The organism is Pseudomonas sp. GLN_2, from assembly GCF_043106005.1.
GTDB classification, from domain to species: Bacteria; Pseudomonadota; Gammaproteobacteria; order Pseudomonadales; family Pseudomonadaceae; genus Aquipseudomonas; species Aquipseudomonas alloputida.
In genome coordinates this window covers 1-56,099 of the sequence record NZ_JBICMC010000030.1, presented here as the reverse complement: position 1 = coordinate 56,099, position 56,099 = coordinate 1, and the positions used below count along the sequence as shown (strand labels likewise).

Here is a 56,099-nt window from a genome sequence, read left to right as displayed (position 1 = left end):
CCCCAGGCGCTGGGGAAGACGCCCGGGGCCAAGCGAAAGCCCTTGAGGACTTCCCGTGACAGCCTTGCCAGCGCCGGAGCAAAGCACTGGCTGACTGCCCCTACACTGTCTGATAAGCCACTCAGGCAAAGGTTCCCCGCGGTTGCTGGCGATGCTGCAATGCTGCAATGACACACGGCTGCAACCGCCCCTCAGCTATCTGCAGGTCTCGGTGCAAGCCGTCCACGAGGTCGATCAGCAGGCGTTGCTCCTGCAATTGGCGCTCGCTGACCGTGCGCCGCAAGGTAATACCTGAGAGAGGGTCGTGAACGGTCAGTTGACGATTACCACTGGGATCGGCGATGCCGAGGTGGGTCTGATAGGGCGTCAGGGCTTCGTTGAGCAGGCTGCAGATTCTTTCCATCCGGATCACTCGCTGCGTGGTGGGACCTAAAGTAACTGACCAGCAGGCGCCGCAGAAAGTTCGTCAAGCGCGCCCGCTTCAGTGAGCATGCGGGGCTGGCATGACAGTTTGAATACGCGACCCTGGGCGCACCTGCAGTGTTTGCAAGGCGTGCTGCAGGCGTGGCATCGACAGCGGCCAGGGCAACTCGTCGAGCACCCACATGCCACATTTTCTGGCCTCCTGGGCAAGGTTTTGACGCGTTGGGGCAGGCCGGCCGACGAACAGCAATGCGCGCACTCGCCGCTGCTGGGCGAGCAAAGCAAGGCCGGCCCGGGCTGGCATGGCGTGGTCAAGGATCAGCAAGTCAGGGCGACGCTCAGCGCAGAGGCAGGCGTCGAGGTCAGCGACGCTTTCGCTGATGCGCACGTTGAAGACGCCTTGGCCATTGAGGGCCTGGTGCAAGAGGATCTGGTGAGATGGGCGAGCCTGGTGAATCAACACATAGGGCTGGTGCATGAGCCGCTCCTGATGGGAGGACCGGCTAATTTATGCTTGGCGCTCGGCAGGCCGAATAGGATGTTTCTGATAGACCGGAGGGAAAAGGCTGAGACGTTGGGGCTGCGCTGCAGCCCCAAACGCCATGCAATTACAGCGGCTTGCCGCGGTTGCCATGCTGGCTGACAAAGCCCTGTACAGCCTTCAGGTCATTGGCCAGTACCGTGCAACGCTCTTCACGGCTGAACAGGTCGCTGAGGTGCGCGGGTAGCTCCAGCGCCTTGCCCACACCGGCCTTCTCCACCGCGTCCGGGAACTTGACCGGGTGCGCGGTACCCAGCACCACCATTGGCGTGTCCAGGCTGCGGCGGCACTCGCGGGCAGCCTTGACGCCGATTGCGGTATGCGGGTCGAGCACTTCACCGGTGGCGGCGAACACTTCTGCGATGGTCTCGCAGGTTTGCTCGTCGCTGACAGCCAGCGAGTCGAACAGTTTGCGGGCTTCGGTCCAGCGGTCTTGCTCGACGCTGAAGCCGCCACCTTGCTTGAAGTTGGCCATCAGCTCGGCAATCGCACCACCGTTGCGGCCATGCAGGTCGAACAGCAGGCGCTCGAAGTTGGACGAGACCATGATGTCCATCGACGGCGACAGGGTCGCGTGCAGGGTTTCCTTGACGTACTGGTTGCCGCTCATGAAGCGGTGCAGGATGTCGTTACGGTTGGTGGCGACGATCAATTGGCTGACCGGCAGGCCCATGTTGCGCGCCAGGTAGCCGGCGAAGATGTCGCCGAAGTTGCCGGTCGGTACCGAGAACGCCACCGAGCGCGCCGGGCCACCCAGCTGCAGGGCTGCATGGAAGTAGTAGACGATCTGGGCCATGATCCGCGCCCAGTTGATCGAGTTGACGGCGACCAGGCGGGTGCCCTTGAGGAACGACTGGTCGGCGAAACTGGCCTTGACCATTTCCTGGCAGTCGTCGAAGTTGCCTTCGATGGCGATGTTGTGGATGTTGTCGCCAAAGATGGTAGTCATCTGGCGGCGCTGCACTTCCGATACACGCTGGTGCGGGTGCAGGATGAAGATGTCGACGTTGTCGCAACGGCGGCAGCCTTCGATTGCAGCAGAACCGGTATCACCGCTGGTGGCACCGATGATGACCACGCGCTCGTTGCGCTTGGCCAGCACATGGTCAAGCAGGCGGCCGAGCAACTGCAGGGCAAAGTCCTTGAACGCCAGGGTCGGGCCGTGGAACAGCTCCAGCACCCACTCGTTGCTGTTCAACTGACGCAACGGGGCGACCGCAGCGTGGGCGAACTCGCCGTAGGTTTCTTCGAGGATCTTCTTGAAGTCGGCGTCGGCGATGCTGCCTTCGACGAACGGGCGCATCACGCGGAAGGCCAGCTCGTGGTAGGGCAAGCCGGCCCACGAGGCGATTTCTTCCTGGGTGAAGCGTGGCAGGTTTTCCGGCACGTAGAGGCCGCCGTCGCTGGCCAGGCCAGCCAGCAGAACGTCTTCGAAATTCAGGGCCGGTGCCTGGCCGCGGGTACTGATATAGCGCATGGGTGCAAACCTTCGATGCTGGGGCCGGGGCCGCGCGGGCGGCCCATCGGCAATATTTGTTAGTTGAGCTGCTCGACGCGAATGCGCACAACCTTGCCGACCACGTCCTGCAGGGCTTCCAGGGCGACGATGGCGTCATTGATACGCTGCTCGACCACGCCATGGGTCACCAGGATCATTGGCACCAGGCCATCCTGTTCCTCGGCTTCCTTCTGCATGATCGACTCGATGTTGATACCGCGCTCCGAGAGGATGCTGGCGACCTGGGCCAGTACGCCCGGGTGATCCTTGGCCTGGATGCGCAGGTAGTAAGCGCTTTCGCAGGCTTCGATCGGCAGGATCGGGTGGGCCGACAGCGAGTCTGGCTGGAAGGCCAGGTGCGGCACACGGTTTTCCGGGTCGGAGGTCATGGCACGGACCACGTCGACCAGGTCGCCGACCACTGACGAAGCGGTAGGCTCCATACCCGCGCCGGCACCGTAGTACAGGGTGGAGCCGGCAGCATCACCGTTGACCATGACAGCGTTCATCACGCCGTTGACGTTGGCGATCAGACGGTCGGCCGGGATCAGCGTCGGGTGCACGCGCAGCTCGATACCTTCGGCGGTGCGACGCGCCACGCCCAGGTGCTTGATGCGGTAGCCCAACGCCTCGGCGTAGTTCACGTCTGCCGTTGTCAGCTGGGTGATACCTTCGGTATAGGCCTTGTCGAACTGCAGCGGGATACCGAACGCGATAGACGCCAGGATCGTCAGCTTGTGCGCAGCGTCAATGCCTTCTACGTCAAAGGTCGGGTCGGCTTCGGCGTAGCCCAGCGCCTGAGCTTCGGCCAGCACGTCCGGGAAGGCACGGCCCTTCTCACGCATTTCGGTGAGGATGAAGTTGCCAGTGCCGTTGATGATGCCAGCCAGCCAGTTGATGCGGTTGGCCGACAGGCCTTCGCGGATGGCCTTGATCACCGGGATGCCACCGGCTACGGCCGCCTCGAAAGCGACAATCACGCCCTTCTCGCGAGCTTTGGCGAAGATTTCGTTGCCGTGCACGGCAATCAGCGCCTTGTTGGCAGTGACCACGTGCTTGCCGTTTTCGATGGCCTTCAGCACCAGGTCGCGGGCGATGGTATAGCCACCGATCAGCTCGATGACAATGTCGATCTCCGGGTTGCTTGCAACTTCGAACACGTCAGCGGTAATGGGGGTACCGGTAATCTGGCAGTTCGGGTTCTGCGAGCGCATGGCGATCTGTGCCACTTCAATACCGCGCCCGGCACGGCGGGCAATCTCCTCGGCGTTGCGCTGAAGTACATTGAAGGTTCCGCCACCGACGGTCCCCAACCCACAGATGCCTACTTTGACCGGTTTCACTGTGAACTCCCCATTGAACGGCCGACACGTTTGCCGACCGTGAAACTTGCCGTCACCCCATGACGACGGCGTACTGAACTGGATTACTTGGCAAGTGCCAGCTTGGCGACCTGCGGTGCCGGCTGGTAGCCCGGAATGACCTGGCCGCTTTCAAGAACAATGGCCGGCGTGCCGTTGACACCGATCGACTGACCCAGCTGGAACTGCTTGCTGACCGGGTTGGTGCACTTGGCGGCCTTGATTTCTTCACCTTCGACCATTTTGTCCATCGCCCCACGGCGGTCGCTGGAGCACCACACCGCCTGCAACTGCTGGTCACCCGCCGAACCGAGGCCCTGACGCGGGAAGGCGACATAGCGCACTTCGATACCGCGACGGTTCAACTCAGGCACTTCGGCGTGCAGTTTGTGGCAGTACGGGCAGGTAGTGTCGGTGAACACGGTGATGTGCGACTTGGTCTCGCCTTTGGCAGGATAAACCACCATCTCGGCGGCTGGAATGCCGTTGATGAGCTTGGCGATACCTTGGCGTTCGGTTTTTTCGGTGAGGTTGACCGGCTTGCCGTCCTGGATCTGGAACAGGTAGCCCTGCATCACGAACTGGCCGTCAGCGCTGGCGTATAGCACGCGGCCGCCCTGCAGCTTGACTTCATACAGGCCGTTGAGCGGGCTGCTGGCCACGCTTTCCACGGGCACTTCCAACTCGAGGTTCTGCAACGATTTACGGATGGCCTGCTCGGCACCGGCGTTGCTATCGGTTGCCGCGGCAACGGCAAAGGTACTGGCCAGCGCCAACGCGGCGGCGGCGAAAAACTGGGTCACGCGCATGGGAACTCCTGAAGGCGGACAGGGGCCGGAGGGCGCCACCTGCGGAAAAAACGCGGTGACCGTGCGGCCCTTGGTGCAAACCGCTCAAGCCTACCACATCACGCTGCCCGTGAAGGGGGTCGCAAGGACCGGTCGGCGGAACATGAAAAACATTCATCCACGCGGGTGGTGCTGGGCGTGCAACTGCTGCAGGCGGGCCTTGGCGACGTGGGTATAGATCTGCGTGGTCGACAGGTCACTGTGGCCCAGCAGCATCTGCACCACCCGCAAGTCGGCACCGTGGTTGAGCAGGTGGGTGGCGAAGGCATGCCGCAGGGTGTGCGGCGACAGCGGCTTGTCGATGCCGGCAACCCGTGCGTGGTGTTTGATCCGGTGCCAGAAGGTCTGGCGCGTCATCTGCTCGCCGCGCTGACTGGGGAACAGCACGTCGCTGGGTCGGCCATTGAGCAGTTCGGCGCGACCATCGCGCTGGTAGCGCTCCAACCACACCACCGCCTCTTCACCCATGGGCACCAGGCGCTCCTTGCTGCCCTTGCCCATCACCCGCAGCACACCCTGGCGCAGGTTGACCTGGTCGAGGGTCAGGCTGACCAGTTCGGTAACCCGAAGGCCGCACGCGTAGAGCACTTCGAGCATGGCACGGTCGCGTTGGCCAATGGCTTCGCCCAGGTCCGGAGCCTGCAACAGGGCTTCGACGTCGGCTTCGGACAGCGACTTGGGTAGCGGCTTGCCCAATTGCGGCATGTCGACCTGCAGGGTCGGGTCGATGGCCACCAGCTTTTCCCGCAGCAGGTAACGGAAAAAGCCGCGCAGGCCGGAGAGGAAACGCGCCGTGGAACGTGGCTTGTAGCCCTGATCCAGGCGCCAGGCCAGGTGATCGAGGATCAGGTCGCGGCCGGCGTCTGGCAGCGATACCGAATGCTCCTGCAGCCAGCCATTGAACAGGGCCAGGTCGCTGCGGTAGGACACGCGGGTGTTGTCGGACAGGCCTTTTTCCAGCCATAGGGCGTCAAGGAACTGGTCGATCAGGGGGTGGTCGAGGGCGGGCATGAAATCTCGGTGGCAAACGACGAAATGGCGCTTAGTCTTTCATAACAACGTCGGCATAGGGAGCCCGCATGAGCGAACAGCAGATCCTTCTGAGTGTGGGCGGCATCGGCGCAGCAGCGCTCGCCTGCCAGTGGCTGGCCTGGCGCCTGAAGCTGCCGGCGATTCTGTTTCTGTTGTTGGCCGGGATCCTTGCCGGCCCAGCGCTGGGATGGCTCGACCCCGAGGCGCTGTTCGGTCCATTGCTGATGCCGCTGGTGTCGCTGGCGGTGGCGCTGATTCTGTTCGAAGGCAGCCTGACCCTGCACCTGTCGCAGTGGCGCGAGATCGGCAGCGTGGTGCATCGCCTGGTCACGGTGGGTGCACTGGTCACCTGGCTGGTGATTGCACTGGCAACCCACTGGCTGCTCGGGTTCGACTGGCCGCTGGCGATTCTTTTCGGCACCCTGACGCTGGTGACCGGCCCCACGGTGATCGTGCCGATGCTGCGCGTGGTGCGGCCAAAGTCTGCGATCGCGAACATCCTGCGCTGGGAAGGGATCATGATCGACCCCATCGGCGCACTGCTCGCCGTGGTGGTATACAGCTTCATCATCGCCAGCGCCGAGGGTAACGGCCTGAGCCAGAGCCTTATCACTTTTGCCGGTGTGATCTTCTGCGGTACCGCCCTGGGCGCGGCAGGGGGCTGGGTACTGGGGCAAATCATGCGCGAACAGTGGCTACCAGAATATCTGCACAATCTCGCGTCTTTGGCGGCGGTACTGGGCATTTTCATCGCCGCCAACCAGATCGTGCACGAGTCCGGGCTGCTGGCGGTGACCGTGATGGGCATGTGGCTGGCCAACATGCGCGGGGTTGATGTGCGGCAAATCCTGCACTTCAAGGAAAACCTCAGTGTGCTGCTGATCTCCGGCCTGTTCATCCTGCTGGCTGCACGCCTTGACCTGCATGCCCTGCTGGGCCTTGGCCCCGCTGTGCTGGCATTGTTGCTGGTGATCCAGCTGCTTGCACGCCCGCTCAACGTTTGGCTGGCCACACTGGGCTCGACACTCAACTGGCGGGAGCGCGCGCTGCTGGCCTGGATTGCGCCACGCGGCATCGTTGCTGCGGCGGTTTCCGCTATTTTTGCGATCCGCCTGCACCAGGCCGGCCACCAGGATGCCTTGCTGCTGGTACCGTTGACCTTCGCGGTAATCATTGGCACGGTGGTACTGCAAAGCGCCACGGCCAGGCCGCTGGCACGCTTGCTCAAGGTCGCCGAACCGGCACCCAGCGGGTTTCTCATCGTCGGCGCCAACGAACCGGCCCGGGCCATCGCCAAAGCCCTTCAACAATTGGGCTGCCGGGTTTTGCTGACGGACTCCAGCTGGGAAAACATCCGCGCCGCACGCATGGACGGGCTCACGACCTACTTTGGCAACCCGGCCTCGCAGCATGCCGACGCCCATCTGGACCTGGTCGGCCTCGGGCACTTGCTGGGCCTCTCTCCCGCCGGCGAAATCAATGCTCTGGCCTGCGCCAGGTTCCGTCATGATTTCGGCCACAGCCGGCTGTTCGTGCTAGCCAGTGGCCTGGAGAAACAACGTAGCGACAAGCATCGGGCGGCCGAAGAACACCGTGGGCATCTATTGGGGGCTAAGCCGATGACCTACCTGCAACTGGCCAACCGTCTGCATCAAGGCGCCGAGCTGTATAGCACCAACCTGACCGAAGGCTTTGGCTGGGATGCCTACCAGGCACTGCATGGCGAACGGGCAAACTTGCTGTTCGCACGCGATGGCCATGGCTGGGTCCATGTAGCCAGCCCTGATAACCCATTGCAGCCACAACCGGGCTGGACCTTGGTGGCATTGATCGAGCCAGCAGCGCAACCGTAATGCTCAGGTGCCTGGCAGCACGGGCACCGGGCGCTTGTCCTCGTCAATGGCGACGAAGCTGAACACCCCATGGATTGCCCGATCACGGCCATCCAGGTACATGTTCTCGACAAACACATCCACCTGCACCTGCAAGCTGGTATTGCCGACCTTGATCACCGTACCCACCAGCTCGACGATCGAGCCCGCCGGAATCGGGTGCTTGAAATCGATACGGTCGGTAGACACGGTCACCAGCGGCAGGCGGCAGAAACGCGTGGCAGCGATGAACGACACTTCGTCCATCCAGGCCAGGGCGGTGCCGCCGAACAGGGTGTTGTGGTGGTTGGTGGTATTGGGGAACACCGCCTTGGTCACGCGGGTAACCGACAGTTCGGTGCGGCGCTGGATTTCCTGGTCTCGGGTCGTCATGGCAATCACATTCCTGGGGTTTCAAAACGCAAAAAAGCAGCCCGAAGGCTGCTTTTTTCTCGCTAGGCGGCCTCGGCCACCGGGCAAACTGCACTCAGGACAGTTTTTCCTTGATGCGAGCGGCTTTGCCGGACAGGTCGCGCAGGTAGTACAGCTTGGCTTTACGCACGTCACCACGACGTTTCACGGCCAGGCTGTCGATTTGCGGGCTGTAGGTCTGGAAGGTACGCTCTACGCCAACGCCGCTGGAGATCTTGCGCACGGTGAAGGCGCTGTTCAGACCGCGGTTACGCTTGGCGATAACAACGCCTTCGAACGCCTGCAGACGGGAACGCTCACCTTCCTTCACTTTAACCTGAACGACAACGGTGTCGCCTGGTGCGAAGGTCGGGATTTCCTTGCTCATCTGCTCGGCTTCGAGCTGCTGGATGATCTTGTTGGTCATGCTGTGCTCCTAAGATGGATACGCGATCCACCATCGATACGTTTAACTATCGTCCCGCTCGCGGAGATATTCCTCGAGCAGCTTCTTCTCTTCTCCAGAAAGCGAGCGACTTTCCAGAAGATCGGCGCGTCGTTCGAAGGTCCTACCAAGGGACTGCTTCATCCTCCAACGCCGGATATGTGCATGGTTGCCACTTAGCAACACGTCGGGAACACGCTGATCCGCATACACCTCAGGCCGGGTGTAGTGCGGGCAATCGAGCAGACCGTCGGTGAAGGAATCTTCTTCCGCCGAGTCCACATGCCCTAAAGCTCCGGGCAGCAGTCGCGTAACCGCATCGATCAGTACCATGGCCGGCAGCTCGCCACCGGAAAGCACATAGTCGCCAATCGACCACTCCTCATCGACATGAGCCTCGATAAAGCGCTCGTCGATGCCTTCATAACGACCGGCGATCAGGATCAACGATTCCTGTTCGGCCAGGCCTTTGACCGCCTGCTGAGTCAGCTTGCGGCCTTGTGGCGAAAGGTAGATCACCTTCGCCGCTGCTCCGGTCGCCTGCCTGGCGCTAACCAGGGCGTCTTCCAGAGGCTTGATTTTCATCACCATGCCCGGACCACCGCCAAACGGCCGATCATCTACCGTATGGTGACGATCTGTGGTGTAGTCCCGCGGGTTCCAGCAAGTCACCTGAAGCAACCCTTGTTTCACCGCGCGGCTGGTAATGCCGTACTCCGTGATGGCCGAGAACATCTCGGGGAACAACGTGATGACGTCTACGCGAAGGTTACCCATCGTTTAGAAGTCCGCGTCCCATTCGACCCGCATCACGCCTGCTTCGAGGTCGATTGCCAGCACACATTGCTCCGTATAGGGCAACAGACGCTCGCGATCATCCAGGCTGCCTGCGCAGGGCTTGACCACCATTACATCGTTCGCACCGGTCTCCAACAGGTGATCGACCTTGCCGAACAGTTGTTCGTCCTGGTTGATGACCTTCAGACCTACCAACTGGTACCAGTAGTACTCGTCGGCAGCCAGGTTGGGCAAAAGGCTCCGCGGGATGCAGATTTCGTAACCGCTCAGAAGACGGGCTTCATCGCGATCGTCGAGACCTTTCAGCTTCACGACCAGGCCCTTTTGGGAGCCACGACCGCTGACCAGCTCGACCTGCTTTACCTTGCCTTCGTGCCGAAGCGTCCAGCGTGGATAATCCAACAGGTTTTCAATCGGATCGGTAAAGGAATACACCTTCACCTCGCCGCGAACGCCGTGAACCGAAAAAATCTTGCCAACGACGATGAGGTCGTCAGCCTTTTCTGGCGTCGCGTTCATACTATTCAGGCAGCGGCCTTGGCAGCTTCCTTCAGCAGCTGAGCAACACGCTCAGACGGCTGTGCACCCTGGCTCAGCCAGTAGGTGACGCGCTCTTGGTTGACCGACAGCTTAACTTCGGCGCCAGCAGCGATTGGGTTGAAGAAACCTACGCGCTCAACGAAACGGCCGTCACGGGCGTTACGCGAGTTGGTCACGGTCAGGTGGTAGAATGGGCGCTTTTTCGAGCCGCCACGGGCCAGACGAATGGTTACCATGTGAACATCGTTCCTATAGTCGGTGCTGCAGTTGATACAGCAGCTGGTACTGCAAATCTGAATGCCAAATAGGCACACGGGTGCCCAAAAGGCCGCATATTCTCGGGGAATACACGGACATTTGCAAATGACTTTTTCGGCAAGGCCTCGCCCTGCCGTCCAGATTTGCCGGTTGCGCCGCGAAATTCGCGGCTGTTGCCCGCTACAGCGGGGGTTCTGGGCGCCTGCCCGACAAAAGGCAGGCACCCGAATCAGGGGTTACAGCTTTGGCATGCCGCCACCTGGCAGCATCCCACCGAGGCCGCGCATCATCTTGGCCATGCCGCCTTTGGCAGAAAACTTCTTCATCATCTTCTGCATCTGCTTGTGCTGCTTGATCAGCCGGCCGATGTCCTGCACCTGGGTACCGGAACCCAACGCAATGCGGCGCTTGCGCGAACCGCTGATCAGGTCAGGGTCGCGGCGCTCGGCCGGGGTCATGGAGTTGATGATCGCTTCCATCTGCTTGAACTGCTTTTCGGCCGCGCCCTGGGCGTTGCCCATCTGTGACAGGTTGACCCCGCCGATGCTTGGCAGCTTGTCCATCAGGCCGCCGAGGCCGCCCATGTTCTTCATTTGCTGCAGCTGGTCACGGAAGTCTTCGAGGTCGAAGCCCTTGCCCTTCTTCAGTTTCTTGGCCAGCTTGTCGGCCTTGGCCTTGTCGATGGTCTGCTCAGCCTGCTCGATCAGGCTGAGCACGTCACCCATGCCGAGGATGCGCGAAGCGACGCGGTCGGGGTGGAACGGCTCGAGGGCCTCGGTCTTCTCACCCATACCGATGAACTTGATCGGTTTGCCGGTGATTGCTCGTACCGACAGCGCAGCACCGCCACGGGCGTCACCGTCGACCTTGGTCAGCACCACACCGGTCAGCGGCAGCGCCTCGCCAAAGGCCTTGGCGGTGTTGGCAGCGTCCTGGCCGGTCATGGCGTCGACCACGAACAGCGTTTCGATCGGTTTGACGGCAGCGTGCAGCGCCTTGATCTCGTCCATCATGTCGGCGTCGATGTGCAGACGGCCCGCGGTGTCGACGATGACCACGTCGATGAACTTCAGCTTGGCTTCACGGATGGCGGCTTCGGCGATGGCCACCGGCTTCTGGCTGATATCGGACGGGAAGAAGGTGACGCCGATATCGTTGGCCAGTGTTTCCAACTGCTTGATCGCCGCCGGACGATAGACGTCGGCAGACACCACCATCACGCTCTTTTTCTTGCGCTCTTTAAGAAAGCGCGCCAGCTTGCCGGCAGTGGTGGTCTTACCGGCGCCCTGCAGGCCCGCCATCAGCACGACAGCAGGCGGGGCGGCGTTCAGGGCGAGGTCTTCGTTGGCCGCGCCCATCAGGCTTTCCAGCTCGGCCTGGACGATCTTCACGAAAGCCTGGCCCGGGGTCAGGCTGCGCGACACCTCGGTCCCGACCGCACGATCCTTGACGCTGTTGACGAAATCCTTGACTACCGGCAGGGCAACGTCGGCCTCGAGCAGCGCCATGCGCACTTCGCGCAGCGTGTCCTTGATGTTGTCTTCGGTCAGCTTGGCCTTGCCGGTGACATGGCGCAGCGTCTGTGACAGGCGGTCGGTCAGGTTTTCGAACATGGTGATCCTTTCAGGCCCAGTAAAGCCGAGGTTTGTCAGGTGCCAGGGGGGAAATACACACCCGCCGGGCACAGCAAGGCGGCGATTATAGCGAAGTGCAGCGGCGACGCACACCTTGGTAGATATTCGGTGGCTGTGCTGGCCTCTTCGCGGGCGCGCCCGCTCCCGCAGGATCTTCACGGCTTGCAGGCCCGGGCCGTACCTGTGGAAGCGGGCGTGCCCGCGAATGCCCTGACACAACCCTTCAGTCTTCCTAGAGCGGCAGAATCTATGCCAAACTCCGTCTCTTTAAAGGCTCGCCAACCAGGACTTATGGTCTCCTCTCCCAGCCTCATTCCCAACCTGATCGCCGCCGGCCTATATATAGCAGCGGCCATCTACCAGGGCTCTCACCTGGCCCAGGGCCGCAAGGCCGACAAGCGCCTGCTTGGCCTGCTGGGTGCCTTCGCGGTGCTGGCCCAGGCCGGCGCACTGTTCTTCCAGCTGATCACCCCGCTGGGGCTGAGCCTGGACTTCTTCAGCGCCGCCAGCCTAATCGCCGTGGCAGTCATTACCCTGACATTGCTGGCCTGCCTGCGCATACCGGTAGAAAACCTGCTGGTGCTGCTGTTCCCGCTGGGCGCGGTAACGGCACTGCTGGCGCAGTTCGCGCCCCCCGGTACGGTGCCACTGATCAATGAACAACCGGGCATCCTTGCGCATATCCTGTTGTCGATCCTGGCCTACGGGCTGTTCACCATCGCGGTGTTCCAGTCGCTGCTGTTGCTGCTGCAGGACCGCCAACTGAAGAACAAGCACCCGTCCGGGCTGATCCGCAACTTCCCGCCACTGCAAACCATGGAAAGCCTACTGTTCGGCTTCCTCTGGGCCGGTTGGTGCCTGCTGTCGCTGTCGCTGATCTCCGGCTGGCTGTTCCTCGACAACCTGTTTGCCCAGCACCTGGCGCACAAGACCTTGCTGGCCTGTGTCGCCTGGGTGGTGTTCAGCGTGCTGCTGTGGGGCCGCACCCGCCTGGGTTGGCGGGGCCACATGGCCATCCGCTGGACGCTGGCCGGTTTCTGCCTGCTGATGCTGGCCTATTTCGGCAGCAAGCTGGTTCGCGAATTCATCTTGCATATCTGACGGCCGCCCATGGACACCCTGCCGTACGCACCGCTATTCGGCACTCTGGCACTGGCCCTTTTGTGGTCAGCACTGTTCACCGCCGTGGATGCTGCCCGCCTGCAGCTCAATGGCGCACTGCGCGCCGGCGAAGACGGCCATCCCGTGCTGCCGGCCCAGGCCTTGGTGCTGTGCGCCAGCCTGGGCAAGCTACTGGTGCTGGGGCTGGCCTGCCTGATGGGCCAGCGCCAGAGCGGCGAGCACGGCTTCTGGCTGGCAGGCCTGGCCGCGACCCTCGCCTTGCTGGTGTTTGCCGAATACCTGCCGCGGCGCCTGGCCCGGCGTAACCCGCAGGCGTTCGTGAGCCTTGGCGCCAGCCTGCTGAAAGTGCCTCTCGCACTGCTGCAGCCACTGGCCTGCCTGCTGGACGGCGCCGCCAAGCTCATGCTGCGCCCGTTCCGTGCACAGCCCACCGCTGTGGCCCTGCACACGCAGGATGCCGACGACTTCGATGAGGATGAACCGCACGAAGCGCCTCGCCATGGCCTGCTCGACGGCCTGCAGTCGTTGGACAAGATCACCGTCAACGACATCCTGGTGCCGCGCAACGAAGTGGATGGCATCAACCTGGACGAGCCGATCGAACGCATCATCGAGCAGTTGATCGTCAGCCGCCACACCCGCCTGCCGGTCTACCACAACGACATCAACCAGGTCGAAGCGATCCTCAACACCAAGCTGATCAGCCACCTGCTGCCCAAGGCCGAGCTGACCCTGGAAGCGCTGCACAGCGCCTGCTACGAACCCTATTTCGTACCGGAAAGCACGCCCCTGCAAATGCAGTTGTTGAACTTCCACAAGCAGCAACGCCGCTTGGGCGTGGTGGTGGACGAGTACGGCGAAGTACTGGGTATCGTCACCCTGGAAGACATTCTCGAAGAGATCGTCGGCGAGTTCGAGGACGAGCAAAGCCTGGAAAACCCGCATGTGCATCCGCAACCCGATGGCACCTTCGTCATCGATGGCACCGCTTCGTTACGCGAAATCAACCGCACCCTGAGCTGGCACCTGCCCTGCGACGGCGGGCCGAAAACCCTCAACGGGCTGGTCACCGAAGCGCTGGAAAGCATCCCGGAAAGCGCTGTTTGCCTGAAGATAGGCCGCTATCGCCTGGAAATCCTTGAAACAGAGGACAATTGCGCCAGCAAGGTACTGGTGTGGACCGTGACCCGATAGCTATACTCGGGTCACGCTTACCCAGCCCTGCCGTCACGCCTGCTACCCGCACCCGGCGCTCCACGGCCAGTCCGCTCCACTGATACGCCCTGCGGTCCTGCGTCAACACCCCCGAACAGTACCCGCCCCCCGCCCCTACCCCCCTTGGGCCATCGTCAGTCGGGCGCACACAACAAAACGCTCCGGCGTCCGCGTCACCGTGCCTTTTACAGGGCACGCCACTGCGGGCCAAGCCCATGGAGCCGGACCAGACTGTCAGGGACCTATTCAATGACAAGCAGCAGCACTTACGCCCAAGCGCCTGCCACACCCGTCAACTCGCCTGCGCGGGTCGCCACTGCCAGCTTCATCGGCACCGCCATCGAGTTCTATGATTTCTACGTCTACGCCACCGCCGCAGCCTTGGTGATCGGCCCGGTGTTCTTCCCGTCCGGGTCGGGCACCGCGCAAATGCTGGCCGCCTTCCTCACCTTCGGTATCGCCTTCCTCGCCCGGCCACTGGGCTCGGCGTTGTTCGGCCACTTCGGCGACCGCATTGGCCGCAAGTCGACGCTGGTCGCCTCGCTGCTGCTGATGGGCGTATCCACCACCGCCATTGGCGTGCTGCCGGGCTATGACAGCATTGGCGTGTGGGCGCCGATCATTCTCTGCCTGCTGCGTTTTGGCCAAGGCCTGGGCCTGGGCGGCGAATGGGGTGGCGCGGCCCTGCTGGCTACCGAAAACGCGCCGGAAGGCAAACGGGCCTGGTTCGGCATGTTCCCGCAGCTGGGGCCGTCAATCGGTTTCCTGGCGGCCAACGGTCTGTTCCTGACCCTGGCCCTGGTGCTCAGCGACGAGCAGTTCCGCGAGTGGGGCTGGCGCATTCCGTTCCTGCTCAGCGCCGCACTGGTACTGGTAGGCCTGTACGTGCGCCTGAAGCTCGAAGAGAGCCCGGTGTTCGCCAAGGCCGTTGCCCGCCACGAGCGGGTGAAAATGCCGGTGGTCGACCTGTTCTCGAAATACTGGCTGCCAACCCTGCTGGGCGCTGCGGCCATGGTGGTGTGCTATGCACTGTTCTACATTTCCACGGTGTTCTCGCTGAGCTACGGCGTGACCACACTGGGCTACAGCCGCGAAACGTTCCTTGGCCTGCTGTGTTTCGCGGTGGTGTTCATGGCACTGGCCACACCGTTGTCGGCCTGGCTCAGTGACCGTTACGGGCGCAAGCCGGTACTGATCGTCGGCGGCCTGCTGGCGATAGCTTCGGGCTTTACCATGGAGCCACTACTGACCTCGGGATCGACTGCAGGCGTGGCGCTGTTCCTGGCCATCGAGCTGTTCCTGATGGGCGTGACCTTTGCGCCGATGGGGGCACTGCTGCCAGAGCTGTTCCCGACCCACGTGCGTTATACCGGTGCCTCGGCGGCGTATAACCTGGGCGGCATCGTTGGCGCCTCGGCGGCACCGTTCTTTGCCCAGAAGCTGGTGAGCATGGGGGGATTGAGCTGGGTGGGCGGTTATGTGTCGGCGGCGGCGGTGATCAGCCTGATTGCCGTGCTGTGCCTGAAAGAGACGCGCAATACCACGCTGTAAGCCACTGGGGCCGCTTTGCGGCCCTATCGCGACACAAGGCCGCTCCCACAGCGATCGCGTAAGCCTGGAAGCTGCACTATCCCTGTGGGAGCGGCCTTGTGTCGCGATAGGGCTGCGAAGCAGCCCCAGCACTCTCGGATCAGAACTCGACCTTGACCGCCTGCGAAGCACGGGTCGCCTTGGCCCGCGCCAGTTCGACCGACTCGTCACGCGCCAGGCACACGCCCATGCGGCGGGTACCGTTGATTTCCGGCTTGCCGAACAGGCGAATGGCGGTATCCGGCTCGCTCAGCGCTGCGCCCAGGTTGGCGAAGCTGGTCTGTTGGGACTGGCCTTCGGGCAAGATCACTGCCGAGGCCGACGGGCCGAACTGACGCACCACCGGAATCGGCAGGCCGAGAATGGCGCGGGCATGCAGGGCGAATTGCGACAGGTCCTGGGAAATCAGGGTGACCAGACCGGTGTCATGCGGGCGCGGCGACACTTCGCTGAACCACACCTGGTCGCCCTTCACGAACAGCTCCACACCAAACAGGCCGCGACCGCCGAGGGCATCGGTGACCGCCTTGGCCACGCGCTGCGATTCAGCCAGCGCCTTCGGGCTCATGGCCTGTGGCTGCCAGGACTCCTGGTAATCGCCCTTCTCCTGACGGTGCCCGACAGGTTCAAGGAAGGTGGTACCGCCCACGTGGCGCACGGTCAGCAGGGTGATTTCATATTCGAAGTCGATGAAACCTTCGACAATCACCCGGCCCTTGCCAGCGCGGCCGCCCTCCTGGGCATAGTCCCACGACTTCTGCAGGTCAGCATCGCTGCGCAGCAGGCTCTGGCCTTTGCCCGACGAGCTCATCACCGGCTTGACCACGCACGGGTAACCCAGGTCGGCTACGGCCTTGGCGTAGTCTTCATAGGTGTCGGCGAAGTGGTACGGCGAGGTTGGCAGGTCCAGCTCTTCGGCAGCCAGGCGGCGGATGCCTTCGCGGTTCATAGTCAACTGGGTGGCGCGGGCGGTGGGCACCACGGTGAAGCCTTCGTTTTCCAGCTCGACCAGGGTGGCGGTGGCGATGGCTTCGATTTCCGGAACGATGTAGTGCGGCTTCTCGGCTTCGATCACCGCGCGCAGGGCAACGCCATCGAGCATGTTGACCACATGGCTGCGGTGCGCCACCTGCATTGCCGGAGCATTGGCGTAACGGTCGACGGCGATTACTTCGACGCCCAGGCGCTGCAGCTCGATTACCACTTCCTTGCCCAGCTCGCCACAGCCGCAGAGCAGTACACGGGTCGCGGTGGGCGACAATGGGGTTCCGATACGGGTCATTTCAGGTCCTCGAAGGCATCCGGGGCCGCGCCAGGCTAGGCGCCACCCGCTGAAAAAGGACCGCTATTCTACACCATCAACCGGCCACGGCGGCCCGCCGGGCGCGAAATGCCATGGCCAGCCACACCGCGGTTACACCGGCGAACTTCGAGGCCATCGCGGTGCCGATGACTGCCGGGGTCAGCGCGCCGATCATGCCGAAGAAAATGAAGGTATCCACCGGGATGCTCAGTGCCGAACTGAGCCACAGGCGGTCGCGCAGCGGCCGACGGGTGATGCTGAACACCAGCCAGTCGATCAGCTCGGAAATGAAGAACGCAGTGGCGCTGGCCAGGGCGATGGCCGGCTCCGAGGTGACATAGGACAACACCAGCGCCGCCAGCATGGCCACCAGCGCGCCGTGACCGAAGCGGGTTTGCACCATGTCGCGCAGGATGAACACCAGGCCGCCCCAGGCGGACCAGATGATGTCCAGATGCGGGGCACTGGAGAAGGCGTAGTTGATCAGCACTACGCTGCTGATATAGGCAATCAGATAGAACATGGCGGGCTGTCTGTGGGCAAGCCGTACAGATTACCGCCGGGCCGTTCGCGGGTAAACCCGCCCCCACAGATGTTGTGCAGCCCTCAAGGCTGACGCTGTACCTGTGGGAGCGGGCGTGCCCGCGAAGCCGCCTCCGCGGTACATGGCACCGGCTTCGCTGGTGTTCGCGGGCACGCCCACGCCCAAAGGGTGCGCGTCAGGCCTGCAAGATGAGGCCGGCTTCTACTGCCCGTTCATGACAACGCTTGAGCACCGCCCGGCGCTCGTCGTTGTCCATCCGCCCCCAGCGGCCAATCTCGGCCACGGTACGCTGGCAGCCGGTGCAGATATCCTGCTCGTCCAGCGCGCAAATGCTCACGCACGGCGATGCCACCGGCCGCTCTGCTACATCACTCATCATCAACCACCAACGCTTGCGCATAACGCTGGGCATTGTGCACGTAATGTGCGGCACTCGCTTCAAGCATGCGCTTCTGCTGCTCGGTCAGTTCGCGTACCACCTTGCCCGGCGAGCCCATCACCAGCGAACCGTCCGGGATTTCCTTGCCCTCGGCGATCAGTGCATTGGCGCCGATGATGCAGTGCTTGCCGATGCGTGCGCCATTGAGGATCACTGCGTTGATACCGACCAGGCTGTAGTCGCCCACCGTGCAGCCATGCAACATGGCATTGTGGCCCACGGTCACGCCCTTGCCCAACGTCAATGGCGAGCCCATGTCAGTGTGCATCACCGTGCCATCCTGCACGTTGCTGCCTTCGCCAATGTCGATCAGCTCGTTATCACCGCGCAACACCGCGCCAAACCACACACTGGCATTGGCTTGCAGGCGCACGCTGCCAATGAGCGTGGCGTTGGGTGCGGCCCAACTGGTGGGGTGGCTCTCGACCCGCAGGTCGCCCAGGCGATATTTCATGCTTGTTCCTCAGGCTGCGACGCAGACGGCGGGGTAGGCCCCGCTCAATTTTCGATGTAACGCTCCGGGGGTTGATGCAGGCTGATACCGGCATCGAACAGCAGGTTGACCAGCTCGACGATCATGATCGCCGACAACCCCCAGATCTTGTATTCACCATAGCGGTAACTTGGCACATACCAGCTACGCCCCTGGTAATCGATACGGTGGGTATGGTCACGCGGGTCCTGGCGGAAGAATTCCAGCGGCACGGTGAATACTGCCGCGATCTCGGCATCATTGGCGCGATACTCGACGAAGTCCGGGATAAGCCCGACGAATGGCGTCACTTTCAGGCCATGTAGCGAAATCAGCGGGCTGAGCGGACCAATCACCTCCACCAGGCCAGGAGGCAGGCCGATTTCTTCTTCAGCCTCGCGCAGGGCAGTAAAGACCAGGTCCGGGTCTTCCGGGTCGCGGCGGCCACCGGGAAAGGCGACTTCACCACCGTGGGTAGACAGGCCCTTGGCGCGCAGGGTCAAAACCAGTTCGGGCGCTTCGCTGCGGGTAATGGGCAAGAGGACCGCCGCTTCGGGGAACCGCCTGTCGGTTTCCAATGACGCGGGTTGGTGGTTGCTCATTCGGCGAAGTAGCTCGTCCAGCATTGCGCACGCTCGTATCCAGGTCCTGTGTTGCATCATGCACCAAAGCCGCGAAGCACCCAAGCCCCAGCGCTTGCGGCGGCACGGTGGCCGCGCCAAGATAGCCTTGAACATAAGGAACCACACATGAAATTCTGCAGCGCGTGCGGCCAACCGGTCACTCAGCGGATCCCCGAGGGCGACAGCCGCCTGCGGTACGTCTGCGGCTCTTGCCAGACCATCCACTACCAGAACCCCAACATCGTGGCCGGCGTGCTACCGACCTGGGGCAGCCAGGTGTTGCTGTGTCGCCGCGCCATCGAACCGCGCCGGGGTTTCTGGACCCTGCCCGCCGGTTTCATGGAAAACGGCGAAACCCTCGACCAGGCCGCGCGTCGCGAAACCGTAGAGGAAGCCTGTGCCCGGGTCGGGCCGACGTCCCTGTACCAGCTGTTCGATCTGCCGCACATCAACCAGGTGCATGTGTTCTTCCGCGCCGAGTTGGCGGACCTGGACTTTGCCGTGGGTGTCGAAAGCCTGGAGGTGCGCCTGTTCGAAGAACATGAGATACCGTGGAACGCGCTGGCTTTCCGCACCGTCACTCGCACACTAGAATGCTACTATCGCGACCGCATCGGCCAGCACTACCCCATAGGCCATGAATACCTGCCGCCGATGATTGTTTCGCCACACACCTAAACGCCTTCAGGGATACTGTTACATGCGCTGGTTGCTTGCCCTCTTCTGCCTTTGCGTTACCTCGGTGTCCCAGGCGGCCTTCACCGAAACCATCATCCGCAAGCCCGCGCCGGCAGCGCAAACCCCCTCGCCTTCGCAGCAAGCCATGCAACCGTTGATCGACAAGGTACTGGTGATCAAGTCCGAGCGCCGCCTGCAGTTGATCAGCCGTGGCGAGCCGCTGAAAACCTACCGCATCTCGCTGGGCAAGCAGCCCAAGGGCGCCAAGGAACGCGAAGGCGACAAGAAAACCCCCGAGGGCTTGTACTGGCTGGACTGGCGCAAGCAGAGCGACCGCTTCAACCTGGCCATGCACATCAATTACCCGAACATCAGCGATGCCGCCCGCGCGACCCGGGCAGGCGTGAATGCCGGCAGCATGATCATGATTCACGGCACACCGATCAATGATGAATACCCGGAGTGGTACTTCCATACCCTGGACTGGACGGATGGTTGCATTGCCATGCGCAACCGCGACATGCAGGAAGTGTGGGACCTGGTACGGGATGGAACGCTGATCGAGATCCGCCCTTGATATAGAGCCTTCCGGCAAAAGTTGTAGGAACCTTCCCACCACTTAGCGCGAATTTGCCTGACAGGTGCTTAGGCAGGGTACTGCATCCATACGAGTGGCTTAATTTCTAGCATCCACGCAGACGAGTACGAAAACCGTACATCATTTGCGGGGTGCTTCAATGCCGTGCCTGATTCACCGCATAGCCCATTGGCTGTCGGCCGGTTGCCTTTGTGGTTTGCTGTCCATTCCCCACGTGCTGGCCGACGACCCAGCCAGCCAGCAGTTACGCGATCAACAGCATGGGCTGCGGCAGCTGGAGCAACAGCAGCGGCTGGAACGCTGGCGGCGCATACCCGCCCCGACTGAACCGACCAACAGCACTTCCCAGCGCCCGCACGATGATCACTGCTGGGCAGTCGATGGCGTGCGCGTGGCGGGCATGCACCGGCTTTCGAACTCGGCACTGGCACCCACCCTCCGTGCGCTCACGCCTGCCTGCATGGGCATCGCCGACATCAATCGGCTGCTCAAAGCCATCACCCAACGTTATGTACAAGCCGGCTACCCAACCAGCCGACCCTACCTGCGACAGCCCCCAGAACAGGGCATGCCGTTGGACATCGTCATTGTCGAAGGCTTTGTCGAAACCATCGAACTGGCAGGCCCCGACCTGCCCCTGTCCCTCTCCAGTGCCTTCCCAGGCCTGCTTGGGCAGCCACTGTACCTGCCCGACCTTGAGCAAGGCCTGGACCAGCTCAACCGCCTTCGCGCCTATGAACTGGGCGCCACCTTGCTGCCCGGCGAACTGCAGGGCGGCACCCGCGTGGTCGTGCAGCCGGGCAAGGTTGCATCACGCTGGCACCTGGACAGCCGCTTCGACAACCGGGGCAGCGAGCTGACCGGCCGCCACCGCATCAACCTCGGCATTGGCCTGGACAGCCCGCTTGGCCTCAATGATGAGCTGCGCCTGTCGTGGACCCGCACGGTGCTCGATACGCCCGGCAAAAGCCAAGGGATATCGTTGTACTACAGCATCCCCTACGGCGCCTGGACCTTTGCCCTCAGCGCCAGCCAGCTAAGCTATCAAGCCCCCCTCCCCTACAGCGACAAGGCTGCCGACGGCAGCAGCAGCTATCAGGGCCTGAGTGTCGAGCGGGTGTTGTGGCGCAACCAGCAAGGCATGCTCAGCGCCAGCGCCCGGCTGGACCGCAAGCAGCTGATCAACCGCAGCGCTGGCGCTGTTATCGTCCAGCAGAGCCCGACGCTGGCCACGCTAGAGGCCGGCCTCAACCTGCTGTGGCTCGAAAGTGGCCTGTGGAACGGTTACTTCGGCGTTGCCCAAGGCATTGACGCATTGGGTGCCGACCCCTCGCCCCTGGGTGCTCAACGCCTGCGCCCGGACTTTCGCAAGTACCGCGCCAACCTGCTGCACCTGCGTCAGGGCCCGGCACCCAGCCCTTGGCGCTGGCAGAGCGAGCTGGCCCTGCAGTACAGCCGCGACCCGCTGCCTGCCGTCGAACAGCTGCTGGTCAGCGACGATTCGGCTGTCCGCGGTTTTCGTCTGCACACTTACTCCGGTGCCAGCAGCGCCGTCTGGCGCAATACGTTCAGCCAAGCGCTGCCACTGACCTGGGCCCACCCCTTCGAGATACGCCCCTACATCGGCCTGGACCAGGGCTGGGTTCGCACCGCCGAAGGCAAACCGTCACAGCGCCTGGCCGGGGCCGCCGCAGGGTTGGAGCTGACCCTGCCCGGCAGCCGCCTGCGCCTGGACTACCAACGCGCCTTGTACACCAGCGACCTGCCCCGCCCGCTGCTGGAGCCCGGCTTCTGGGTGCTGGACTGGACCCTGAACATCTGATTCACCCACAACAAAGAGAACGAGAAAATGCAAACACTCTCGCAGTTACCGCCTGTTCGCCCGGATACCTTGCGCTGGGCAATCTTCCTCGCCGTGCTCGGGCCCAGCGCCGCACTGGCTCAGACAGGACTGGAAGCAGCCAGCGGCCCCGGGGGGACCCCGGTCATCCACAATGGCCACGGGGTGCCGGTGATCGACATCGTGCCGCCCAACGCCAAGGGGCTGTCACACAACCAGTTCATCGACTACAACGTTGCCACCCCTGGCCTGGTGCTGAACAACGCCACCGCAGCCGGGCATTCGCAACTGGCCGGTGCCCTGGCGGCCAACCCGCAGTTCCAGGGCCAGGCCGCCTCGACCATTCTTAACGAAGTGGTCAGCCGCAACGCCTCGCTGATCGAGGGCCCGCAGGAAATCTTCGGGCGCCCGGCCGACTACATACTGGCCAACCCCAATGGCATCACCCTCAATGGTGGCAGTTTCATCAACACCACCCGCGCAGGTTTCGTGGTGGGCACCCCGCAATTCGAGGAGCAACAGCTCAGGTACCTCGATACGCTCACAGCCAGTGGCACCCTGCAGGTACTGGAGCATGGCCAGGGCAACGCCGGTGGCGCACTCGATCTGATCGCACCGCGCGTGGACAGCAAAGGCCTGCTCATGGCCAGTGAAACGCTCGACATCACCGTCGGTCGCAACCGTATCGACAGCCGCAGCGGCGAGGTGGTCGAACACCTGCCCAGCCCCTCGTCGAGCATTGATGCCAGCCTGTTCGGCGCCATGCGCGCCGGGCGTATCCGTGTGGTAAGTACTGCCGAAGGCGCGGGTGTGCGTGTGGGGGCCTCGCAGATTCTGGGCACCGAGGGGGTCGACATCAGCTCGGCCGGGGGCCTGCATGTCAGCGGCAGTGGCGACCGCCCGACCGAGCTGCGCAGCGAGCGCGGCGTGCTGAAACTCACCGCTGCCGATGACCTGATGCTTGAAACGGTCGACGGTCAGGCCCCGCGAATCGAAGCACGGGCGGGCAAGAAACTCACACTGGACGCCAAGACAATCGAGCACATCAAGCACGACAGTGACAGCTGGAAAAAGAAGTTCTGGTTCGTCACCCGTGAAACCTACAACAGTAAAACCACCACCACCCACCAGCAGCAACAGGGCAGTCAATTGCTGGGCACTGACAGCGTGCTGTTGCAGTCCGGCGACGACATGCGCATGACCGCAGCGAAGGTGGACGCCGGTAACGCGCTGACGGTCGACAGCGGTGCCGGTTTGGACATCCTCGCCGGCATCGACAGCAAACGCACCGAACAGCAGGTGCGTCATCGCAAGGATTTATGGCGCGGTGACAGCGATAGCGACCAGCTCAAGGAAACCGCTAAGGGCAGTACCCTGAGCGCCGGGCACATGTCGATAAAGGCGAGCGACAACCTCAACGTGCAGGGCAGCAGCCTGCACAGCCGCGGCGATCTGGCTATCCAGGCAAAACAGGCCGACATCGGCACCACCACCTTGCAGGAACACGGTACCCAACGCGGCTACCGAGGCGACCTGGTGTCCGGCACATTTTTTGGTGACCGTAAAGGTAACGACACCGAGGGCCAGGTCGTCGCGGGCAGCACCATAACCAGCGATGGCGAGCTCACAGTCAGAGCCGACCAGGTCGCCATCAAAGGCAGTACCGTGTTCGGTAAACAGGACGCCGTGCTCTACAGCGATAACGGTTCGCTGGCCATCGAGGCGGACCATGGCAGCACGACCTCCACCCAGCGCACCAGCGACAGCAAACTGTTTGGCCTGATCGGCAGCAAGCACGAAAGCACGGACCGCAAACAGCAGGTACTGGTCAGCGACGTCAGCTCGAGCAGCAACCTGCGCCTGGCCAGCGCCGAAGAGATGCGCATCCAGGGCGCCAAGGTTGCCGCTGGCAAGCATCTGCAAGTCGAGGCCAAAGGCGACCTGCTGATTGGCAGTGCGCAATCGGTCGATGAACGCGAAACCCGCGACCAACAACGGGGTTTCACGGCCAGCGCCAGACAGACCCAGGAAGCCGAGGATGGCAAGCCCGAGTCTCGCCAGTATGCGGCGGGCGTGGCGTATGAGGTCGTGACCACCACCAGCAAGCAGCGCACGACCAACCAGGTTGCCAGTGAGCTCAAGGGCGCCTCGGTGGGCATGCACAGCGACGCGCACCTGCAGGTCAACGGCAGCAAGGCCCAGGCCACTGCCGGCGACCTCGATGTGCAGGCGCGGGAGGTGACACTGGGGGCGACCCGCAACGACCGTGACACAACCACCCGTACCACCGAAAGTGGTGGCGGGCTGACGGTAACCGGTGGCATCGACCGCCTGGGCAGTTTGTTCGAAGGCCATCACAACCGCGAGGTGCAAGCCGAACGCGAAAGCAAGGTGCAGCGCAGCGAGTTGCAGGCCAGCGGCGATCTGAAATTGCGCAGTGATGCACTGCTCACCGAGGCCGCGCACGTCGAGGCCGGCAACACCCTGCAGGTGACCGCCAAACGCATCGACAACCGTGCAGTGCAGGATACCCATGAACATGAACAAAGCCGTGACGACTGGTCGGGTAGCCTGGGCGCCAGTATCGAATACCGCGACCTGACCCGCCCTATCGAACGCCTGGTGCTGGGTGAGGAAGCCGCACGCTTCCAGCAAGCTTCGCCCGAAGACGCCATGGCGCCTCCCAGCGTGGGGGCCGACATGACGGTCGAACACCTTAAGCGCCTGGAAAACCAGCGCCGTGGCATTGCTCAGGTCAGCGAGTTGTCCGCAGCAAAGGTCGAGGTCAAGGCTGACACACTGGCCGACCAGGGCACCGCCTGGCGGGCCAATGCCGGCTCGCTGAAAATCGAGGCGCAGCAGCACCAGGTGAGCGCCGCCGAAAATACCCAGGAAACCACCGTTCAACGCCTGGCCTATGGTGGCGACGCGCGCCTGGACACCAGCACCGGCGAGGACCTGAATGTACGCGCCGCCGGCAAAGGAGGGTCGCTGGATAAAAAGGATATCGCCAGCACCGCCGTGCCCGGCAGCCTTTACGGGCAACAGGGTATCCAGGTACAGTTGGGCAGCGATGGCCGCTACGAAGGGGCCCGCATCGATGGCGGTGAAGGCAGCGTGGTCATGCACAGTGCAGGGTCATTGGCCCTACCCCAGGCGACCGACCAGGCCGAACAGCAGTCACGCCAGCTCGATGGCAATGCCTGGGCCAAAGTCGGCAACCGTCCGGGCAGCACCGGTGTCGATGGCCGGGGCTATCTGGACCATGGCCAGAAGCTGAGCACGCAGAGCAAGGCACAAATGGCACAAATCGACGCCAAGGGCGAAGTTCAACTGACCAGCGCCGGCGACCTGTTGCTCGAAGGCACTCGCATTGGCAACCGCGAGGCCAAGGCCGGCGACATACGGGTGCAAAGCGGCGGCCAGTTGCAGGTCAAGGCGGCCAGTAACACCCAGCAGGCCACAGGTGCCAACCTGGGTGGCGGCATGGAGCTGGCGGCCAAGGCTGGCCAGACCCAGGGGGGAGCCATAGGCGGCCACTTCAGCCACGGCAAGCAGGACGAACATGCACGTCAGGCGGTCGATGCCCAGTTTGCCAGCAACGGCACACTGACCCTGGCCAGCAGCGCCCGCGAGGACATCGCCCTGCACCTGCAAGGCCTGCAGGCCTCGGCCGAACAGATCACCCTCGACGCCTCGAATGGCGGCATGCTGGTTGAAGCCTCTTCCAGCCAGGAGCGACGCGACAACCTCGACATCTCGGCCGGCGCCGGTTTCAACATGGCCAAGGGCGCGTTGGACACCCGCGGCCTGCATGGCCGGCTCAAGGTAGAGCTCGACAAGCGCGACAACCTCACCTGGAATACCAGTGACCTGCGCGCCGAGCGCATCGACCTGCAAAGCCGCGGCGATACCCGCATCGAGAGTGCCACCCTGGATGCAAAGCATATTGGCGGCACAATCGACGGTGACCTGCGCATCGCCAGCCTCAAGGACAACGTCAACACCCTGAGCGTGAAGGGCGATGTCAGGCTGAGCCAGGAGAAAAACCCGCAGGGCTATGTCAACGCGGCCAAATCGGTGGCAGGGCCGCTGGGAGGCAAGGTCGAGAAAACGGCCGGTTCTGCCCTGAGCAAGGCAGACCCAGGGTTCTCGCCGACCGTCAGCCTCGACGTGTCGCATGCGCAGCGCGACAACGTGGCGCGTCAGACCATGCTTAAAAGCAGCGACGGCATCGACCTGCAGGTCGGTGGCAACGCTCATCTGGTAGGGGCACGCCTGCAGTCGGCCAAAGGCGACGTGAGGCTCGACGCCAACTCGGTCACCCAGGAAACGCTAAGCGGTAATGACTATCGCCGAGACCTGTCGCTCGATGCGTCCAACTCACCGGTGGATCTGGGCACCGCAATCGCCGAGATAGCCAAAAGCAAAATGGCGGCGGATGGGGAAAATGCGCTGGACCTGGGTGTGTTGAGAACCAGTGGGCATAGTCGCAGCGAGCAATGGGTTTCGAGCATGCAAGGGAAGAAGCACTAAGACGCAATCGCGGCCCTGGCCATTTGGGGGCATCAGAAATCTTGTGCCTTGCTGCTGACACCCAGGCACCGCGTGTCCCCCGCTTCCACAGCGAATACCACAGCCCCCTGGGCGTGTGATTGCTCTGTAGAAGCGGGCTTGCCCGCGAAGAGGCCGGCACAGGTCAAGCCAGCCTCTGCAGCCCCCGCCACCGATCCAGCCCAAGCAACACCAGCCCTATCCCCCAGAAACCCGCCAGCACCCCCAGGGCATTGAGCATTACCTGCCCATATCCCAGGCTGGCCACATCGATGAACGGATAGGCATACACGCCAATCTCGCTCCCCCGCCACAACGCATAACCAAAGTAGACCGCCGGGTACACCGCCCACACCAGCAAATGCCATAGCCGCAAACTGCCCTTGGGCACCTCGCTCCACCAGTACAAGACATACAGCACCGGCATCACGTCGTGCAGCAACTCGTCCGCCAGCCATTGCCAACCCTGTGGTTGCCACAAATGACGCAGCAGCACGCTGTAGGCCAGCGCCACCAGCACGATACTGGCGGCCACTGCAGAGCTTACCGAGGGCGACAGGAAAAAGCGTTTGCCACGGCCTTCCCGGCCGAACGCGGCATAGCTGAGCACCGTCGCCACCAGGGTATTGGTCAGCACGGTGAAATAGCCAAACACATTGATCAGGCCGCCAATCAGGCTGGCCTGTTCCTGCCAACGCGCCAGCAGTACCAGGTTCACCTGCACGGCCAGGCCGAACCAGCCAAGCACAGCCATGCCGGTCAGCCAAGGGCGACGCGACATGTCAGGCCTGACGCTGCAGCTTCACGTACAGCTGCTCGACCTTTTCCCGCGCCCACGGTGTTTTGCGCAGGAACGTCAGGCTCGACTTGATGGTCGGGTTGCTCTTGAAGCAGCGCACATCGATGCGCTCGGCCAGGCCATGCCATTGGTAATGCGCCACCAGCTCGGTGAGGATCTGTTCAAGGGTCTTGCCGTGCAGCGCGTTGTGTTGGGCCGTGCTCATGCTGTGCTCCGTAGGAAAGATGCGCACCTTACACGAGTGTAGTGGTGGGAGGGATCCGTCAAGTCGACAGAAAAATCGCTGGTCAGAGGCAAAACCACTGTGATGGAATAGTTATGTTATGTTGTAACACTAAAAGCATCTGCCAAGGAACGCCCCATTCCCATGCTGTACACACCGCTTCGTCTCTCCCCCCTTGCCGTCGCACTCTGGCTGGCTGCATCCCCCAGCCAGGCCGTAGAACTTGAGCCACAGGTCATCACCGCCAACCCGCTAGGCAACCGCCAACTGGCGGCTCCCAGCACCGTGCTCGAAGGCGACAACCTGCTGCAACAGCAGCACGGCAGCCTCGGTGAAACCCTGAACAAGCAGCCCGGTGTCGCCTCTACCTGGTTCGGCCCTGGCGCCAGCCGACCGGTCATTCGCGGCCTGGACGGCGACCGCATCCGCATTCTGCGCAACGGCGTCGGCGCGCTGGATGCCTCGTCGCTGTCCTATGACCACGCCGTGCCCCTGGACCCGGTGACGGTCGACCGCGTCGAAATCGTCCGCGGTCCGGCCGCCTTGCTGTATGGCGGTAATGCCATTGGCGGCGTGGTCAACACCTTCGATAACCGCATCCCGGACTCGCCGATCGAGGGCATTCACGGTGCCGGTGAACTGCGTTACGGCGGCGCCGACACCACCCGCAGCAGCGCCGGCAAGCTGGAGGCCGGCAACGGCGCCTTCGCCCTGCACCTGGATGCCAACAGCCGCCAGTTCAACGACCTGCGCATCCCGGGCTACGCACGCAGCGCCAAGGTGCGCGATGCCGACGAGCCCGGCAGCAAACACCGCCTGGAAAACAGCGACGGTCGCCAGGACGGCGGCGCAATCGGTGGTGCCTACCACTGGGACCACGGCTACGCCGGCCTGTCCTACAGCGGCTACGACAGCAACTATGGCTCGGTGGCCGAGTCCGGCGTGCGCCTGGACATGAAACAGGATCACTACGCCTTCGCCTCCGAACTGCGCGACCTCGACGGCCCGTTCAGCTCGGTCAAGGTGGATGCTGGTTACACCGACTACGAGCACAAAGAAATCGAAGAAGGTGAGGTCCATACCACCTTCAAGAACAAGGGCTACGAAGCCCGCATCGAAGCCCGTCACCAGCCGCTCGGACCGGTGGAAGGGATGATCGGTGCCCAGGTCAGCCGCAACGAATTCTCCGCCCTGGGCGAGGAAGCCTTCGTCCCGCACACCGATACCGACAGCCTGGCGCTGTTCATGCTGGAGCAGTGGCAAGCCACCGAACGCCTGGACCTGAGCCTGGGCGCGCGCATGGAGCACACCCGCGTAGACCCGGACGCCAAAGGCAACGAGAACTTCGTCGACGCCGACAGCGCCAGCAGCTTCAACGCCTTCAGCCTGTCGTCGGGGGCTGTGTACCAGCTCGACCCAGTCTGGTCGCTGGCCGCAAACCTCGGCTACACCGAGCGCGCCCCTACCTTTTACGAGCTATACGCCAATGGCGCGCACGTAGCCACCGGCGCGTTTGAAGTCGGTGACGCCAGCCTGAACAAGGAAAAGGCGATTTCCGCCGACTTGGCGCTGCGCTTCGACAGCGGCACCCACAAGGGCAGTGTTGGGGTGTTCTACAGCCACTTTCGCAACTACATCGGCCTGATCGGCACCGGCAACCTGCGTGAGGGCGGGCATGATCACGACCATGACGAGGATGACCACGACCACGATCATGACGACGGCTTCCCGGAATACCAGTACCAAGGCGTGCGGGCGCGCTTCTACGGGATCGAGGCCCAGGACCGCTGGCAGTTGGCTGAGAACCGTTACGGCAGCTTTGCGCTGGAGTTGTCCGGTGACTACACCCGGGCCAAGAACCTGGACAGCGGCGAGCCACTGCCCCGCATCGCCCCGCTGCGCCTGAACAGCGGCCTGGTCTGGGAACTGGACCGCTGGCAGGCGCGGGTAGACGTGCAGCACGCTGCGTCGCAGCACCGCAAACCCACCAACGAAACCAGCACCGATGGCTACACCACTTTGGGCGCGAGCGTTGGCTACCGCTTCGACATTGGTCAAAGCCAGTGGCTGGCGTTTGTACGCGGCGAAAACCTGACCGACCAGACCGTGCGCTATGCCAGTTCGATCCTGCGCGATATCGCACCGGCGCCGGGGCGCAGTGTGGAAGTCGGGTTGCGTACCACCTTCTGAACCACAAGCGACGAAGATCGGTGTAGGAACGGGTTCACCCGCGAAGACGATGGTAGGGCAACCGGCGCATTCGCGGGTGAACCCGCTCCTACACCTGCCGCGACTAATGACGACTGTTGCCCGTTCAACAACAATCCTCTGCGACAATTTGTCTTTTTTTCTTACAACTTCCGCTATATCCTCCCCGCCGCAAGCTGAAACGCTTCATCGAACAACCTTGTCGCCATATCCATTGAGGGGCTCGCCCTTCGATGCGCTTGCCGTTTTTTCAATAATCAAAAGATAGCGCTATCTCATGTTCCAACTGCCTAAAACCTGTTACATCGGCCTCGCCCTCAGTGCCTTGGCAACCCCCGCCGGCGCCAGCGAAATGTTCGCCAGCGACTCCCCGTGGATGCTCGGCGACTGGGGTGGAACCCGCAGCGAACTGCTGGAAAAGGGCTACGAATTTACCCTTGGCTACACCGGCGAGATGGGCAGCAACCTGCACGGCGGCTACGACCACGACCGCACAGCGCGCTACAGCGACCAGTTCACCTTTGGCAGCCACCTGGACCTGGACAAGATCCTCGGCTGGCACGACACCGAACTCCAGCTGACCGTCACCGAGCGTCACGGCGACAACATCAGCAACGACCGCATCAACGACCCGCGTGTCGGTGGCTTCACCTCCGCCCAGGAAGTCTGGGGCCGCGGCGAAACCTGGCGGCTGACGCAAATGTGGATCAAGCAGAAGTACTTCGATGGTGCGCTGGATGTGAAATTCGGCCGTTTCGGTGAAGGCGAGGACTTCAACAGCTTCCCTTGCGACTTCCAGAACCTGGCCTTTTGCGGCTCGCAGGTGGGCAACTGGGTGGGTGGCATCTGGTACAACTGGCCAGTCAGCCAGTGGGCCCTGCGCGTGCGCTACAACCTCACCCCCGAGCTGTACGCCCAGGTCGGCGTCTTCGAGCAGAACCCTTCCAACCTTGAATCCGGCAATGGTTTCAAGCTCAGCGGCAGCGGCACCCAAGGTGCGGTAATGCCGTTCGAACTGGTATGGACCCCACGTATCCAAGGCTTGAAAGGGGAATATCGTGCCGGCTACTACTACAGTAATGCCAAGGCACAAGATGTTCTCAAGGACAGCAACGGTCAGCCGGCCGCCCTCAGCGGCGCCGCCTACCGCAGCAGCTCGAGCAAGCACGGCTTGTGGATTGGCGCCCAGCAGCAGGTCACCTCGCTGGCGTCCGACCAGTCACGCGGCTTGAGCGTGTTCGCCAACGCCACCGTGCATGACAAGAAGACCAATGCCATCGACAACTATGTGCAGGCAGGACTGGTATTCAAAGGGCCCTTCGATGCCCGCGCCAAGGACGACATCGGTTTCGCCCTGGCCCGCGTGCACGTCAACCCTGCCTATCGCAAGAACGCCCGCCTGGCCAACCAGGCCGCCGGCCTCTACGACTACGACAACCCAGGCTTCCTGCCCGTGCAGGACACCGAGTACAGCGCCGAGCTGTACTACGGCATCCATTTGGCCGACTGGCTCACGGTACGCCCCAACCTGCAGTACATCCGCCACCCGGGCGGGGTGTCGCAGGTCGATGGCGCCCTGATCGGCGGCCTTAAGATCCAGAGCAGTTTCTAACCCCTTTTTTGACCTGACGGAGAACCTACGATGAGCACTGAAGGTGCGAACCAAGGAAGCCGCTGGCTACCGCGCCTGATTGGCGCGCTGCTGTTGCTGATGGGCCTGGCGCTGCTGGCCGGTGGTATCAAGCTGAGCCAGCTGGGCGGATCGCTGTACTACCTGATCGCCGGTATCGGCTTTGCCCTTTCGGGCATCCTGCTGCTGGCCCAACGCCAGATCGCCCTGGGCCTGTATGGCCTGGTGCTGCTGGGCAGCACCGTTTGGGCCCTGCTCGAAGTGGGCCTGGACTGGTGGCAACTGGTGCCCCGGCTGGCCATCTGGTTCGCCATCGGCGTGGTGCTGCTGCTACCGTGGGCACGTCGCCCGCTGATCGGCCCGGCCAGCAAAGCCAATACTGCACTGCTCGGCCTGGCAGTGGTCGCTTCGGGCGCTTGCGCGCTGGGCAGCCAGTTCACCCATCCCGGTGAAGTGTTCGGCGAACTGGGCCGCGACAGCAGCGAAATGGCCAGTGCCGCACCGGCCATGCCCGACGGCGAATGGCAGGCCTACGGCCGTACCGAGCATGGCGACCGCTACTCGCCGCTGCACCAGATCACCCCGCAGAACGCCTACCGCCTGGAAGAGGCCTGGCGCATTCGCACCGGTGATCTGCCGACCGAAAACGACCCGGTGGAGCTGACCAACCAGAACACCCCGCTGAAGGTCAACGGCATGCTGTACGCCTGCACCGCGCACAGCCGCCTGCTGGCGCTGGACCCGGACACTGGCGCGGAAATCTGGCGCTACGACCCGCAGGTCAAGAGCCCGACCGGCACCTTCAAAGGCTTTGCCCACATGACGTGCCGTGGCGTCTCGTACTATGACGAAAACCGCTACGTCAGCCGCGACGGCAGCCCGGCACCGAAAATTACCGACGCAGGCCAGGCGGTGGCCCAAGCCTGCCCGCGTCGTCTCTACCTGCCGACTGCAGATGCCCGCCTGATCGCCATCAACGCCGACAACGGCAAGGTTTGCGAAGGCTTCGCCAACCAGGGCGTGATCGACCTCACCACCGGCATTGGCCCGTTCACCGCCGGCGGCTATTACTCCACCTCGCCTGCTGCCATTACCCGTGACCTGGTGATCATCGGTGGCCACGTCACCGACAACGAGTCGACCAATGAGCCGTCCGGGGTGATCCGCGCCTACGACGTGCACGACGGCCACCTGGTGTGGAACTGGGACAGCAACAACCCGGACGACACCAAGCCATTGGCTGCCGGCAAAATGTACAGCCGCAACTCGGCCAACATGTGGTCAATCGCCAGCGTCGACGAAGACCTTGGCATGATCTACCTGCCGCTGGGCAACCAGACCCCGGACCAGTGGGGTGCCGACCGCACCCCGGGCGCCGAGAAGTACAGTGCCGGCGTGGTCGCCCTTGACCTGGCCACCGGCAAGGCACGCTGGAACTATCAGTTCACCCATCACGACCTGTGGGACATGGACGTCGGCAGCCAGCCGACCCTGGTACACCTGAAAACCGACGATGGCGTGAAACCGGCGATCATCGTACCGACCAAGCAAGGCAGCCTGTACGTGCTCGACCGCCGCGACGGTACGCCAATCGTGCCGATCCGCGAGATCCCCACCCCACAAGGCGCTGTGGAGGGCGACCACACCTCGCCAACCCAGGCTCGCTCCGACCTCAACCTGCTCGGCCCAGAGCTGACCGAACAGGCCATGTGGGGCGCCACGCCTTTCGACCAGATGCTGTGCCGCATCCAGTTCCGCGAGCTGCGCTACGAAGGCCAGTACACCCCGCCATCCGAACAAGGTTCGTTGGTCTACCCCGGCAACGTCGGTGTATTCAACTGGGGCAGCGTGTCGGTCGACCCGGTGCGCCAGCTGCTGTTCACTTCGCCCAACTACATGGCGTTCGTGTCGAAGATGGTCCCGCGTGAGCAGGTTGCCGAAGGCAGCAAGCGCGAAAGCGAGACCAGCGGCGTGCAGCCGAACACCGGTGCACCGTATGCAGTGACCATGCACCCGTTCATGTCGCCGCTCGGCGTACCGTGCCAGGCACCCGCCTGGGGCTACGTCGCTGCCATCGACCTGTTCACCAACAAGGTGGTGTGGAAACACAAGAACGGCACCACCCGGGACAGCACTCCGGTGCCGATCGGCCTGCCGGTTGGCGTGCCGAGCATGGGTGGCTCGATCGTCACCGCCGGTGGCGTCGGTTTCCTCAGCGGCACGCTCGACCAGTACCTGCGCGCCTATGACGTGAACAACGGCAAGGAATTGTGGAAGGCACGCCTGCCAGCGGGTGGCCAGGCTACGCCGATGAGCTACACCGGCAAGGACGGCAAGCAGTACGTGCTGGTGACTGCCGGCGGCCATGGCTCGCTGGGCACCAAGATGGGCGATTACATCATCGCTTACAAATTAGCTGAGTAAGCGACACCGCTCCTGCAGGCTCAACCCTGTGGGAGCAACTGTCTTGCTCAATTTCTCCAAAGCTGGCGCGATCCGTGTGGGAGCGGCCTTGCGTCGCGAAAGGGCTGCACAGCAGCCCCGGGGTTTCAGCGTCGATGCAAATAATGCCGGGGCCGCTTCGCGCCCCTTTCGCGACACAAGGCCGCTCCCACAGGCCGGTGTTCAGCCTCAGCCCAGCGCAGTGTCGAGAAACATCATCACCGCAAACCCGCCCATCAACCCTGGGTAATGGAGCTGGGTGCAGCGCTGGGCATCAAGGTCGAGCCGGCGCTGGAAGCCCTGAAAGTCGCCGTACACATCTAAAGCCTGGCGCAGTCCTTGTGGGGCCTTGTGTCGCGAATGGGCCGCAAAGCGGTCCCAGCTGACTTGAGCCTTACGCCGCTACCCCGGCATCTGCCCGCAACCCCACCTCCTCGATCGCACTGATCGCACACTGCTCGTCGATATCCGACGTATCGCCGCTGATCCCCACGGCACCCAGCACCTTGCCGTCCTGATCACGAATCAGCACCCCACCCGGCGCCGGCACCACCGGCCGCTCACCCATCCCGTTCAACGCGGCAAAAAAAGCCGGCCGCTGCTGCGCATCCAGCGCCAGCAAGCGCGACCCCTTGCCCAGGGCAATCGCACCCCAGGCTTTGCCAGTGGCCACTTCAGGACGAATCAAGCTCGCGCCATCCTCGCGCTGCAGCGCCAGCAGGTGCCCGCCGGCATCCAGCACCGCCACGGTCAGTGGCGCGGCATTGATCTTGCGGCCCGCCACCAGCGCGGCATTCACCAGGCTGACGGCGATTTTCAGGTTCAGAACGTTCATGGAAAGGTCCTCTTCTTGTTGTGAGAAGCCCGGAGGGCAGTTGAAAACCGATCGGACAAATAGAACACAACGAGAGATATTTTTGTATACAATATTTTGAAACGATCGTATGCGATGACGCAAACCCTCGTTTTCACGGGCGCTCTGACGAATGCCAGCTTAGTCGATGAAAACCCATTGACCTGAGCCGCCAGGCGTGAATACACTCTGTCGCAAAGCAAGTTGTATACAATTACAAAATCGATGAGGCACAAACCATGAGCAAAATGAGAGCAATCGATGCAGCCGTTCTGGTCATGCGCCGTGAAGGTGTAGATACCGCGTTCGGCATCCCGGGGGCTGCCATCAACCCGTTGTATTCGGCCCTGAAGAAAGTCGGTGGCATCGATCACGTCCTCGCTCGTCACGTCGAAGGTGCCTCGCACATGGCCGAGGGCTACACCCGCGCCAACCCGGGCAACATCGGTGTGTGCATCGGCACTTCCGGCCCTGCCGGCACCGACATGGTCACCGGCCTGTACAGTGCCTCGGCCGACTCCATCCCGATTCTGTGCATCACTGGCCAGGCGCCACGTGCCCGCCTGCACAAGGAAGACTTCCAGGCTGTCGACATCACCAACATCGTCAAGCCGGTGACCAAGTGGGCGACCACCGTTCTGGAGCCAGGCCAGGTGCCTTACGCCTTCCAGAAGGCCTTCTATGAAATGCGTACCGGCCGCCCAGGCCCGGTGCTGATCGACCTGCCGTTCGACGTGCAGATGGCCGAAATCGAATTCGACATCGACGCCTACGAACCACTGGCAGTCAACAAGCCATCTGCCACCCGCGTACAGGCCGAGAAGGCCCTGGCCCTGCTCAATGACGCCGAGCGCCCACTGCTGGTAGCCGGTGGCGGCATCATCAACGCCGACGCCAGCGACAAGCTGGTCGAATTCGCCGAACTGACCGGCGTACCCGTGATCCCGACCCTGATGGGCTGGGGCACCATCCCGGACGACCACGCCCAGATGGTCGGCATGGTCGGTCTGCAGACTTCGCACCGCTATGGCAACGCAACCCTGCTGAAGTCCGACCTGGTATTCGGTATCGGTAACCGCTGGGCCAACCGCCACACCGGTTCCGTCGATGTCTACACCGAAGGCCGCAAGTTCGTGCACGTCGACATCGAACCGACCCAGATCGGCCGCGTGTTCACCCCGGACCTGGGTATCGTTTCCGACGCGGGCAAGGCGCTGGACGTGTTCCTCGAAGTGGCTCGTGAGTGGAAAGCCGCCGGCAAGCTGAAATGCCGCAAGGCCTGGCTGGAAGACTGCCAACAGCGCAAGGCAAGCCTGCAGCGCAAGACCCACTTCGACAACGTGCCGGTCAAGCCGCAGCGCGTCTACGAAGAAATGAACCAGGTGTTCGGCAAAGACACCTGCTACGTCAGCACCATCGGCCTGTCGCAGATCGCCGGCGCGCAGTTCCTGCATGTGTACAAGCCACGCCACTGGATCAACTGCGGCCAGGCCGGCCCGTTGGGCTGGACCATCCCTGCTGCACTGGGCGTGGTCAAAGCCGATCCGAAGCGCAAGGTTGTGGCGCTGTCGGGTGACTACGACTTCCAGTTCATGATCGAAGAACTGGCGGTGGGTGCGCAGTTCAACCTGCCGTACGTGCACGTACTGGTGAACAACGCCTACCTGGGCCTGATCCGCCAGGCGCAGCGTGGCTTCGACATGGATTACTGTGTACAACTGGCGTTCGAGAACATCAACTCGACCGACGCTGCCACCTATGGCGTCGACCACGTTGCAGTGGTCGAAGGCCTGGGCTGCAAGGCCATTCGCGTGTTCGAACCGGCCGAGATCGCCCCTGCCCTGCTCAAGGCACAGAAGATGGCCGAAGAGTTCCGCGTGCCGGTCGTGGTCGAGGTGATTCTCGAGCGTGTGACCAACATTTCCATGGGCACCGAGATCAACGCGGTCAACGAGTTCGAAGACCTGGCGCTGGTCGGCAACGACGCGCCAACCGCCATCTCGATGCTGGACTGATCGCCTGACGCCCCCAGGCACGCCCTGGGGGCCTTCATCGCAAGGAGACAACTCATGCCTCGCTTCGCTGCCAACCTGTCCATGCTGTTCACCGAACAGGACTTCCTGGCCCGCTTCAAGGCTGCCGCCGATGCTGGTTTCAGCGGCGTCGAATACCTGTTCCCGTACGACTTCAGCGCTGCCGACATCAAGCAGCAGCTGGAAGCCAACGGCCTGACCCAGGTGCTGTTCAACCTGCCGGCCGGCGACTGGGCCAAAGGTGAGCGCGGTATCACCTGCCACCCTGACCGCGTCGAGGAATTCCGCGCGGGTGTCGACAAGGCCATCGAATACGCCAAGGTGCTGGGCAACACTCAGGTCAACGCCCTGGCCGGCATCCGCCCACAAGGCCCGGACTGCGCCACCGTGCGCAAGACCTTCGTCGAGAACCTGCGCTACGCCGCTGACAAGCTCAAGGGCGCCGGTATTCGCCTGGTCATGGAAATGATCAACACCCGCGACATCCCAGGCTTCTACCTGAACACCACCCAGCAGGCCCTGGAAATCCAGGCCGAGGTGGGCAGCGACAACCTGTTCCTGCAATACGACATCTACCACATGCAGATCATGGAAGGTGACCTGGCTCGCACCATGGAAGCCAACCTGAAACTGATCAACCACATCCAGCTGGCCGACAACCCCGGCCGCAATGAACCAGGCACCGGCGAAATCAACTACCGCTTCCTGTTCGAACACCTGGACCGCATTGGCTACCAGGGCTGGGTGGGCGCGGAGTACAAGCCGCTGACCACCACCGAAGCGGGCCTGGGCTGGCTGAAAACCCACAACGCAATCTAAGGCTGATCGAGGTCCTGTGACACATGCCTGACCCTGTAGGAGCGGGTTCACCCGCGAATGCGACGTTGGCTTCACTGCCGCTTTCGCGGGTAAACCCGCTCCCACAGAATTCTGTGTCCAACAACGGGCCTGTGCAGCCTGCTCCATCGAGATTCAACAAATACAACGAGGTAATCTCTCATGGCTAAAATCGGTTTCATCGGCACCGGCATCATGGGCAAGCCCATGGCCCAGAACCTGCAAAAAGCAGGTCACAGCATCTTCGTTTCCACCCACCACGACGCCGCGCCAGCCGACCTGATCGCCGCCGGTGCCGTGGCCCTGGCCAACCCGAAAGAAGTTGCCCAGGAAGCCGAATTCATCATCGTCATGGTTCCCGACACCCCGCAGGTCGAAAGCGTCCTGTTCGGTGAAAACGGCGTGGCCGAAGGCGTGGGCCCGAACAAGGTGGTGATCGACATGAGCTCGATCTCCCCCACCGCTACCAAAGCCTTCGCCGAGAAGATCAAGGCTACCGGTGCCGCCTACCTGGACGCCCCGGTGTCCGGTGGTGAAGTCGGCGCCAAGGCCGCGACCCTGAGCATCATGGTCGGTGGCTGCCCGAAAGCCTTCGAGCGCACCCTGCCGCTGTTCGAAGCCATGGGCAAGAACATCACCCGCGTCGGTGGCAACGGTGACGGCCAGACCGCCAAGGTGGCCAACCAGATCATTGTCGCCCTGAACATCCAGGCCGTGGCCGAAGCCCTGCTGTTCGCCGCCAAGAACGGCGCTGACCCTGCCAAGGTGCGTGAAGCACTGATGGGCGGCTTTGCTTCGTCGAAAATCCTCGAAGTGCACGCCGAGCGCATGATCAAGGGCACCTTCGACCCAGGCTTCCGCATCAACCTGCACCAGAAGGACCTGAACCTGGCCCTGCAAGGCGCCAAGGAACTGGGCATCAACCTGCCCAACACCTCCAATGCCCAGCAAGTGTTCAACACCTGCCAGGCCCTGGGCGGCGGCAACTGGGACCACTCGGCGCTGATCAAAGGCCTGGAGCACATGGCCAACTTCTCGATCCGCGACGACAAATAAGTCGTTTTTAGCCTTCACTGGCCTCTTCGCGGGTAAACCCGCTCCTACCAAAGACCGCGCATTCGCTCAGAGCTGTGCATGTAGGAGCGGGGCTTGTCCGCGAAGAAGCCAACGCCGTTGAACCTGCGACCACAGGCCCAATGGTGGCATCGAGCAACACCCGCCCCTGGTTCGGCCTGCACGGAGGCAGTTCCAGGGGCGTTTTTGATTCTGCAGAACAACAATAATTGGGAGCCTGCCATGTCGGTCGATCCGCAAAAACTTCTCCGCGAGCTGTTCGACACAGCCATCGCCGCCGCCCACCCCCGTCAAGTCCTCGAACCCTACCTGCCCGCCGATCGCAGCGGCCGGGTTATCGTCATCGGCGCCGGCAAGGCCGCAGCTGCCATGGCCGAAGTGGTCGAGAAAAGCTGGCAGGGTGAAGTCTCCGGCCTGGTCGTGACCCGTTACGGCCACGGCGCCAACTGCCAGAAGATCGAGGTGGTCGAAGCCGCCCACCCGGTCCCGGACGCTGCCGGCCTGGCTGTGGCCAAGCGCGTGCTGGAACTGGTCAGCAACCTCAACGAAGAAGACCGCGTCATCTTCCTGCTGTCTGGCGGTGGCTCGGCGCTGCTGGCCCTGCCTGCCGAAGGCCTGACCCTGGCCGACAAGCAGCAGATCAACAAGGCACTGCTGAAATCCGGCGCCACCATCGGCGAGATGAACTGCGTGCGCAAGCACCTCTCGGCGATCAAGGGCGGGCGACTGGCCAAGGCCTGCTGGCCGGCCACGGTCTACACCTATGCCATTTCCGATGTACCGGGCGACCTCGCCACGGTAATCGCCTCCGGCCCCACCGTGGCCGACCCGAGCACCTCGGCCGACGCCCTGGCCATCCTCAAACGCTACAACATCGAAGCGCCCAAAGCGGTCATCGACTGGCTGAACAACCCGGCCTCGGAAACCGTCAAGGCCGACGACCCGGCTTTGGCCCGCAGCCACTTCCAGCTGATCGCCAAGCCCCAGCAGTCGCTCGAGGCCGCCGCGGTCAAAGCCCGTCAGGCCGGTTTCAGCCCGCTGATCCTCGGCGACCTTGAAGGTGAATCGCGCGAAGTGGCCAAGGTGCATGCCGGTATCGCCCGGCAAATCGTTCAGCACGGCCAGCCGCTCAAAGCGCCCTGCGTGATCCTGTCGGGTGGCGAAACCACCGTGACCGTGCGCGGCAATGGCCGTGGCGGGCGTAACGCCGAGTTCCTGCTCAGCCTCACCGAAAGCCTGAAAGGCCTGCCGGGCGTGTACGCCCTGGCCGGTGACACCGACGGCATCGATGGCTCGGAAGAAAACGCCGGCGCCTTGATGACCCCAACCAGCTACGACCGCGCCGAAGCATTGGGCCTGTCGGCCAGCGACGAGCTGGACAACAACAACGGCTACGGCTACTTCGCCGCGCTGGATGCGCTGATCGTCACCGAACCGACTCGCACCAACGTCAACGACTTCCGCGCCATCCTGATCCTCGAGACTGCCCAATCATGACGCCTGATAAAAAAGTTAAGATCCTCGCCACCCTTGGCCCTGCGATCAACGGCATCGACGATATCCGCCAGCTGGTCGAAGCCGGGGTGAACATCTTTCGCCTCAACTTCAGCCATGGCGAGCATGCCGACCACGCCCTGCGCTACCAGTGGATCCGCGAAGTCGAGCAGCAACTGAACTACCCGCTGGGCATCCTCATGGACCTGCAAGGGCCGAAGCTGCGCGTTGGCCGCTTCGCCGAAGGCAAAGTGCAGTTGCAACGCGGGCAGGCCCTGCGCCTGGACCTGGACAAAACCCCGGGCGACAGCCGCCGGGTCAACCTGCCGCACCCCGAAATCATCGCCGCCCTCGAGCCCGGCATGGACCTGCTGCTGGACGACGGCAAACTGCGCCTGCGCGTGACCGCCAAGCACAGCGACGCGATTGACACCGAGGTGCTGAACGGTGGCGAGCTTTCCGACCGTAAGGGCGTCAACGTACCGCAAGCGGTGCTCGACCTCTCCCCGCTCACCGAAAAAGACCGCCGCGACCTGGCCTTTGGCCTGGAGCTGGGTGTGGACTGGGTCGCCCTGTCGTTCGTGCAGCGCCCTGAGGACATCGTCGAAGCGCGCCAGCTGATTGGCGACCGCGCCTACCTGATGGCCAAGATCGAGAAGCCATCGGCCGTCGAGCAACTGCAAGCCATCGCCGAGCTGGCAGACGCGATCATGGTGGCCCGTGGTGACCTGGGCGTGGAAGTACCGGCCGAGAGCGTGCCGCAGATCCAGAAGCGCATCATCGGCACCTGCCGCCAGCTGGGCAAACCCGTGGTGGTGGCCACGCAGATGCTCGAGTCGATGCGTTTCTCGCCAGCGCCAACCCGTGCCGAAGTCACCGACGTGGCCAACGCGGTGGCCGAAGGTGCCGATGCAGTGATGCTGTCGGCCGAAACCGCCTCGGGTGATTACCCGCTGGAAGCCGTGCAGATGATGAGCAAGATCATCCGCCAGGTTGAGAACGGCCCGGACTACCAGGCCCAGCTCGACGTCGGCCGGCCTAAGGCCGAGGCCACCGTGTCGGACGCCATCAGCTGCGCGATCCGCCGCATCAGCGGCATCCTGCCAGTGGCGGTGCTGGTCAACTACAGCGAGTCGGGTGCCTCGACCCTGCGCGCGGCACGTGAACGGCCACGGGCGCCGATCCTCAACCTGACGCCGAACCTGAACACCGCGCGCCGCCTGAGCGTGGCCTGGGGTGTGCATTCGGTGGTCAACGACCGCCTGCGTCAGGTCGACGAGGTGGTTTCCACCGCCCTGGAGATTGCCCAGGCGCAAGGCATGGCCAGCCGTGGCGACACGCTGCTGATCACCGCTGGCGTGCCTTTCGGCAAGCCGGGTACGACTAACACACTGCGGATCGAGACTTTGATCTGAGATTGCCGGGGGCGCGTTGCGCCCCTTTCGCGACACAAGGCCGCTCCCACAGGGCCACGCTGGCACAAGGGAATGCGATCCCTGTGGGAGCGGCCTCGTGTCGCGATTGGAGGGCAAAGCCCTCCCCGAATACCGCTCTACCCGACCGCGGAAAACCGAGGCCCAAAGAGGCCCACCGCTCCCCCATCAACCTCACTGACTGCCCCATGTACACCAAAAATTTCGTCAACCCGTGCCCCGACTGGGCCACGGCGTTACTCAACGGCTTCAGCCAGGTGCTGCTCCTGCGCAACCCCCTGTGCGGCCTGTGCTGCCTGCTGGCCATCCTGCTGACGGCGCCCAACCTGGTCGGCGGCGCGCTGCTTGGCGCCCTGGCCGGCCTGCTCACCGCCCAGGCACGCGGCTATGACCGTGCCGACCGCCAGGCCGGGCTGTACTGCTACAACGGCGTACTGATCGGCATTCTGATCTGCGCCGTGCTGCCCTGGTCGGCGATCCTGCCGCCGCTGATCATCGCCGCCGGCGGCCTGTCCAGCATCATCACCCACCAGTGGCGCAAGCGTGGCGGCAAGCTGCTGGTCGCCTACACCGCCCCATTCGTCATGCTCGGCTGGGCCACACTGCTAATCGCCAGCCTCTCGCCCAGCGGCTTCGTCGAAGCCGACCCGCTGTATGCGTTGGCCCGCGGCATAGGCCAGATCTTCCTGCTCGACCAGCCCTTGGCCGGGTTGCTGATCATCGTTGGCATGTTCATCGCCAACCCCTATGCGGCGCTGTGGGCGGTAATCGGCTCGGCCATTGGTGGCGGCGTGGCTTTGCTCACCGATCAGGCGCAAGCCGCCTGGTTAGGCCTGTACGGCTTCAATGGCGCACTGGCGGCACTGGCCTTTAGCCGGCAAGGTGAAAAGCCCTGGGTGACGGTGCTGGCCATTGCCCTGGCGCTGTTGCTACAACCGCTGCTCAACTTGATGCCCATTGCAGGGCTGACAGCGCCGTTCGTACTGGCCTGCTGGCTGATGCATTCGGGCAACCACTTCTGGCAGCTTCTGCTGCGTCGGAATATATGGCGTCTACATAACTGAAGGCCAAAACACATCGGATGTGCAGGACTCTGTCAGCCAAGCTGTGCCACTTACCCATGACCAAAGGATGCCAACGCCTGGATATCTAATACCTGGCGTGCGCCCTGCTCCCTGATAAACGCCATGGAATGCTCGATATCGGCAATCTGAGTGTTCTGGGCCCGCTGATGATTGGGAATCATCTGGTCCAGACTCATTGGCTGAGTGCCCGGCCTGTGTTCCCAGTGCCAATGGTTATGCCAAGACGCTCCAAGCTCATCGATAGTTGGCCCTTGTGACGGAACGCCTGCTACTGTCGCTACGGGACGTAGCTTCACAGGCGCGCCACTGAAATCTTCGGTGGTGCCAGAGGCGCTAAAATCAACGACTTCACTCGAAACAGTGCGCGCAAGCTGATACTTGCCGGGACCATTTTTGAACGCCGGTGAAACTCGATCATCTATCGCTTTTACAGGACTGACCACGGCCACTCGCCTTGCCCGCCCCGGCAAACGTTTCAAAATGCCTGTTCCACCAGTCGGGTCCAAGCGATTGACCGGATCACCTTGGCAATAGGAATACGTGTTGACCCCACCCTTACCGAACGGACTCAACATGTCAGGGCTGAAAAAGCGCATAAGTGCAGGGCAATAGAACCGATACCCGTTGCCCAGAGCATAGCCTTGCAGCACCTCTTCCTTCCTCTCGCCATTGAACCCCAACGCAGCGCCCGACCCCTTCTGCAAAAAGCCGTAAGCGTTATATGACAGTGTTCGCCGAGCCAAGCCCCGTGGTTCAGTTACCCTTTTCATGACCATCTCACACACTTTCCCGTGCCTGACGCTATTCTGCGCCCACCACTCAGATACCTAGAACTGGCATTTTTGCCAGTTCAGCCTGTTGCAGGCCCGGACACTGACCTTTTAGGCTTGTTGCTTACGCATCCGGATCACAAGCCATGCAAACCCCGCAATCAATACGCGAGCGGCTCTTCGTCATCGTCTTCCAGACCGACACCGTAGCCGGTCGCCGCTTCGACAAGATCCTGTTGCTGATCATCCTGGCCAGCCTGGTCACGGTGATCCTCGACAGCATCGATGAGGTGCACCAAGGCTACGCCGGCCTGCTGGCCGGCATCGAGTGGGGCTTTACCGCGATCTTCCTGGCCGAATACATCACCCGCCTGTACTGCTCGCCCAAGCCGCTGCGCTACGCCTTCAGTTTCTACGGCCTGGTCGATTTACTGGCGATCGTGCCGGGGATCCTCGCGCTGTACTACAGCGACGCCCAGTACCTGCTCATCATCCGGGTCATCCGGATGCTGCGGATCTTCCGTGTACTCAAGCTCAGCCCGTACCTCAAGCAGGCCAACTACCTGATGGAGGCACTGCGCGGCAGCAAGCAGAAGATCATCGTGTTCTTGGTCAGCGTATCGACCCTGGTAACGGTGTTCGGCACGCTGATGTACGTGATCGAAGGGCCTGAGCATGGCTTTACCAGCATCCCCAAAGGCATCTACTGGGCCATCGTTACCCTGACCACCGTGGGCTTTGGCGACATCGTGCCCAAGACCCCGCTTGGGCAGGTGCTGTCGTCGCTGGTGATGATTACCGGTTACTCGATCATTGCCGTGCCGACCGGCATCTTTACCGCCGAGCTGGCCAATGCCATGCGTGGGGAGCAACTGCAGCATGATTGCCCGACCTGCCACAAGAAGACCCACGAGCATGGGGCAGCGTTCTGTTCTCGCTGTGGGAATGGGTTGTTTCCCAAAGCGTGACAGCGCCTGCGCCGGCCTCTTCGCGGGTGAACTCGCTCCTACAACAGGCCCGGACCATGCGCGGTCCCCGTAGGAGCGGGTTTACCCGCGAAGAGGCCGGCACAGGCAGAAGCATAACCAAAGCATTTTTTGTTCTTTAACCCGTATAAACCCACCCGTTATAGTCGCTGGCAATCTGCCCCAACACCCTTCAAGAACAAGGAAGCAACGTGAAAAAACTCTTCACCGCCTCGCTGCTCGCCGCAGGCCTGGCCCTGGGCAACCTCGCCCAGGCCGCCCCCACCCTGCTCAACGTTTCCTACGACGTGATGCGCGACTTCTACAAGGACTACAACCCGGCCTTCCAGAAGCACTGGGAAGCCGAGCACAACGAGAAGGTCAACGTGCAGATGTCCTTCGGCGGCTCGAGCAAGCAGGCCCGTGCAGTGATCGATGGCCTGCCGGCCGATGTCATCACCATGAACATGGCCACCGACATCAACGCCCTGGCCGACAATGGCAAGCTGGTGCCCGACAACTGGGTAACCCGCCTGCCGAACAACAGCGCGCCGTTCACCTCGGCCACTGTGTTCATCGTGCGCAAGGGCAACCCGAAAGCCCTCAAAGACTGGCCCGACCTGCTCAAGGACGGTGTCCAGGTGATCGTGCCCAACCCGAAAACCTCGGGTAATGGCCGCTATACCTACCTGTCGGCCTGGGGCTACGTACTCAAGCAAGGCGGCGATGAAAGCAAAGCCCGCGACTTCGTCGGCAAGCTGTTCAAGCAGGCACCCGTGCTGGACACCGGTGGCCGTGCCGCCACCACCACGTTCATGACCAACCAGATCGGTGACGTGCTGGTCACCTTCGAGAACGAAGCCGAGATGATCGCCCGCGAGTTCGGCCGCGACCAGTTCGAAGTGGTCTACCCAAGCGTATCGGCCGAAGCCGAGCCACCGGTGACGGTGGTCGACAAGGTGGTGGCCAAGAAAGGCACCCAGGCCGTGGCCGAGGAATACCTGAAGTACCTGTGGTCCCCAGCAGCCCAGGAGATCGCCGCCAACAACTACCTACGCCCGCGTGATGCGACGGTACTGGCCAAGTACACCGACCGCTTCCCGAAAGTGGACTTCCTGTCGGTGGAGAAAACCTTCGGTGACTGGCGTACCGTGCAGAAGACCCACTTCAATGACGGTGGGGTGTTTGACCAGATCTATACCGGTCAGTAACGCACAAGCAACATCAACCCCGGCGGAACACCAAGGCCTTCAGCCCCCCCGCCGGGTCAACGTCCGGAAACTCCGGCGGGTTTTCCAGGCGTTCGACATAAGCCAACGAAGGCGCCTGCTCCGCCATCCCCTCGATCAGGAATTCCGGCCCGATGCCCGGATCGTTGACACACGCCAGCACCGTCCCGCCTTCGCTCAACAACTCAGGCAAACGCCGCAGGATCTTTGCGTAATCCTGGGTCAGTACAAAGCTGCCACGCTGGAAGGTCGGCGGGTCGATGATGATCAGGTCATAAGGCCCGTACTTGCGCACCTTGCCCCACGACTTGAACAGTTCATGCCCCAGGTACGCCACCCGTGATGCATCGTGGCCATTGAGGCGATGGTTGTCCCGGCCCCGCGACAGGGCCGACTTGGCCATGTCCAGGTTCACCACCTGCTCAGCGCCACCGGCAATCGCTGCCACGGAAAAGCCGCAGGTATAAGCGAACAGGTTCAGCACGCGCTTGCCCGCCGCCTGCTCGCGCACCCAACGGCGGCCATAGCGCATGTCGAGGAACAGGCCATTGTTTTGCCGCACGCCCAAGTCCAGCAGGTAGGTCAGGCCGTCCTCGATCACTTCGCGTTGCTGGCACGGCTCGCCCAGCAGCCACTGGCCCGGGCTGTCGGGCAGGTAGCGGTGCTGGATGATGACTGCCTGACCCGTCCACTGCGGGCGCTCGGCCAAGCTGCGCAGCATGGCTTCCAGTTCGGCGAGCTGGCCTTCGGGCGGCTCACGGAACAAGGCGACCGACAGCACGCTCTGCAGCCAGTCGACGGTCACCTGCTCCAGGCCCTGCCAGCAGCGGCCGCGGCCGTGAAACAGGCGGCGGGTTTCCTGTGGGACAGGGTCGAGGGCGGCAAGCAGGTGTTGCTCAAGGGTGTCGATGGGCGAGGTCATGGCGGATCGCAGGCTGGCAAAAAGCGGCATTCTACCTTGCGGGCCTCTTCGCGGGTAAACTCGCGCCTACAGGATGCCGCGCCGAGCGGAACCACCACCCCTGCTGCATCCCCGCCGCCGCCAGCAGGATCAACCCCACCCCCAGCCACTGCAGCGGCGCCAGGCGGTGCCCGAACGCCACCCAGTCCACCAGAATTGCCGCAATCGGGTAAATGAACGACAGCGCACCGGTCAAGGCCGTGGGCAAACGCTGGATGGCGCTGTACAACAGCACATACATCAGGCCGGTGTGCACCATGCCCAGTGTCAACAAGCTGGCCAACGCGGGCACTTCAACCGGCAACCCGCCAAGCGTGACCCATGGCGCCAGCAGCAACACACCCGTGGTTACCTGAATCAACGCAATCAGGTGCGGGGGCGTGCCACTCAGGCGCTTGATGATCAAGGCCGCGATTGCATACAGAAACGCCGCCCCCAGCGCCAGGGCAATCCCCAGCAGATAGTCCTCGCCATTACTTTGCCCAGCGCCATGGGCACTGACGATGGCCAGCATGCCGAGGAACGCCACACTCAGCCAGGTCACCTTGGCCAAGGTGATCTTTTCGCCCAGAAACAGCGCCGCCAGCCCCACCAGCATGAATGGCTGCACGTTGTAAACCGCCGTGCCGATGGCAATCGACGCCCGTGCGTACGACGCGAACAACAGCAGCCAGTTGCCGACAATGGCCACCCCGCTGGCAATCGCCAGCAAAAATGCCGTGCGGCTGATCACGCCCGGTCGCAGAAAGCCAAACGCGGCGCAAATCGCCAGCAAGGTCACGGCACCGAACACGCAGCGCCAGAACACCACATCCAGCACCGGCTGGCCGGACACCAGCACGAACCAGCCAATGGTCCCGGAAATCAGCATGGCGGCGACCATTTCCAGCGAGCCACGGCGCAATGAACTGTCCATCTCAAACCTCCCTTTGATAATGGCAACAGTATGCAAAGGCTGCAGGCTGGCCATCCAGCGGATAACCAAGGCATTTTCGCCGACCTACCTTTACTATCAAGGTAAATAACACGAATTACCTAATGAGGTGGGTATGACCGATGCCATCGACCAATTATTGATCAACGCACTGATGGAGGACTCGCGCCGCTCGCTCAAGGCGCTGGCGCAGGTCAGCGGGCTGTCCGCACCCAGCGTCAGCGAGCGCCTGCGACGGCTGGAAGAGCGTGGCGTGCTGCGCGGCTACACCGTGGAGGTCGACCCGCGCGCCTTTGGCTACCAGTTGCAGGCGATCGTGCGCATCCGTCCGCTACCGGGGAAGCTGCAGGAGGTGGAGCGCCAGATCATTGCCATCCCTGAGTTCACCGAATGCGACAAGGTCATTGGCGAAGACTGCTTCGTCGCCCGACTGCATGTGCGCTCGATGGAGCAGCTGGACACGCTGCTCGACCTCATGAATGTGCTGGCTGAGACCAATACCGCGATCATCAAGAAGACCCCGGTCAAGCGGCGGTTGCCGCCAATGGATTGATTGGCCCCTGTACTGGCCTCCTCGCAGGCGTGCCCGCGAAGAGGCCAGCACAGGAAAAGTTGACTATTTTTTGTACACAAAAACGTAACCATAGGTGCCATTTTTGTGTGCACTTTCTTCAGTAGCGCCCCAATTCGTTACACACTTTCCACCCGTTATTTTGACCAAATGATCAACTAATCAATCTTTCAAAAAATATAACTTGTTCATTTGGTCAACTTATATGCTCTGTATTTCATTAACTTACCTTTTAACAAGATAAGTTCGAAATGATCGCCTGATGAAACCTGCTCTTCCCTTGGCATGGAACTCGCTTTTGTGTGTTCGTGTTTTGTATACAACTTAAACAAAACATAGATACACAAGAATCCGCGACGCCGACCCAATGTCGGCCGCCGCGCCCACAACCCTGTGATGCCAACGCTGCACCGACGAGATGGCGAGCCCGTGCGCATGCCCGCTCATCGCAGTCCATGTGCATCAGGAGCCCGCCGGAATGAGTAGCAGCCTCGACCTTGCCCCTGAACAATCCGTCGCCAGCACACACCCCGCGTCCACGCTTGCCGGCCACCAGCCGGACCTTGTTCTCAGCCCGCGCCTGCATAACCGCGACCTGGCGCCAACGCGTATGGAAGGCCGTCGCTGGGGCGGCTACAGCATCTTCGCGCTGTGGACCAACGATGTGCACAATATCGCCAACTATTCGTTCGCCATGGGCTTGTTCGCCCTCGGCCTGGGTGGCTGGCAAATTCTGCTGTCGCTGGCCATCGGCGCGGCACTGGTGTACTTCTTCATGAACCTGTCGGGTTACATGGGGCAGAAAACCGGGGTACCGTTCCCGGTCATCAGCCGCATTGCCTTCGGCATCCACGGCGCGCAGATCCCGGCGCTGATCCGTGCCGTCATCGCCATCGCCTGGTTCGGCATCCAGACCTACCTGGCATCGGTGGTGCTGCGGGTGCTGCTCACCGCCGTGTGGCCGCAACTGGCAGCCTACGACCACGACAGCATCCTCGGCCTGTCGAGCCTGGGCTGGGTGTGTTTCGTGTCGATCTGGCTGGTGCAGCTGGTGATCCTGGCCTACGGCATGGAGATGGTGCGCCGTTACGAGGCCTTTGCCGGGCCTGTGATCCTGCTGACCGTCGCCGCCCTGGCGGTGTTCATGTACTTCAAGGCCGACGCGCGCATTGCCTGGTCGGTGGCTACCCCGCTGACCGGCTACGAGATGTGGCGCAACATCTTTGCCGGCGGCGCACTGTGGCTGGCGATCTACGGCACCCTGGTGCTGAACTTCTGTGACTTCGCCCGCTCCTCGCCTTGCCGCAAGACCATCCGCGTGGGCAACTTCTGGGGCCTGCCGGTAAACATCCTGGTATTCGCCGTGATCACCGTGGTGCTGTGCGGCGCGCAATTCCAGATCAACGGCCAGATCATCGACAGCCCGACGCAGATCGTCGCCGCCATACCCAGCACGCCATTCCTGGTGCTCGGCTGCCTGGCCTTCCTGATCGTCACCGTGGCGGTGAACATCATGGCCAACTTCGTCGCCCCGGCCTTCGTACTCAGCAACCTGGCACCGCGCCACCTGAACTTCCGCCGTGCCGGGCTGATCAGTGCCACCCTGGCGGTGCTGATTCTGCCCTGGAACCTGTACAACAGCCCGCTGGTGATCGTGTACTTCCTGTCGGGCCTGGGCGCCCTGCTCGGCCCGCTGTACGGCGTGATCATGTCCGACTACTGGTTGCTGCGCAAAGGCTGCATCAACGTGCCGGAGCTGTATACCGAGCACCCGGCCGGCGCCTATCACTACAGCAAGGGCATCAACCTGCGTGCCGTGGCCGCCTTCGTGCCGGCCGCTCTGCTGGCCATCGTGCTGGCCCTGGTGCCCAACTTCCAGGGTATCGCGCCGTTCTCCTGGCTGATCGGTGCCGGCATCGCCGCCGCCCTCTATCTATTGATCGCGCCACGCAACCGCCAATACCACGACATCAGCGGCGAGTGCATCGCCGTCGACCATAGCAGCCATTAGTCAGGGAGGACTGCCCATGCGCATTCTGATCGCCAACGTCAACACCACCGAAGCCATCACCCACGCCATTGCCGAACAGGCCCGTGCGGTGGCCGCACCGGGTACCGAAATCGTCGGCCTCACACCCTGGTTCGGCGCCGAATCGGTGGAGGGCAACTTCGAAAGCTACCTGGCGGCCATCGCGGTGATGGACCGGGTCCTGGCCTTTGAAGGGCCTTACGATGCCGTGATCCAGGCCGGTTATGGCGAACATGGCCGCGAAGGCCTGCAGGAACTGCTCAACGTGCCTGTGGTGGACATTACTGACGCCGCCGCCAGCACGGCAATGTACCTGGGCCACGCCTATTCCGTAGTAACCACGCTTGACCGCACCGTGCCATTGATCGAGGACCGCCTGAAGCTCTCGGGCCTGTATGACCGCTGCGCCTCGGTGCGAGCCAGCGGGCTGGCGGTGCTGGAACTGGAAGCCGACCCGCTGCGGGCCGTGGAGGCGATTGTCGAGCAGGCCGAACGCGCCGTGCGTGACGACAAGGCCGAGGTGATTTGCCTGGGTTGTGGCGGCATGGCCGGGCTGGACGAGCAGATTCGCCAACGCACCGGCGTGCCGGTGGTGGATGGTGTGAGTGCAGCGGTGACCATTGCCGAATCGCTGGTGCGCATGGGGTTGAGCACGTCCAAAGTGCGCACCTATGCGACGCCACGGGCGAAGAAAGTGGTGGGCTGGCCGATGCGCTTCGGCCGCTAGACATCCTTCGCCTTTACCGGCCTCTTCGCGGCTGAAGCCGCGCCTACAGGACCAGCACAAGCCTGAATACCGTGGGGTCCTTGTAGGAGCGGCTTCAACCGCGAAGAGGCCGGCCCGCTTAACGCATCATCCTGGCCAAACGCTGCGCACTGCCACAGGCCAAGGTGAACCCCAACGCCCCATGCCCCAGGTTCAGCCACAGGTTGCGGTACACCGTCCCACCTATGATCGGCACCCCGGTAGGTGTCGCTGGTCGCATCCCCGCCCACTCCACCGCCTGGCCATAATCCGCCGCCTTCGGCAGCGTCTCCAGCGCCAGCCGCCGCATGCTCTGCAAACGGCGCATGTCCACCGACTCGTCGAAGCCAACAATGTCCACCATCGCCGCTACCCGCAGCTGCTGCCCCAGGCGTGCATAGACGATTTTGCGCTCATAATCGGTAAGGCTCACCTCCGGGGGCAGGTGCCCGGAAGTGATCGGTGCGGTCAGGCTGTAGCCCTTCAGCGGGTAAACCGGTATCTGCACCCCCGGTAATGCCAAGCCAGGGCCGCGATGCCCGGCACACAGCACCAACTGCTCCACGTCCAGCTGCTGATCGCCCAGTTGCAGTGCCACGACCTGGCCCTGGCGCTGAACCAATTGCGTCACCGGCCGGCCAAGCAGGAAACGGCACTGGCCCGACGCGTGCAACAGCGCCCCCAGCCGCAAGCAAAACACGTGGCAATCGCCAACCTCTTCGCCCGCCGTGAACACGCCACCCACAAACGGTGCGCCATCCAGGGCAGGCTCCAGCGCGCGCAGCTCGGCAGCCGCCAGCACCTGCTGACTGGCCGGGTCCGTCAACTGTTCCCGGCCTTGGGCAAAGGCCCGTTCACTGCGAAAAGCCACCAGCTTGCCATTGCGCCGCCAGGCGAAATCCCCCAGGTTCTGATGTTCGCGCCACTGCGCCAGAACAGCTTGGCTGTACAGCGCCAGCTCAAGCAATTGCCCGGCATTACGGCGATTGACGCTACGCCTGCAAGCCAGGGTGAATGCCAGCAGCCAGCGCCACTGGGCCGGGTCCATGCGCAAGCGCAAGCGCAATGGCGACTCGCCCTGCAACAGCCAGCCCAGCGCCTGCCACGGCACCCCGGCATCAGCCAGCGGCGCCACATAGCGATAAGACAATTGCCCGCCATTGGCAAAGCTGGTGGCCGACGCCAGGCTGTCGCGGGCCTCGATCAGATCAACCGACCGCCCTTCCCGAACCAGCGCGTAAGCCGTCGCCAGGCCCACCACTCCGCCACCGATCACCGTTACCCGCTGCTTCATCGCTCATCCCTGTTCCGGCTTCCTTGCCAAACAGTACCAGCGGATCAGGTCGGGCAGCTATGCGCACCGTCATTCAGGCCCTGACGCACATTGCGGCTCAGCAGGCTGGCCTTGCCATCGTGCCAGGTCAGGGTCAGTACGTAGAGGGTGTCGAAGTCTTCGCCGCTCCAGTCTTCGGTGATCACCTGCTCCTCCCCCAGGGCCTTGCCGGCCACCGTGTTGATCAGTTCCGGCAGGTAGCCGTGGGACCAGGCGGTATAGACGGTCGCATTGCGGTATTTGTTGCTTAGCAACTCATCGGCCAGTTCAGCGGTGTCGTTGGCGCCGTAGTCGATATTCACCGGCAAGCCGAGGCGGATGGCACTGGGGGTGATGGTCATCAATGGGCGGATGTAGCTGTAGCTTTCATCCCTGCTGCCTTCCTCGACATGCCGCGTGGGGTTGGCGGCAAACACATAGTCGGCCTTGCCGAAGCGCTCGGGCAGTACAGTGGCCAGGTCCAGCGCACGGTTGAGGCCCTGGCAGTTCAACTGCCCGAGCCCCTCGCCCGGTTTCTCGCCATGACGCAGAAACACCAGGGTCTGGGTGCCATCCACCGGTTGCGCCCGGCTTTCGACAGCCTCCAGCGCCAGCGGCGCGGCGATGGCAGTGAGCACCAGGCTCAGCAGCAAGTGACGGCGACGGTGGAAGAATGTTGGCAACTTCATCAAGGCAGGCTCGTGTGGCAGAGAAAATCGGGTTTACCCGCCACATCGCCCAACAGTTAGAGGGCGTCCTTGTAGTGAATGCCATCCTTGGCACGAGTGAGGGTCAGAGTGCCCTGAACCCGTTTGGTTCCTCCCTGGAGGTGGATGCCGTTCCCTGGGCAAGGCCTAGGTTAGGGGCTGGGTGTTGCGCAATTGTGTAAGGTGCAAGAACCTCGGGTTGCAACGCGAACACTCAATCATCCCGCGTGAGCACTTCCAGCAGTTCAATCTCGAAGGTCAGGTCCGAATTCGGCGGGATCGCCCCTACGCTGCGTTCGCCATACCCCAGGTGCGCCGGTACCAGCAGCTTGCGCTTGCCACCTACGCGCATGCCCATCAGGCCTTGATCCCAGCCTTTGATTACCCTGCCGGTACCGATCACGCACTGGAACGGCTTACCGCGCGACCAGGACGAGTCGAACTCGCTGCCATCGGCCAGCCAGCCGGTGTACTGGGTGGTGATCAGGGCACCTTTGACGGCGGCTTTGCCGTCACCCTCGACCAGGTCGATGATCTGCAGTTCTTGGCTCACGGGTACACTCCAAAACGCTGAAAAACAAAACCGCCCTTTTCTCAGGAATGCACCGGTTTGGCAAGTTCACGCAGAAATGTCCGGAGGCATTCACCCACGGAATGCGTCCGGACAAACATGACGTTGAATCAGCTGTTCTGCTCGAACACCTCTTGGCCGGATAGCTCTTTGGTCTGATTGGCGAAGCAGTACCACGCGGGTTTCTGCTCGACGAAGATCTGCAGGTCGAAATCCCAGGCGTGGTCGCCATCGAGCAGGCCGACCGGCACGGCATGGGAGTCGTTGGCCTTGAGCCGGTAGTACAGGTGCGTACCACAGCGGCCACAGAAAGCACGCTGGGCCCAGTCGGACGAATCATAGACGCTGGGCGCACGCCCTTCGATCAGCGGGGGCTTGCTGCAGTGCACCACCAGCAGCGGGCCGCCGGTCCACTTGCGGCACATGCTGCAATGACAAGCGCTGATATGGGTATTGTCGACGTTGACCGTCAGCCGCGTGTCGCCGCACAGGCAGGTGCCTTGTGTTTCCAGGGCCATGGGTGGCTCCTCGAATGCAAAGATGGGCCTGCAATTATAGAAGCCCGCCGCGAAAGCAGCTTGCTTGCTGCTTTTGTACTCTGCGAGACAGCGCAGCCCAAAAGGGCTGGCTGCCTGCTACAGGGCATCGCACTCACGGCTAGATGTACGCAGTACCACGCAGGTACAACGCCGCCCGCCCACTGATGATTACGCGGCCATTGCCCGGCACTTCGCACCGCAACTGCCCTTTGCGTGCCCCGCCCTGCTCGCAGCTCAGCACGTTCTTGCCCAGCCTCTGGGCCCATACCGGTGCCAGCGAAGTGTGCGCCGAGCCGGTTACCGGGTCTTCATTCACACCAACCCGCGGGCCGAACCAGCGGGTGACGAAGTCAAAGCCACGCCCTGCCGCGGTCACGGCAATGCCACGGACGTCGAAGGCCGACAGCGCAACAAAGTCGGGTTTCAACGTTTCGAGCAGCATGGCGTCATCGATCACCACCACATAATCGTCGCTACGGTACACCGCCTTCGCCTGGCTCAAGCCCAGCGCCTGCAGCAGGCCCGCCGGCGTGTCCACCGCTACGGGTTGTTTGGCCGGGAAGTCCATGGCCAGCAGGCCATCAGCGCCACGGCTGACGCGCAACTCGCCACTGCGGGTATTGAAGCGAAGCACTTGCGCCTGCTCACCCAGTTGCTCGAACAGCACGTAAGCCGAGGCCAAGGTAGCATGGCCGCACAGGTCGACTTCCACGGTGGGGGTGAACCAACGCAGGTCGAACGTTTCGCCTTTGCGCACGATGTAGGCTGTTTCTGACAGGTTGTTTTCTTCAGCGATGCGCTGCAGCACATCGTCCGGCAGCCAGCTTTCCAGCGGGATCACTGCGGCCGGGTTGCCACCGAACGGTTCAGTGGAAAAGGCATCGACCTGGAAGATTTCGAGTTGCATGCACACACTCCTTGTTACCTGGGCGCTGCCAGGCAGATATCTGGAAAAGGGCTACGGGCGTACCGGGGTCAACACTGGCTCACCGGCAAAGAACGCCTGCAGGTTGCGCAGCACCAAGGCCACCGTGTCGCGCGCGGCTTCTGGCGATTGGCCAGCCACGTGGGGGGTGAGCACAGTGTTGGGCAAGGCCTTGAGTGCATCGGGCACTGCTGGCTCGTCATCGAAGACATCCAGCGCGGCGCCAGCCAGCTGGCCACGCTGCAATACGGCAATCAGGGCCTGCGTGTCGACCACGCTGGCACGGGCGATGTTCACCAGATAGCCTTCAGCCCCCAGGGCCTGAAGGACGTGGGCATCGACCAGATGCCGGGTGTTGGCGCCACCGGGGGTGGTCACCACCAGGATGTCGACGGCTTCAGCCAAGTGCCGAGGGCTGTCGTACCAGGCATAGGGCACATCCTGGCGTGGTGTGCGGCTGTGGTAGCTGACGGGCATGTCGAAGCCCAAGTGGGCCCGCTTGGCGATCGCCAGCCCCACTGCGCCGAGGCCGAGAATGCCCAGGCGTTTGCCACTCACGGAGGGGCTGATCACCCGGTTCCATTCACCGCGCCGCGTGCTGGCATCGGCACGAGGAATGTCGCGCAGCAGCGCCAGCAGCAGGGCCAGGGTGTGGTCGGCGACGGCTGCGGCATTGGCCCCGGCGCCATTGGTGACGGTTATGCCGCGTGCGGCGGCGGCGGCCAGGTCGACCTGCTCGTAGCCGGCGCCGATCACGCAGATGATCTGCAATCTGGGTAATGCGTCAATTTCGGTGGCGGATAGCCCCAGCGGCCCACGGGTGAGTACCGCATCGATTTCTTCGGCGTGGCGATGAATGGCATCGGCGCGCAGTTGCGGCGAAGGGGCACGGATCAGGTGGTAACCGGCCTGCTCCAGCATGGGCAGGTAATCGTCGACGGTTTCCACCAGTACCAGGACTGTCTTGCTCATGCCACCTCCGGGTGAATTCGAGGCGTCATTATGCGGAGTCACCGGCCAGTACAGTCAATGGAAATAACAAGGCAAAACTGTACTGTGCTGTTGCTGTTGCTGTTGCTGTTGCTGTTGCTG

Annotated in this window: 52 protein-coding genes; 22 read left to right on the top strand and 30 right to left on the bottom strand. The window is 62.7% G+C overall.

All coding sequences use genetic code 11. From position 1 onward, the window contains the following. Positions 1 to 121: 121 nt before the first annotated feature. The 6 genes from ACF8Q6_RS08590 to xerD all read right to left on the bottom strand — a co-directional run bounded on the left by ACF8Q6_RS08590 (position 122) and on the right by xerD (position 5,682). The gene (locus tag ACF8Q6_RS08590; protein WP_392489743.1) at positions 122 to 403 is read right to left on the bottom strand and encodes a DUF3509 domain-containing protein; all 282 of its coding nucleotides are present in this window, start codon (positions 401 to 403) and stop codon (positions 122 to 124) included. 78 nt (positions 404 to 481) lie between these two features. Beyond that, positions 482 to 901, bottom strand: coding sequence for a response regulator (locus tag ACF8Q6_RS08585; RefSeq protein ID WP_088513352.1), 420 nt, complete (start codon positions 899 to 901; stop codon positions 482 to 484). A 130-nt stretch (positions 902 to 1,031) separates the two neighbouring features. Further along, positions 1,032 to 2,441 (bottom strand): threonine synthase, encoded by a 1,410-nt coding sequence (gene thrC / locus ACF8Q6_RS08580; protein ID WP_003252159.1) that lies wholly within the window; start codon positions 2,439 to 2,441, stop codon positions 1,032 to 1,034. Positions 2,442 to 2,500: 59 nt separating this feature from the next. Next, a complete protein-coding gene (locus ACF8Q6_RS08575) occupies positions 2,501 to 3,805 on the bottom strand; it encodes a homoserine dehydrogenase (RefSeq protein WP_003252157.1) in 1,305 nt (434 codons plus the stop codon). An 83-nt stretch (positions 3,806 to 3,888) separates the two neighbouring features. Beyond that, positions 3,889 to 4,632: a thioredoxin fold domain-containing protein gene (locus ACF8Q6_RS08570; protein WP_003252155.1), complete on the bottom strand. Its 744-nt coding sequence runs from the start codon at positions 4,630 to 4,632 to the stop codon at positions 3,889 to 3,891. Between the two features lie 153 nt (positions 4,633 to 4,785). Beyond that, positions 4,786 to 5,682, bottom strand: a complete 897-nt coding sequence (gene xerD / locus ACF8Q6_RS08565) for a site-specific tyrosine recombinase XerD (RefSeq protein ID WP_003252154.1) — start codon at positions 5,680 to 5,682, stop codon at positions 4,786 to 4,788. A 68-nt stretch (positions 5,683 to 5,750) separates the two neighbouring features. Here xerD and ACF8Q6_RS08560 point away from each other — a divergent pair, with 68 nt between their 5' ends. Further along, positions 5,751 to 7,556 carry a sodium:proton antiporter gene (locus tag ACF8Q6_RS08560; protein ID WP_004575448.1) on the top strand — a complete coding sequence of 602 codons (1,806 nt, stop codon included), beginning with the start codon at positions 5,751 to 5,753 and terminating at the stop codon, positions 7,554 to 7,556. A gap of 3 nt (positions 7,557 to 7,559) precedes the next feature. On the opposite strand, the gene ACF8Q6_RS08555 is transcribed toward ACF8Q6_RS08560, so the two are convergent. The 6 genes from ACF8Q6_RS08555 to ffh all read right to left on the bottom strand — a co-directional run bounded on the left by ACF8Q6_RS08555 (position 7,560) and on the right by ffh (position 11,639). Next, positions 7,560 to 7,967, bottom strand: coding sequence for an acyl-CoA thioesterase (locus ACF8Q6_RS08555; RefSeq protein ID WP_003252150.1), 408 nt, complete (start codon positions 7,965 to 7,967; stop codon positions 7,560 to 7,562). 94 nt (positions 7,968 to 8,061) lie between these two features. After that, on the bottom strand, positions 8,062 to 8,412 hold the full coding sequence (gene rplS / locus ACF8Q6_RS08550; RefSeq protein WP_003252148.1) for a 50S ribosomal protein L19: 351 nt from the start codon (positions 8,410 to 8,412) through the stop codon (positions 8,062 to 8,064). A gap of 42 nt (positions 8,413 to 8,454) precedes the next feature. Then, positions 8,455 to 9,207 carry a tRNA (guanosine(37)-N1)-methyltransferase TrmD gene (trmD, locus tag ACF8Q6_RS08545; protein ID WP_003252146.1) on the bottom strand — a complete coding sequence of 251 codons (753 nt, stop codon included), beginning with the start codon at positions 9,205 to 9,207 and terminating at the stop codon, positions 8,455 to 8,457. 3 nt (positions 9,208 to 9,210) lie between these two features. Continuing rightward, complete coding sequence (rimM, locus tag ACF8Q6_RS08540) at positions 9,211 to 9,747, bottom strand: ribosome maturation factor RimM (RefSeq protein ID WP_003252144.1); 537 nt, start codon at positions 9,745 to 9,747, stop codon at positions 9,211 to 9,213. 5 nt (positions 9,748 to 9,752) lie between these two features. Further along, complete coding sequence (gene rpsP, locus ACF8Q6_RS08535; RefSeq protein WP_003252142.1) at positions 9,753 to 10,004, bottom strand: 30S ribosomal protein S16; 252 nt, start codon at positions 10,002 to 10,004, stop codon at positions 9,753 to 9,755. Between the two features lie 258 nt (positions 10,005 to 10,262). After that, a complete protein-coding gene (ffh, locus tag ACF8Q6_RS08530) occupies positions 10,263 to 11,639 on the bottom strand; it encodes a signal recognition particle protein (protein ID WP_003252139.1) in 1,377 nt (458 codons plus the stop codon). A 312-nt stretch (positions 11,640 to 11,951) separates the two neighbouring features. Between ffh and ACF8Q6_RS08525 the strand changes: the two genes are divergently transcribed. From ACF8Q6_RS08525 to ACF8Q6_RS08515, 3 genes are all read left to right on the top strand, one after another. Next, positions 11,952 to 12,761 carry an inner membrane protein YpjD gene (locus ACF8Q6_RS08525; RefSeq protein WP_392492353.1) on the top strand — a complete coding sequence of 270 codons (810 nt, stop codon included), beginning with the start codon at positions 11,952 to 11,954 and terminating at the stop codon, positions 12,759 to 12,761. A gap of 9 nt (positions 12,762 to 12,770) precedes the next feature. Continuing rightward, positions 12,771 to 13,976, top strand: a complete 1,206-nt coding sequence (locus ACF8Q6_RS08520) for a transporter associated domain-containing protein (protein WP_014754322.1) — start codon at positions 12,771 to 12,773, stop codon at positions 13,974 to 13,976. Positions 13,977 to 14,246: 270 nt separating this feature from the next. Then, positions 14,247 to 15,548, top strand: coding sequence for an MFS transporter (locus ACF8Q6_RS08515; RefSeq protein ID WP_014754323.1), 1,302 nt, complete (start codon positions 14,247 to 14,249; stop codon positions 15,546 to 15,548). 139 nt (positions 15,549 to 15,687) lie between these two features. Here the strand turns inward: ACF8Q6_RS08515 and purT are convergent, their stop codons facing one another. From purT to ACF8Q6_RS08490, 5 genes are all read right to left on the bottom strand, one after another. Continuing rightward, the gene (purT, locus tag ACF8Q6_RS08510; protein ID WP_010952557.1) at positions 15,688 to 16,869 is read right to left on the bottom strand and encodes a formate-dependent phosphoribosylglycinamide formyltransferase; all 1,182 of its coding nucleotides are present in this window, start codon (positions 16,867 to 16,869) and stop codon (positions 15,688 to 15,690) included. 76 nt (positions 16,870 to 16,945) lie between these two features. Further along, on the bottom strand, positions 16,946 to 17,413 hold the full coding sequence (locus tag ACF8Q6_RS08505) for a VUT family protein (protein ID WP_003252131.1): 468 nt from the start codon (positions 17,411 to 17,413) through the stop codon (positions 16,946 to 16,948). A gap of 196 nt (positions 17,414 to 17,609) precedes the next feature. Further along, on the bottom strand, positions 17,610 to 17,813 hold the full coding sequence (locus ACF8Q6_RS08500) for a DUF1289 domain-containing protein (RefSeq protein WP_012053591.1): 204 nt from the start codon (positions 17,811 to 17,813) through the stop codon (positions 17,610 to 17,612). Continuing rightward, the gene (locus tag ACF8Q6_RS08495; protein WP_121784018.1) at positions 17,803 to 18,327 is read right to left on the bottom strand and encodes a gamma carbonic anhydrase family protein; all 525 of its coding nucleotides are present in this window, start codon (positions 18,325 to 18,327) and stop codon (positions 17,803 to 17,805) included. The genes ACF8Q6_RS08500 and ACF8Q6_RS08495 overlap by 11 nt, the downstream gene beginning before the upstream one ends. A gap of 44 nt (positions 18,328 to 18,371) precedes the next feature. Then, positions 18,372 to 18,971: a CoA pyrophosphatase gene (locus ACF8Q6_RS08490; protein ID WP_003252125.1), complete on the bottom strand. Its 600-nt coding sequence runs from the start codon at positions 18,969 to 18,971 to the stop codon at positions 18,372 to 18,374. A 123-nt stretch (positions 18,972 to 19,094) separates the two neighbouring features. Between ACF8Q6_RS08490 and ACF8Q6_RS08485 the strand changes: the two genes are divergently transcribed. The 4 genes from ACF8Q6_RS08485 to ACF8Q6_RS08470 all read left to right on the top strand — a co-directional run bounded on the left by ACF8Q6_RS08485 (position 19,095) and on the right by ACF8Q6_RS08470 (position 26,620). After that, complete coding sequence (locus ACF8Q6_RS08485; protein WP_392491446.1) at positions 19,095 to 19,646, top strand: NUDIX hydrolase; 552 nt, start codon at positions 19,095 to 19,097, stop codon at positions 19,644 to 19,646. A gap of 22 nt (positions 19,647 to 19,668) precedes the next feature. Beyond that, entirely contained in the window at positions 19,669 to 20,223 is a 555-nt protein-coding gene (locus tag ACF8Q6_RS08480) for a murein L,D-transpeptidase family protein (RefSeq protein WP_010952551.1), read from the top strand. A gap of 160 nt (positions 20,224 to 20,383) precedes the next feature. After that, the gene (locus tag ACF8Q6_RS08475; RefSeq protein WP_392491445.1) at positions 20,384 to 22,066 is read left to right on the top strand and encodes a ShlB/FhaC/HecB family hemolysin secretion/activation protein; all 1,683 of its coding nucleotides are present in this window, start codon (positions 20,384 to 20,386) and stop codon (positions 22,064 to 22,066) included. 27 nt (positions 22,067 to 22,093) lie between these two features. Then, positions 22,094 to 26,620, top strand: a complete 4,527-nt coding sequence (locus ACF8Q6_RS08470; protein ID WP_392491443.1) for a hemagglutinin repeat-containing protein — start codon at positions 22,094 to 22,096, stop codon at positions 26,618 to 26,620. A gap of 163 nt (positions 26,621 to 26,783) precedes the next feature. Here ACF8Q6_RS08470 and ACF8Q6_RS08465 read toward each other — a convergent pair whose 3' ends face one another. Both ACF8Q6_RS08465 and ACF8Q6_RS08460 read right to left on the bottom strand, forming a co-directional pair. Continuing rightward, a complete protein-coding gene (locus tag ACF8Q6_RS08465; RefSeq protein WP_392491441.1) occupies positions 26,784 to 27,419 on the bottom strand; it encodes a Pr6Pr family membrane protein in 636 nt (211 codons plus the stop codon). 1 nt (position 27,420) lies between these two features. Beyond that, a complete protein-coding gene (locus tag ACF8Q6_RS08460) occupies positions 27,421 to 27,642 on the bottom strand; it encodes a VF530 family DNA-binding protein (protein ID WP_012053596.1) in 222 nt (73 codons plus the stop codon). A gap of 162 nt (positions 27,643 to 27,804) precedes the next feature. Between ACF8Q6_RS08460 and ACF8Q6_RS08455 the strand changes: the two genes are divergently transcribed. The 3 genes from ACF8Q6_RS08455 (at position 27,805) to ACF8Q6_RS08445 (ending at position 33,922) form a co-directional block, all read left to right on the top strand. After that, positions 27,805 to 29,850 (top strand): TonB-dependent receptor, encoded by a 2,046-nt coding sequence (locus ACF8Q6_RS08455; protein WP_392491440.1) that lies wholly within the window; start codon positions 27,805 to 27,807, stop codon positions 29,848 to 29,850. A 295-nt stretch (positions 29,851 to 30,145) separates the two neighbouring features. Next, complete coding sequence (locus tag ACF8Q6_RS08450) at positions 30,146 to 31,480, top strand: carbohydrate porin (protein WP_392491439.1); 1,335 nt, start codon at positions 30,146 to 30,148, stop codon at positions 31,478 to 31,480. A gap of 30 nt (positions 31,481 to 31,510) precedes the next feature. Continuing rightward, entirely contained in the window at positions 31,511 to 33,922 is a 2,412-nt protein-coding gene (locus ACF8Q6_RS08445; RefSeq protein WP_019752450.1) for a glucose/quinate/shikimate family membrane-bound PQQ-dependent dehydrogenase, read from the top strand. A gap of 207 nt (positions 33,923 to 34,129) precedes the next feature. On the opposite strand, the gene ACF8Q6_RS08440 is transcribed toward ACF8Q6_RS08445, so the two are convergent. Together ACF8Q6_RS08440 and ACF8Q6_RS08435 are read right to left on the bottom strand one after the other, a co-directional pair. Then, entirely contained in the window at positions 34,130 to 34,258 is a 129-nt protein-coding gene (locus ACF8Q6_RS08440; RefSeq protein WP_014754328.1) for a hypothetical protein, read from the bottom strand. 76 nt (positions 34,259 to 34,334) lie between these two features. After that, positions 34,335 to 34,775 carry a heme-binding protein gene (locus tag ACF8Q6_RS08435; RefSeq protein ID WP_012051674.1) on the bottom strand — a complete coding sequence of 147 codons (441 nt, stop codon included), beginning with the start codon at positions 34,773 to 34,775 and terminating at the stop codon, positions 34,335 to 34,337. A gap of 257 nt (positions 34,776 to 35,032) precedes the next feature. Between ACF8Q6_RS08435 and gcl the strand changes: the two genes are divergently transcribed. The 6 genes from gcl to ACF8Q6_RS08405 all read left to right on the top strand — a co-directional run bounded on the left by gcl (position 35,033) and on the right by ACF8Q6_RS08405 (position 42,728). After that, positions 35,033 to 36,808, top strand: a complete 1,776-nt coding sequence (gcl, locus tag ACF8Q6_RS08430) for a glyoxylate carboligase (RefSeq protein WP_110746412.1) — start codon at positions 35,033 to 35,035, stop codon at positions 36,806 to 36,808. A 54-nt stretch (positions 36,809 to 36,862) separates the two neighbouring features. Then, the gene (hyi, locus tag ACF8Q6_RS08425; RefSeq protein WP_161775418.1) at positions 36,863 to 37,645 is read left to right on the top strand and encodes a hydroxypyruvate isomerase; all 783 of its coding nucleotides are present in this window, start codon (positions 36,863 to 36,865) and stop codon (positions 37,643 to 37,645) included. Positions 37,646 to 37,825: 180 nt separating this feature from the next. Next, complete coding sequence (locus ACF8Q6_RS08420) at positions 37,826 to 38,719, top strand: 2-hydroxy-3-oxopropionate reductase (protein ID WP_003254347.1); 894 nt, start codon at positions 37,826 to 37,828, stop codon at positions 38,717 to 38,719. A 240-nt stretch (positions 38,720 to 38,959) separates the two neighbouring features. Beyond that, complete coding sequence (locus tag ACF8Q6_RS08415; protein ID WP_014590193.1) at positions 38,960 to 40,234, top strand: glycerate kinase; 1,275 nt, start codon at positions 38,960 to 38,962, stop codon at positions 40,232 to 40,234. Then, positions 40,231 to 41,646, top strand: a complete 1,416-nt coding sequence (pyk, locus tag ACF8Q6_RS08410) for a pyruvate kinase (protein WP_003254349.1) — start codon at positions 40,231 to 40,233, stop codon at positions 41,644 to 41,646. The genes ACF8Q6_RS08415 and pyk overlap by 4 nt, the downstream gene beginning before the upstream one ends. Before the next feature lie 206 nt (positions 41,647 to 41,852). Continuing rightward, positions 41,853 to 42,728 (top strand): urea transporter, encoded by an 876-nt coding sequence (locus tag ACF8Q6_RS08405; protein ID WP_392490562.1) that lies wholly within the window; start codon positions 41,853 to 41,855, stop codon positions 42,726 to 42,728. Between the two features lie 50 nt (positions 42,729 to 42,778). Here ACF8Q6_RS08405 and ACF8Q6_RS08400 read toward each other — a convergent pair whose 3' ends face one another. Beyond that, complete coding sequence (locus tag ACF8Q6_RS08400; RefSeq protein ID WP_392490563.1) at positions 42,779 to 43,519, bottom strand: RHS repeat-associated core domain-containing protein; 741 nt, start codon at positions 43,517 to 43,519, stop codon at positions 42,779 to 42,781. Positions 43,520 to 43,665: 146 nt separating this feature from the next. Between ACF8Q6_RS08400 and ACF8Q6_RS08395 the strand changes: the two genes are divergently transcribed. Both ACF8Q6_RS08395 and ACF8Q6_RS08390 read left to right on the top strand, forming a co-directional pair. Further along, complete coding sequence (locus tag ACF8Q6_RS08395; protein WP_392490564.1) at positions 43,666 to 44,487, top strand: ion transporter; 822 nt, start codon at positions 43,666 to 43,668, stop codon at positions 44,485 to 44,487. Positions 44,488 to 44,696: 209 nt separating this feature from the next. Then, a complete protein-coding gene (locus ACF8Q6_RS08390) occupies positions 44,697 to 45,695 on the top strand; it encodes a sulfate ABC transporter substrate-binding protein (protein ID WP_019750758.1) in 999 nt (332 codons plus the stop codon). Between the two features lie 13 nt (positions 45,696 to 45,708). Here ACF8Q6_RS08390 and ACF8Q6_RS08385 read toward each other — a convergent pair whose 3' ends face one another. Continuing rightward, entirely contained in the window at positions 45,709 to 46,635 is a 927-nt protein-coding gene (locus tag ACF8Q6_RS08385) for a class I SAM-dependent methyltransferase (protein WP_392489546.1), read from the bottom strand. Positions 46,636 to 46,666: 31 nt separating this feature from the next. After that, complete coding sequence (locus tag ACF8Q6_RS08380; protein WP_392489547.1) at positions 46,667 to 47,590, bottom strand: DMT family transporter; 924 nt, start codon at positions 47,588 to 47,590, stop codon at positions 46,667 to 46,669. 133 nt (positions 47,591 to 47,723) lie between these two features. Here ACF8Q6_RS08380 and ACF8Q6_RS08375 point away from each other — a divergent pair, with 133 nt between their 5' ends. The 3 genes from ACF8Q6_RS08375 to ACF8Q6_RS08365 all read left to right on the top strand — a co-directional run bounded on the left by ACF8Q6_RS08375 (position 47,724) and on the right by ACF8Q6_RS08365 (position 50,935). Then, a complete protein-coding gene (locus ACF8Q6_RS08375; protein WP_003254357.1) occupies positions 47,724 to 48,161 on the top strand; it encodes an Lrp/AsnC family transcriptional regulator in 438 nt (145 codons plus the stop codon). A gap of 496 nt (positions 48,162 to 48,657) precedes the next feature. Beyond that, complete coding sequence (locus ACF8Q6_RS08370; RefSeq protein ID WP_019437309.1) at positions 48,658 to 50,190, top strand: NCS1 family nucleobase:cation symporter-1; 1,533 nt, start codon at positions 48,658 to 48,660, stop codon at positions 50,188 to 50,190. A 16-nt stretch (positions 50,191 to 50,206) separates the two neighbouring features. Next, positions 50,207 to 50,935: an aspartate/glutamate racemase family protein gene (locus tag ACF8Q6_RS08365; RefSeq protein ID WP_010955048.1), complete on the top strand. Its 729-nt coding sequence runs from the start codon at positions 50,207 to 50,209 to the stop codon at positions 50,933 to 50,935. A gap of 118 nt (positions 50,936 to 51,053) precedes the next feature. Here ACF8Q6_RS08365 and ACF8Q6_RS08360 read toward each other — a convergent pair whose 3' ends face one another. The 6 genes from ACF8Q6_RS08360 to ACF8Q6_RS08335 all read right to left on the bottom strand — a co-directional run bounded on the left by ACF8Q6_RS08360 (position 51,054) and on the right by ACF8Q6_RS08335 (position 55,979). Beyond that, positions 51,054 to 52,247, bottom strand: a complete 1,194-nt coding sequence (locus ACF8Q6_RS08360) for a D-amino acid dehydrogenase (RefSeq protein ID WP_392491342.1) — start codon at positions 52,245 to 52,247, stop codon at positions 51,054 to 51,056. 44 nt (positions 52,248 to 52,291) lie between these two features. After that, the gene (locus tag ACF8Q6_RS08355) at positions 52,292 to 52,954 is read right to left on the bottom strand and encodes a histidine phosphatase family protein (RefSeq protein WP_392491343.1); all 663 of its coding nucleotides are present in this window, start codon (positions 52,952 to 52,954) and stop codon (positions 52,292 to 52,294) included. Between the two features lie 232 nt (positions 52,955 to 53,186). Further along, entirely contained in the window at positions 53,187 to 53,525 is a 339-nt protein-coding gene (locus ACF8Q6_RS08350) for an FKBP-type peptidyl-prolyl cis-trans isomerase (protein ID WP_003254365.1), read from the bottom strand. Between the two features lie 128 nt (positions 53,526 to 53,653). Beyond that, a complete protein-coding gene (locus tag ACF8Q6_RS08345; RefSeq protein WP_392491344.1) occupies positions 53,654 to 54,061 on the bottom strand; it encodes a GFA family protein in 408 nt (135 codons plus the stop codon). A 139-nt stretch (positions 54,062 to 54,200) separates the two neighbouring features. Then, a complete protein-coding gene (locus tag ACF8Q6_RS08340) occupies positions 54,201 to 54,989 on the bottom strand; it encodes a PhzF family phenazine biosynthesis protein (RefSeq protein WP_392491345.1) in 789 nt (262 codons plus the stop codon). Positions 54,990 to 55,040: 51 nt separating this feature from the next. Next, the gene (locus tag ACF8Q6_RS08335) at positions 55,041 to 55,979 is read right to left on the bottom strand and encodes a 2-hydroxyacid dehydrogenase (RefSeq protein WP_392491346.1); all 939 of its coding nucleotides are present in this window, start codon (positions 55,977 to 55,979) and stop codon (positions 55,041 to 55,043) included. Positions 55,980 to 56,099: the final 120 nt, after the last annotated feature.

What these genes read in the sequence shown, in the direction of transcription:
- ACF8Q6_RS08340 (WP_392491345.1), bottom strand. Translation starts at nt 54,989, where the DNA reads ATGCAACTCGAAATCTTCCAGGTCGATGCCTTTTCCACTGAACCGTTC.
- ACF8Q6_RS08360 (WP_392491342.1), bottom strand. Translation starts at nt 52,247, where the DNA reads ATGAAGCAGCGGGTAACGGTGATCGGTGGCGGAGTGGTGGGCCTGGCG.
- ACF8Q6_RS08355 (WP_392491343.1), bottom strand. Translation starts at nt 52,954, where the DNA reads ATGAAGTTGCCAACATTCTTCCACCGTCGCCGTCACTTGCTGCTGAGC.
- ACF8Q6_RS08420 (WP_003254347.1), top strand. Translation starts at nt 37,826, where the DNA reads ATGGCTAAAATCGGTTTCATCGGCACCGGCATCATGGGCAAGCCCATG.
- ACF8Q6_RS08445 (WP_019752450.1), top strand. Translation starts at nt 31,511, where the DNA reads ATGAGCACTGAAGGTGCGAACCAAGGAAGCCGCTGGCTACCGCGCCTG.
- ACF8Q6_RS08505 (WP_003252131.1), bottom strand. Translation starts at nt 17,413, where the DNA reads ATGTTCTATCTGATTGCCTATATCAGCAGCGTAGTGCTGATCAACTAC.
- rimM (WP_003252144.1), bottom strand. Translation starts at nt 9,747, where the DNA reads ATGAACGCGACGCCAGAAAAGGCTGACGACCTCATCGTCGTTGGCAAG.
- pyk (WP_003254349.1), top strand. Translation starts at nt 40,231, where the DNA reads ATGACGCCTGATAAAAAAGTTAAGATCCTCGCCACCCTTGGCCCTGCG.
- ACF8Q6_RS08585 (WP_088513352.1), bottom strand. Translation starts at nt 901, where the DNA reads ATGCACCAGCCCTATGTGTTGATTCACCAGGCTCGCCCATCTCACCAG.
- ACF8Q6_RS08370 (WP_019437309.1), top strand. Translation starts at nt 48,658, where the DNA reads ATGAGTAGCAGCCTCGACCTTGCCCCTGAACAATCCGTCGCCAGCACA.
- ACF8Q6_RS08385 (WP_392489546.1), bottom strand. Translation starts at nt 46,635, where the DNA reads ATGACCTCGCCCATCGACACCCTTGAGCAACACCTGCTTGCCGCCCTC.
- ACF8Q6_RS08570 (WP_003252155.1), bottom strand. Translation starts at nt 4,632, where the DNA reads ATGCGCGTGACCCAGTTTTTCGCCGCCGCCGCGTTGGCGCTGGCCAGT.
- ACF8Q6_RS08365 (WP_010955048.1), top strand. Translation starts at nt 50,207, where the DNA reads ATGCGCATTCTGATCGCCAACGTCAACACCACCGAAGCCATCACCCAC.
- ACF8Q6_RS08490 (WP_003252125.1), bottom strand. Translation starts at nt 18,971, where the DNA reads ATGCTGGACGAGCTACTTCGCCGAATGAGCAACCACCAACCCGCGTCA.
- ACF8Q6_RS08560 (WP_004575448.1), top strand. Translation starts at nt 5,751, where the DNA reads ATGAGCGAACAGCAGATCCTTCTGAGTGTGGGCGGCATCGGCGCAGCA.
- ACF8Q6_RS08375 (WP_003254357.1), top strand. Translation starts at nt 47,724, where the DNA reads ATGACCGATGCCATCGACCAATTATTGATCAACGCACTGATGGAGGAC.
- ACF8Q6_RS08480 (WP_010952551.1), top strand. Translation starts at nt 19,669, where the DNA reads ATGCGCTGGTTGCTTGCCCTCTTCTGCCTTTGCGTTACCTCGGTGTCC.
- ACF8Q6_RS08400 (WP_392490563.1), bottom strand. Translation starts at nt 43,519, where the DNA reads ATGAAAAGGGTAACTGAACCACGGGGCTTGGCTCGGCGAACACTGTCA.
- ffh (WP_003252139.1), bottom strand. Translation starts at nt 11,639, where the DNA reads ATGTTCGAAAACCTGACCGACCGCCTGTCACAGACGCTGCGCCATGTC.
- ACF8Q6_RS08495 (WP_121784018.1), bottom strand. Translation starts at nt 18,327, where the DNA reads ATGAAATATCGCCTGGGCGACCTGCGGGTCGAGAGCCACCCCACCAGT.
- ACF8Q6_RS08455 (WP_392491440.1), top strand. Translation starts at nt 27,805, where the DNA reads ATGCTGTACACACCGCTTCGTCTCTCCCCCCTTGCCGTCGCACTCTGG.
- thrC (WP_003252159.1), bottom strand. Translation starts at nt 2,441, where the DNA reads ATGCGCTATATCAGTACCCGCGGCCAGGCACCGGCCCTGAATTTCGAA.
- xerD (WP_003252154.1), bottom strand. Translation starts at nt 5,682, where the DNA reads ATGCCCGCCCTCGACCACCCCCTGATCGACCAGTTCCTTGACGCCCTA.
- ACF8Q6_RS08435 (WP_012051674.1), bottom strand. Translation starts at nt 34,775, where the DNA reads ATGAACGTTCTGAACCTGAAAATCGCCGTCAGCCTGGTGAATGCCGCG.
- ACF8Q6_RS08555 (WP_003252150.1), bottom strand. Translation starts at nt 7,967, where the DNA reads ATGACGACCCGAGACCAGGAAATCCAGCGCCGCACCGAACTGTCGGTT.
- hyi (WP_161775418.1), top strand. Translation starts at nt 36,863, where the DNA reads ATGCCTCGCTTCGCTGCCAACCTGTCCATGCTGTTCACCGAACAGGAC.
- ACF8Q6_RS08520 (WP_014754322.1), top strand. Translation starts at nt 12,771, where the DNA reads ATGGACACCCTGCCGTACGCACCGCTATTCGGCACTCTGGCACTGGCC.
- ACF8Q6_RS08590 (WP_392489743.1), bottom strand. Translation starts at nt 403, where the DNA reads ATGGAAAGAATCTGCAGCCTGCTCAACGAAGCCCTGACGCCCTATCAG.
- ACF8Q6_RS08475 (WP_392491445.1), top strand. Translation starts at nt 20,384, where the DNA reads ATGCCGTGCCTGATTCACCGCATAGCCCATTGGCTGTCGGCCGGTTGC.
- ACF8Q6_RS08465 (WP_392491441.1), bottom strand. Translation starts at nt 27,419, where the DNA reads ATGTCGCGTCGCCCTTGGCTGACCGGCATGGCTGTGCTTGGCTGGTTC.
- ACF8Q6_RS08525 (WP_392492353.1), top strand. Translation starts at nt 11,952, where the DNA reads ATGGTCTCCTCTCCCAGCCTCATTCCCAACCTGATCGCCGCCGGCCTA.
- ACF8Q6_RS08380 (WP_392489547.1), bottom strand. Translation starts at nt 47,590, where the DNA reads ATGGACAGTTCATTGCGCCGTGGCTCGCTGGAAATGGTCGCCGCCATG.
- ACF8Q6_RS08335 (WP_392491346.1), bottom strand. Translation starts at nt 55,979, where the DNA reads ATGAGCAAGACAGTCCTGGTACTGGTGGAAACCGTCGACGATTACCTG.
- ACF8Q6_RS08500 (WP_012053591.1), bottom strand. Translation starts at nt 17,813, where the DNA reads ATGATGAGTGATGTAGCAGAGCGGCCGGTGGCATCGCCGTGCGTGAGC.
- ACF8Q6_RS08450 (WP_392491439.1), top strand. Translation starts at nt 30,146, where the DNA reads ATGTTCCAACTGCCTAAAACCTGTTACATCGGCCTCGCCCTCAGTGCC.
- ACF8Q6_RS08405 (WP_392490562.1), top strand. Translation starts at nt 41,853, where the DNA reads ATGTACACCAAAAATTTCGTCAACCCGTGCCCCGACTGGGCCACGGCG.
- gcl (WP_110746412.1), top strand. Translation starts at nt 35,033, where the DNA reads ATGAGCAAAATGAGAGCAATCGATGCAGCCGTTCTGGTCATGCGCCGT.
- ACF8Q6_RS08470 (WP_392491443.1), top strand. Translation starts at nt 22,094, where the DNA reads ATGCAAACACTCTCGCAGTTACCGCCTGTTCGCCCGGATACCTTGCGC.
- ACF8Q6_RS08415 (WP_014590193.1), top strand. Translation starts at nt 38,960, where the DNA reads ATGTCGGTCGATCCGCAAAAACTTCTCCGCGAGCTGTTCGACACAGCC.
- ACF8Q6_RS08485 (WP_392491446.1), top strand. Translation starts at nt 19,095, where the DNA reads ATGAAATTCTGCAGCGCGTGCGGCCAACCGGTCACTCAGCGGATCCCC.
- ACF8Q6_RS08515 (WP_014754323.1), top strand. Translation starts at nt 14,247, where the DNA reads ATGACAAGCAGCAGCACTTACGCCCAAGCGCCTGCCACACCCGTCAAC.
- rplS (WP_003252148.1), bottom strand. Translation starts at nt 8,412, where the DNA reads ATGACCAACAAGATCATCCAGCAGCTCGAAGCCGAGCAGATGAGCAAG.
- ACF8Q6_RS08395 (WP_392490564.1), top strand. Translation starts at nt 43,666, where the DNA reads ATGCAAACCCCGCAATCAATACGCGAGCGGCTCTTCGTCATCGTCTTC.
- rpsP (WP_003252142.1), bottom strand. Translation starts at nt 10,004, where the DNA reads ATGGTAACCATTCGTCTGGCCCGTGGCGGCTCGAAAAAGCGCCCATTC.
- ACF8Q6_RS08345 (WP_392491344.1), bottom strand. Translation starts at nt 54,061, where the DNA reads ATGGCCCTGGAAACACAAGGCACCTGCCTGTGCGGCGACACGCGGCTG.
- purT (WP_010952557.1), bottom strand. Translation starts at nt 16,869, where the DNA reads ATGACCCGTATCGGAACCCCATTGTCGCCCACCGCGACCCGTGTACTG.
- ACF8Q6_RS08460 (WP_012053596.1), bottom strand. Translation starts at nt 27,642, where the DNA reads ATGAGCACGGCCCAACACAACGCGCTGCACGGCAAGACCCTTGAACAG.
- trmD (WP_003252146.1), bottom strand. Translation starts at nt 9,207, where the DNA reads ATGGGTAACCTTCGCGTAGACGTCATCACGTTGTTCCCCGAGATGTTC.